Below are 57,671 nucleotides of genomic sequence, written 5' to 3' on the forward strand. Positions count from 1 at the left end.
ACGATATTAGTATCGTTAAGCTTTAAGTTATAAATTTAATCCTTTAATAATCTGTATCGGTTATTTAGGACTAGACAAAATTTTTTTATTCTTAGATAACATTACACCCAAATCGAAATTAATTTTAGGACGCAGCAAATGAAAAATAAATAAAAGTTAGATATGCTACTAAAAGTATCAACCCTTTATATCTAGAAATTTCCAATTTCTTAGGTATAAATACTAATGGTAATAACAATATAGCTATCGCCAACATCCAAATAATATCATTCGATAAAAGTGCTGTATCATTCACATGTATTGGTGTAATTATTGCTGTTAAGCCCAACACCGATGCTATATTAAAAATGTTAGAACCTATTAAATTTCCTATAGAAATTGCTTTTTCTTTACGAAGTGCTGCTATTACTGAAGCTGCTAATTCAGGAACACTTGTACCCAAAGCGACCATACTAACTCCTATTACGCGTTCACTTACGCCTAACTTTGTTGCAATATCAACAGCTCCTTTCACTAAAAGTTCAGAGCCAAAGTACAATGCGGCACCTCCAATGAGTAACCATACCGCTATTTTGAATCCTGATGTTTCACTAAGTGATTCGTCAACTTCTTCAACAGCTATATTTTTATTATCTTTTCTTGATATTTTAATCATGAAATAAATAAAAACTATTAAGGAAACGAATAAAATTCCACCTTCAATCTGGGTTAAAACACTATCATTTATTAGAAAAAAATAAAGTGCTAATGATGTAATAACCATCATTGGCCAATTCATTTTATAAAAATCTTTATCGACAGTTAAAGGAGAAATAATTGCAGTTATACCCAAAACCAAAGCTATATTAGCAATATTAGAACCGACCACATTACTCAAAGACAGATCTGGATGACCGTCTAAGGCAGCTTGTAAACTCACCAATAATTCTGGAGCGGATGTAGCAAACGAAACAACCGTCATACCAATAACTAGTTTGGAGAGCTTCAATTTAAATGATAGGCCTACTGAAGATCTGACCAAAAACTCACCACCAATTACTAATAAAATTAACCCTGCTATTAAATAAAATATACTCATCGATATCGTTTCCGCAAATATACTATATGATTTGATAATTTAAGTTGCATAATGTATGCGTGATTAAATATTTCTTAAATAACTACTTTTATAGTTATATAACTAAAATAATAGTTTATGTTTGTAGAAATATTACATGAAATGGAAAAACTTACCACCAAAGAAGAAGAATTAATGCAAATTTTATGGAAGCTGAAAAAGGCTTTTGTCAAAGAACTTGTAGTTGAGATGCCTGAACCCAAACCCCATTACAATACCGTTTCTACGGTAATACGAAAAATGGAAGAAAAAGGCTTTATAGCACATGAGGCTTTTGGTAATACACACAGGTATTATCCAAAAATATCAAAAGAAGACTATAGAAAAGGTTATTTTTCTAATGCTATTGATAATTATTTTGGTAATTCTTATAAAAATGTAGTCTCCTTTTTTGCGAATGAAGAAAAAATTAGTGCTGATGAATTGCGAGAAATCATAAAAATTATTGAATCCAAAAAAGACTAACATTATGGACTACTTTTTAAAGGCAAATGGACTCGTTATTTTATGGATTGTTTTTTATTACTTATTTCTAAGGAATGAAACCTTTTTTAATTCGATAAGAACCTATTTTTTGGTGGGATTACTATTTATACTTTACATTCCATTTATTGAAATCCCCATCTATATTGAAAAAACAGTTTCGAATATTAACTATGTTATAATTGAAGGCTCAACAACAATGCAAACACCTATTGAGCAATCATTTGATTGGTTGCAAATAATGACAATTATTTACCTAGTTGGCGTTGTCTTTTTTACTGCTAAATTTATGATGCAATTATTTTCTTTAAGTAAACTAATTTCAAGGCATAAAATAATTAATAAAGGCAACTATAAATTAATTGAAACTGAGAAGGATATCTCACCATTTTCATTTTTTAAATATATAATTTACAACAAAAGCCAATTCACTCAAAATGAACTAAAGCAAATCATTACGCACGAAAAAACACATGTAAAGCAATGGCACTCTATTGATACTTTACTTATTTATATTTTACAAATTGTCTTTTGGTTTAACCCTTTTGCATGGCTTTACAAAAGAGGAGCTCAACAAAACTTAGAATTTTTGGCAGATGTATCAGCAAGTGAACAATCATTCAATTTAAAACAATATCAATTTACTTTACTTAAAGCAAGTAATACGTATCATTACGAAGCTATTACTAATAATTTTTACAACTCATTAATTAAAAAACGTATCGTTATGTTAAACAAATCAAAATCGAAAAAAATAAATTATTTAAAATATGCATTAGTTCTACCAATATTAGCAACATTTCTATTTGCTTTTAATACAAAAACTATTGCTCAAGAAAAAGACAAAAAACAATCTCAATGGACAGTTTCTGCAGGCATAACAATCGATAAGAACACAACGGACTTAAAACTTAAAGCTATAAAAAATGATTTTAAGAAAAGAGATGTGGAATTCTCATATAAAACAAAGCGTAATACAAATGATGAAATAATTAAAATTGACATCACTCTAAAGGACGAAATAGGCAAAATTACATGGGCCGAGAATAACAATGGTCCTATAAAACCATTTGAAGTATTGTACAGTCCAAAAACAAAAGAAAAATCAATTAGAGCAGTAAACAGTTTAAAAACAACATCAGTTGTTGGCTATGCTCAAAGTAATAATGAAGCAGAACCTTTGTATATTGTTAATGGTAAAAAAAGCTCAAAAGAAGTATCCGAATTGATTAATCCAGATGAAATTAAGAGTGTAAATGTTTTAAAAGATAAAAGTGCCATAGATAAATATGGAGAAAAAGGTAAAAATGGTGTTGTTGAAATTTCAATTAAGAAAATTAACAAATCAAATGAAAAATCCAATAGCAAAAGTGAATGGAAAATCAATTCTGAGAATAGTAATGAGAAAAAAACTGATAGTCTAAGTAAGTGGAAAGTATCGGCGATTAGCACAAATGATATTATCATTGCAGACAAACCCTACAGCAATTCAATGTTTAATACCTATGAAGATGCATTGTATATCATAGATAATAAAGAAAGTACAAAATCGATCTTTGAATATTTAGATAAAAACAGCATTAATTCAATTTCAATTATTAAAGATAGTGGGACTTTAGCTTACGGTAATAAAGGAAAAAACGGGGTAATAATAGTTACGACCAAGAAAATAAGTTATAAATCAAGTACGGATGAATTGATCAATAAAGCTTTATATATTATAAATGGTAAAGAAACTACAAAAGAAGCAATAGAGCTTATTTTACCAGATGACATCGAAAGTATGAATGTTCTTAAAAATGAAAGTGCCATTACTAAATATGGAGAAAAAGGTAAAAATGGAGTTGTGGAAATAAATACCAAATCAAACAATAATAGTACAATATCTTTTCAAGGTAAAGACCCCTTAATTATATTGGATGGCAAGGAGATTTCTAAAAAAGAAATGAAAAAAATAGCCTCTGATAATATCAAAAGTATGAATGTTTTAAAAGGTAAAAAGGCTATTAAAAAATACGGCGATAAAGGTAAAAATGGAGTTATTGAAATTACTTTAAAAAAGGAATAACCCAAATTACTTCTTAATTATGAAGCTCTCTTATTTAAGAGAGCTTTTTTTGTCTAATTTTGAATTATGAAAAAACATATTTTCAAAATAGTAGCAAAATTGAACAAATCGCTATTACCAAGTTTATCAAAAAAAGAGGTTTACCTAAGCAAAGCAAGTAAAATGCAATTAGCTCTCATTGGTTGGCGATATTATATCACCAAAAACAGTTTAGGTTCATAGAAATCGTTACAATTTAGATTTTGAAGAGCTTTCTTAAAGTAAACTTTTGTATCTTTATATAAAACAATTCATCATGGACGATACTTCTAAACATATTAAATTTTTTACAGGCTCTTTAATTGAAATTCAACGTTTACAATTAGACTTGGATGACAAGGAAATTCCAACATTGGTAAAAAACAATTTTGAATCAGGATTACGTTCTGGTTTCTATGGAGGATCACCATCTCAAGTACAATTATTTATCTATCAAGAAGATTTTGATAAGGCGAAACCCATTCTTGAAAGTTTCAAAAAAGAAATGGGAATATAAATTAATTACACTTATTCTTTTATTTACTTAAAAAAGGAATATATTTGCACTCCAAATAAATAATTGGCCTCGTAGCATAACTGAATAATGCACTTGATTACGGCTCAAGAGATTATAGGTTTGAATCCTATCGAGGTCACATCACAAACAAAATCACGTCCCAAAGGGCGTGATTTTTTATTTTGTGTAGAAATCGAGCTCGCTCGAAATTTAGGAATAAAATAAAAAATTAGGGCGACAGCCCGTGGTTTTGTATTTGCAAAAGAGAGTTTATTCTGGCTATACAATCCTATTAAGGTCACTTTAAGCACAAAACAACGTCTCGAAAGGCGTGGTTCTTTTTTTATAGAAAAATGGAACCCGCTCGCATTTTTAATATAAAAAAACTAGAACGATAGCCTGTTGTTTTGAATTTACAAAAGAGCGTTTATTTAGGGTCATGAAAAAAAACCTATCGAAATCACTAATAAATGGAAAAGCAAGCAAAATCATTAAGCTTGCTTTTTTGATTTTGTAGCATTGTTATTTTAAGAGCAGAGCTTTGTTAGGTTGCCTTGGCAATCCTATTGAAGTTAGGTTACCCTAAACCTAAAATCAAGTTCCAAAGAACCTGGTTCTTTTTTATAAAAAAATCGAACCCGTTCGAAATTTCAATTAAAATAAGAACTAGGGCGACAGGCTGTGGTTTTACATTTGTAAAAGAGCGTTTATTCAAGATCATGTATTAATTCTATTAAGGTTAGATTAAGCACAAAAACAAAATAACAATAATATCCTTTTACCTTTCTCTTCCTATATTTACATTGTCTACCTTTTTTTTACAAACTATATTTTAATACTAAAATCCCACCAATTAAATACACCTATTGTAAAAGTCTTTATAATTTCTTTTAATAAAATTACAAGTTTATGGGTAATTCCTTTTAATCGAATAAGATACTATCGATTTGCATTTCGTTCTTATTCCTTAATTTTTAAGCTCATACATATTATATATAAAATAAGTTAGCATAATTTGCTACCCAATTTTTAATTTTTCACCACGGCTACTCTTTTTTAATTTGTATTCTAAATAAATATTGAAATTATTTTGTATTACTAATTAAAAAGAATATATTTGGCAAACCAATCTGGTAAACCAATTTGGAGAACCAATTTGGAGAACCAAATTTTTCTTTGAAATTTAAATACCATTACTAAAAATTAATCTATTTAAAAGGTTGATGTATACCTAAAGTAAAGCCACAATATTATTTTGATTTGGAGCAAACTTCAAACTAAAAGATACTTTACCATAAATGCAATATTTAAAATTATCAAATACTAACTTAAGTTAAATAATTATGATGAAAAACAAAGTAAAATTAGTGAGGGCTTACCTTTTGACTTTCCTGCTTTTTACAGCAGCTATGGCCAACGCCCAACAAAAAAGCGTTACTGGAAAGGTAACCGCTGCTGATGACGGAATGCCATTACCGGGAGTTAATATTTCCGTAAAAGGAAGTACTACAGGAGCCTCAACAGATTTTGATGGTTTATATTCAATCGATGTATCTGGTAACGATGCAGTACTTATCTATAGCTTCATCGGTTTTGTAACCCAAGAAGTGCCAGTGGGTTCACAATCTGAAATTAATGTAATTCTTCAAGCTGACAATAATGAGCTGGATGAAGTTGTTGTGGTTGGATATGGAACTCGAAAAAAGAGTGATATTACTGGAGCTGTATCTTCAGTTAAGTCTGAAGAATTAACTGCATTTCCCGTAGCTAGTGCAGAACAAGCACTTCAAGGACGTGCAGCCGGTGTTGTTGTGCAATCTAATAATGGTGGTGAACCTGGAGCTCCTATCAACATAAAAATTAGAGGAAATACTTCTATTAATGCAAGTAGCTCACCTCTAATTGTTGTAGATGGTTTTGTAGGTGCAAGTATGCCACAAGCGAACGACATTGAATCTATGGAAGTGTTGAAAGATGCGTCTGCAACAGCCATATATGGTTCTAGAGGTTCAAATGGTGTGGTTTTAGTAACTACTAAAAAAGGTAAAAGTGGTAGATTAAACGTTGAGCTTAACACTTCTTATGCAGTTCAAAATGTTTCTAACAGATTGGATTTACTTAATGCAAATGAATTTACTGATTATCAAAACCAGGTTAGAGCTAACAATGGTGTTTCTTCAAGTTACCCACAAGGTACTGCTGATACTGACTGGCAAGACTTAATTTATTCTACAGGTAGTACTCAGAATCACCAACTTTCTTTTTCAGGTGGTAGTGATAAAATTAATTTTTATGCTTCTACCAATTATTTTAAACAAGATGGGATTATTATAAATTCTGATTATATCAAACTATCATTCTTGTCAAATATTGATGCACAAGTTACAGATAAGTTAAAATTAGGTATGAACCTTTCAGGAAATAGATCAACTAAAAATGGTGCCTCTACTAAATCAGACGGTTCTGTTTCTGCGGGTGGAGATGACATCATTACATTAGCAATGAGATATGCACCAGACCAACCAGTATATAATGATGATGGTAGTTATAATTTCGGTAATACTGTAGGAGATCCAGTTGATAATCCATATGCAATTGCTAAAGAAAGAATAGACGAAACTAAAGCTGATAACTTTAGAGCGAATTTTTATGCAAATTATGATATTATAGAAAATCTTACTTTTAAGACTACATTTGGCTTTAGTACTGATAATTCTACTAATGGAATTTACTTACCAAAAGTATTGACGCAGACTGCAGGTGGAGACGGAGGAAGAGCTATAGTTGAAACTGATAAAAAAACTAGTGTTTTGAGCGAAAACTACTTAACCTATAATACAGAGTTGGGAAAAGGAAATTTAACTTTATTAGCTGGTTACTCTTATCAAAAAACTGTTTCAGAAAATTTTTATTCAGAAGCAACAGGCTTTATTACAGATGCTTTTTCTTATTACGGTCTAGGCTCTGCTACAAATGTATTACAGCCTGATTCTTCAATTTCAACAGTAGAAATTCAATCTCAATTCGGTAGGGTTAACTACGATTATGATGATAAATATTTACTAACGGCTACTGTAAGACGAGATGGAGCTTCTAATTTTGCAGCAAATGAAAAATACGCAATTTTTCCTTCAGCAGCTATTGGTTGGAAAATGTCGAATGAAAGTTTTCTAAAAGATAGTGAAACTATATCTAACTTAAAATTAAGAGCTAGTTATGGTGTAACTGGTAACCCATCTATTGGTGCTTACGAATCTTTAGCTAGATTTGAAACACTATATGCTTCTAGCAATGGAGAAACCGTCAGTGCAATTACACCAGAACAACCTGAAAACCCAGATTTAAAATGGGAATCTTCTTACCAAACAAATATCGGTGTAGACTTAGGTTTCTTAAATAATAGATTTACACTTTCGTTAGATTATTATAATATTGATACTAAAGATTTAATTTTAACTGACAATAGTATAACTGAATATTTAGGATATACAGGAGATGACATTTTAGCGAATGTAGGTGAGATTAATAATAAAGGATTTGAAATTGCTTTAAGTACTAGAAATATATCTACTGATAATTTTAGATGGACTACAGATTTCAATTGGGCAACTAATAAAAACGAAGTGGTACAATTAGTTAACAATGCAGATTTATTTTACAATGCTGCTCCAAGCTACTTTAGTCATGATAGAAGTTATGTTTTAAGAGTTGGTGAAGAAGTTGGACTTTTCTGGGGCTATGACTACGCTGGTGTTTTTCAAGGCGGATCAGCACCAACAGGTACTGCAACTTTATCAGGTGGTGTAGCAGGTGACCCATTGTTCGTAGATCAAGATAGTAGTGGTGATATTACTGAAGCTGATAGAACAACTATAGGTAACCCTAATGCAGATTACACTTTTGGTATCACGAATAACTTTACTTACAAGAATTTTGACATGAGTATCTTTTTTCAAGGTTCACAAGGTGGAGATATTTTCAATATGACTAATGTACAGTTGACTAACGGAGATGCAAATACTACTAGAGACTATTTTAATAGTGCTTGGACATCTTCTAATACTGACACTAACACTCCTCGCGTTGGAAACAATAGTAATAGAGAAATTTCTTCTCGTTTTGTTGAGGACGGAAGTTATGTTAGATTAAAAAATATAGCAGTTGGTTATAATCTACCTTCAGATGTTATAGAAAAATTAGGAATGGAAAATATAAGATTGTCTTTTAGTGCACAAAACTTATTGACTTTCACAAATTATTCAGGCTTAGATCCAGAAGTGAGCTACTTTGGTAGAGGTGGAAATAACAACACATCGCAGAATACAGCTCAAGGGTTTGATTTTGGGAATTATCCAACAGTTAAGTCTTTTAATTTTAGTCTTAATATTAAATTTTAATTATAACTCAAAAAAACAATATATAATATGAAAACATATAAATATTTATTCTTATTGATAGGTCTATCAATAATAAGTTGCTCAGACTTAGAAGAAGAGCCTATAGGGTTATTAGCTCCAGATGGTTTCTTTAAAAACACAACGAACATACAAACAGCCGTAGATGGTTCTTTAACACATGCTATTAATGAAAAATTTTGGGGAAGAAAACTCTCTATAGCTTTAATGTTAAGATCTGATATGGTAAGTCTTGCTTCTAACGAAACAAGAAGAGTTGAGATGAATGAGTTCACTACTTTAGGTAGTAATGGAATGATTAGTGAATTTTGGCCAAAAACTTATGAAGGAATTGCCGCCGCTAATCAAGCCATTGCAGGAGCAGAAGATGTTGATGTAGCTGATGATATTAAAAACCCGATAACTGCACAAGCTTATTTTTCAAGGGCATTTTATTATTTTCATTTGGTTAGATTATTTGGAGACGTTCCTTACATTGATGCACCAATTACAGATGTAGACGCAGCTACTTCTATAAGCAGAACACCTAAAGCTGAAGTTTATGCGAATATTATTGCAGATTTAGAGTATGCGAAAACATGGTTACCAAATACACAAACATCAAGAGCCACACCTTCTAAAGCAGCTGCAAGTGCTTATTTAGCTTTAGTGTATTTAACAATGGAAAATTGGCAAAAAGCTTATGACGAAGCTAAAGAAGTTATTGACAATGCAGGTACATATGACTTAGCATTAGATTCAAATTTTCAAAATTTATTTAATGCAGAAGTAATCGATGGTTCGAAAGAACCAATATTTGCATTGGATTATAATAATTTTGAAGCTCCTGATAATGCTTACGATCAAATTGCTCCAATGGCAGGTATAAGAGGTGATGATAGAAATTTAGGTGGTGGATGGTCTGTTGCAGTTCCTACACTAGAGGTTTACACTACATGGGATGCGGGCGATTACAGAAGAGCAGTAAGTATGGATGATGAAGCTTCTATAAATGGTACAATTGTACCTTATACTCAATTTGACGTTAGTGGACATCAGTTTGCAAAAAACAATCCATATGTTGGAAAATACGCACGTTATCCTGGTCTTTTTGCTCGTGCAAATGCAAGAGCAACAAGTCATAATTATTCTATGATTCGTTATGCAGAAGTGTTGTTGATTGCGGCAGAAGCGGCAGTAGAATTAGGAGATAATGCCTCTGCACTTACCTATATCAATAAAGTAAGAGAAAGAGCAAGAATGGGTGGTGCAACTAAAACTGGTGCAGATTCAGAGTACACTTTTGCTCCTAGTGCAACGCCAGCAGACCTTACAGGAACTGTTACTGTTGCCGATGTGTTAGAAGAACGTAAATTAGAGTTTGCTTTTGAAGGCATAAGATGGTATGATATTGCTAGAAGAAAAATGGGAGGGGCACCATACAATGTATTTGATGCTTCTGGTTTAGAAGGAGCCAAACCAGATTTTTCTGCAGATGATTATTTATTACCCTTACCTGAAGATGAGTTAGAGAGAAATCCTAATTTAACTCAGAATCCAGGGTACTAAGATTAGAATAAAATATATTATTTGAGTTAGTTGAATTAAAGGCGTATTTACTTGAAAAAGTAATACGCCTTTTTTTATTGCCTAAAATTTAGTTACATTTATTTGAAATTTCTACAGAAATCAGCTCTTTAATCTAATAATTTACAAATCAATTAATATATGAACATGCCCCTAAAGAAAGCTAAATTTTTAATAATTATAAAATTATTGATCTGTACAACCTTACTATTTACCTCTTGTAAAAATCCCACAAAAGAGAAAAATAATGAACAGATAACTACAGACTCATTATTAACCCTACGTTATCAAAAAATAGTAAACTATCCTGTTAAAGACGATGCATTTCCTAGAAGCATGGATACTACTTCCAAAGAAGTTAGACTAGTGAAATCTAATGATTGGACGAGTGGATTTTATCCTGGAAACTTATGGCAACTTTATAAATTAACAAATCAAAATGTCTTTAAAGAAAAAGCCAGTGAATGGACTACCTATATGGAAGACCAAAAAATGAATGCAGGGACCCATGATATGGGGTTTAAAATGTATTGCAGCTTTGGTGAAGGATATGAAGTAACCAACAATGAGCATTACAAAGATATTCTCATTACAAGTGCTAAAACACTAGCAACACGCTTCAATAAAAACGTTGGTGCATTACGATCATGGGATTTCAACAAAGACATTTGGGAGTTTCCGGTAATCATAGATAATATGATGAACTTAGAATTGCTATTTGAAGCTACTAAAATGTCTGGTGATAGCATATACCACAAAATAGCAGTAAAACATGCTAATACTACCTTAAAAAATCAATTTAGAGCAGACAATAGTGTTAATCACGTAGTTGTTTATGATACCATTAATGGCAATGTGAAAATGAAAGTTACGCACCAAGGTTTCAACGATGACTCATCTTGGGCAAGAGGTCAAAGTTGGGCAATTTATGGATTTACTATGGCATATAGATACACTAAAGATCCAGCCTATTTGGCACAGGCAGAAGCTACAGCAACGTTTTTTATGGAACATCCTAATTTACCCGAAGATGGTATCCCATATTGGGATTTTAACCATCCTGATATACCAAATGTTCCTAGAGATGCTTCTGCAGCAACTATTTTTGCATCGGCCCTATTTGAAATGTATAATTTTACTAAGAATGAGGTCTATCTCGATTTTTCGAATAAAATTTTAGCTAATTTACAGACTTCTAATTATATTTTAGATAAAGATATTGAGGCACCATTTATTCTAAATCACAGCACTGGAAACGGCCCAAAAAATGATGAAATGGATGTCCCTATAAATTATGCCGACTATTATTTCTTAGAAGCTCTTTTACGAAAAAATGAATTTTAATTGGAACTTTAGAACAAAATAAAGACCTCACAAGTTTATAACTCATGAGGTCTTTTATATTCTATCTATGGTAAATAAAACTATTTTCTTATTTTTTTAATAAGTGCTAAAGCTGCTTTTACATCTTTCTCTAATTTTGCATAATCTTTATTTGCTATAATGTCCTTTGAAATTAACTGAGACCCCATACCAACACAAGTTACACCTGCATTAAACCATCCAGACAAATTCTCTTCCGTTGGAGACACTCCACCTGTAGGCATAACACTTGTCCAAGGTTGAGGACCTTTTACACCCTTAACAAATTGAGGACCGTAAATATCGCCAGGGAATAATTTAACAATCTCACAACCTAATTCTTCCGCTCTAGTAATTTCAGTTAACGTACCACAACCTGGTGACCATAATACTTTTCTTCTATTACACACAATCGCGATATCCTCTCTTAAAACTGGAGTAACTATAAAATTAGCTCCTAATTGCATATACAATGAGGCTGCTCCGGCATCAGTTACTGACCCCACACCCATTATCATTCCAGGAAGTTCCTTGATAGCGTATTTCGTTAATTCACCAAAAACTTCATGAGCAAAATCACCTCTTGATGTAAATTCCATCAGTCTTGCACCACCATCATAACATGCTTTTAATACTTTTTTACTTAATTCAATGTCGTTATGAAAAAATAAAGGAATCATTCCTGTTTCTTTCATCGCTTGAGCTACTTCTAATCTTGAAAATTGTGCCATTTTATTTGATATTTAATCGTTTGTTCTCGATACACCATACCGCTGGCATGGCTCTCGAACTGACGATGATTGTTAATTTATGTAATTTTATGTTTTATTTTTATTGCAATTTATACTTTACAGTTCTTTACTTCCAGTTTAATATTTTCTTAAAATCATACGCTTCTGGATTAGATACATATTTTTTTGCTTTTTTATAATCCCTTTCATGAATATAGAAAAGGTTATTAATAAATAGTTGTGCCATATCAGAATCAATATTGACCAACCTTGGAGGAATTTTACCATTTTCATCTTCAAAATCTTTCAAAAATAAGGGTGTAATATCTCCTCTAGAATTTGCACTTACAATACAACCAGTTATCCCCTGATCAAATAATTTTTTTACGCCAATTCCTAACAAGGAACAAAGCGTTAAATCAAATGCAATAGGATTACAACATCGTAATTCATAACCCAGTTCAACAGGTCTTGACTTCACTTCCAACCCAATCTCTTTCAGTTTAACTTGTAATAGATAATTGAATATATGTGACTTACTTACATTACCCAATTCTGGATGTCCATGAGCATCATAGGTAAAGTTAATTCCTGAGTTAATGATTTCTTTTTCATCCATAAAATGAAAAACACCTTCACTAACCAGTGCAACACCATATTCAACTCCCTTTATTTTAGATTTCACAATTGATGAAATAATCATATTGATTATCTTATCGAACGTAATAGTTGTTTTATTAAACATTTCCGGAATAATCATCATTGGAAAATGGCATGCTGAAGCAATACCAAAAGCCAAATGACCCGCTGAACGTCCCATTGTCGAAAGTACAAACCAATTTTGACTTGTTCTTGCATCTTCATAAACCGTATTTCCAATCCGAACCCCTTCATCTTTTGCTGTATGAAACCCAAATGTTGGATTTCTATCAGGAAGTGGTAAATCGTTATCTATTGTTTTAGGAACGTGAATATGAGCAACTGTTAAATTTTGTGTTTGAAGATATTTGGTTAATCTATTGGCGGTAGATGCTGTGTCATCACCACCAATAGTAACCAATAATTTTACATTATTCTTTTCAAAAAAATCTGCTTTAAAATCGCTGTCTTTAGGTTTAAATCTACTCATTATTAAAGTAGAACCACCACGACTAAAAATGCGATCAGCATGATGAAAATCAAAAACTTTTACCTCTGGATTTTCAGACAATAGGCCTTGATAACCATGATGTACACCAATAACCTTATATCCGTCTTTTAAAAACGTTTTGGCTAAAGTACTTATTACCGTATTTATACCAGGAGCCGGACCACCACCACAAATAATTGCTATTGATTTTTCCATTTTATAATTTCATAAAACTATAAAGATTTAAATTTTGACTTTAAAAATCAGCTTTTTTATTTCACCATTTCCTATCATGGGTGCGTGAACATCTTCAGGATAAAAAATTGCAAACTGATTATTTGTCAATTGAAAAGACATATCAGGTTCATCTTTAAAAAAACGTACATCCTTCTCTGGGTTATATTCTCCATTTGGAATTACACATTTCTCTCTTGGTTTCCAAGCAATAGTTTCTAAACCATTTACACAGATTTGGATGTCGATATTTGCATCATGACACTCAAATTTTTCTAAACTGGTCTCTTTGGTTTTTCCATTACCATTACTCACAATGAGTTTTAAACCTTCTGCTATTTCGAATTTTCCTTCTTCAAGATTTACTAAATCTTTTTGGTTGATATAATCAAATGCCTTTGCAAATAAGGGATGTAAACCACTATATTTATCAGCATTTTTAAGGGTATCTATGATCATAATTAGTTATCTAGCTACTCTACCTGAAGAATCTCCACCCATTAATTTCTTAACTTCATCAATACTTGATAAATTAGCATCTCCTTTTATGGTATGTTTTAAACAAGAAGCTGCAACAGCAAAATTCAATGCTTTTTGATCGTCTCCTTTATATTCTAATAAACCATAAATTAAACCTCCCATAAATGAATCACCTCCACCTACTCTATCAACAATATCAGTTATTTGATACTGTGGCGATTCAAACAATGTTGTGCCATCATATAAAACACCAGCCCATGTATTGTGTGAAGCAGAAATAGAACCTCTTAAGGTAGTAATTACCTTTTTAGCACGTGGGAATTTTTTTAACATTTGATCACAAACAGATAAAAATGCTTCACCTTTTACATGCTCTCCTTGAGTAGTAATATCAAGACCTTCTGGTTTAATACCAAAATGTTTTTCAGCATCTTCTTCATTACCTAAAATAATATCACAATATGAAGTTAATTCTGTCATTATCGCCTCACGATCACCTCCATATTTCCATAATTTTTGACGATAATTTAAATCTGTTGAAATGGTAAGTCCCATTTCACTGGCAACTTTTACAGCTTCTAAACAAGCATCAGCAGCTCCTTGAGAAATTGCTGGCGTAATACCTGTCCAATGAAACCAATCTGACCCTTCAAAAACCTTGTGCCAATCAATCATACCAGGCTCAATTTCAGCTATTGCCGAATGTTGACGGTCATAAACCACTTTACTTCCTCTATTTACAGCACCAGTTTCTAAAAAGTAAATACCTAAACGATCACCACCCCAAATAATATTCTCACAATTCACACCTCTTTTACGCATTTCCATCATGGCACATTCGCCAATATCATTTTTAGGTAAACGAGTAACAAAATCTACAGGCACACCATAATTAGCTAAGGAAACAGCTACGTTTGATTCACCACCTCCATAAATAACATCAAAAGAGTTTGCTTGTGAAAATCTTAAAAATCCGTGTGGAGCCAATCTTAACATGATTTCTCCAAAGGTTACAACTTTTTTCATTTTTTTAAATTTAATTAGTATAATTTGAACTTGCTTAAACGTTTAACCAAATATTTAAAATAAAATCAAAACCCTAGCAGTGACTAAAAATTTTGATTATATAAACAAAAGGTATTACATTTGCTTAAACGTTTAAGCAAATATATAAAATATTAATGAAAAAAAAGAAAACCACGATAAAAGATATTGCTAACGTTTTAAATATATCTGCTGCTGCAGTTTCTAAAGCTTTACATGATGATACTCGTATTAGTGATAAAACAAAAAAAGCAGTTAAACAAGTTGCTGAAAATCTAAATTATCAACCCAATCATCTAGCAAGTGCATTAAGAAGTGGTAAAAGTAAATTGGTTGGCGTTATTGTTCCCAGAACAAACAGTAATTTCTTTTCATCAGTACTACAAAACATTGAGGAAGTATTAAATAAAAAAGGATATAATATTATTATAACACAATCTAATGAATCTTACAAAAAAGAATGTGATAATATAGATACCTTACTTTTCACACAAGTTGATGGTATTATTGCATCTATGGCAAATGAAACTGTTGATTTAAGTTATTACGAAAAGGTAAAATCAAAAGGAATTCCCTTAATATTATTTGATCGTGGTGAGAATGATTTAAATGTTGATTATATTGGTATTAATGATTATGAAAGTAGCCATTCTATTGTTGAACATCTTGTAAATAATGGCTGTAAAAGAATTGCTCATATTGGTGGATATAAACGTACAAGAATCTTTAATAATAGAATTAGAGGTTATATTGATGCTCTTAAAAAATACAATTTACCTTTAGATACTGAATTACTTACCGAAAGTGGTTTAACCATTAAAGACGGTAGAGAAATGATGCAGCAATTGCTGAATTTAAAAGAAAGGCCAGATGCCGTTTATGTTGCCGGAGACTATGCTGCTTTAGGTGCTTTACAAGTTTTAAATGAAAACAACATAAAGATACCAGAAGAAATTGCTTTAGTGGGTTTTGGTAACGAACCCTTTACAGATATGGTTACTCCAAGAATAACAAGTGTAAAACAACATAGTGAAGAAATAGGAAAACAGGCTGCACTTGCATTTTTAAAATACAACAAAGACGAAGTTGTACACCAAACATTAAACAAAATTATTTTAAATGCAGAATTAATTGTTAGAGATTCTTCAAATAAAAAAGCCCTTCTTAACTAAAAGAAAGGCTTTTTAAAATTCTAATTTAACAATGTTACGTTATATTCCTAAAGCTTGACCTCCACCAATTTGGATAGTTTCTGCTGTTAAAAAAGAGGCATCATCACTCGCTAAGAACGAAACAACTGATGCTACTTCTTCTGGCTGACCTAATCTTCCTAATAAAATACTATTTTTCCATGTTGCAAAAACTTCTGGCTTAGTAGATTTTATTTGAGCATGGAAAGGCGTATCAATTGTACCTGGAGATACTGCATTTACTCTAATTCCATATTCTGCCAAATCTTTAGCTAATGCTCTAGTTATTGCATGTACGCCTGCTTTTGAAGTACCATAAATACCTGCACCTGGTCCACCAGCATTCCAACCCGCATTAGATGTATAGTTAATTATTGAAGCATTCTCTCCTTTTTTAAGGAAAGGAATAGCTGCTCTTGAAGCAAAAAATACTGAATCAAGGTTTAAAGCCATAACAAATCTATAAAACTCAGTTGTCATTTCTTCAAATCTAGATCTTCCACCTAAACCACCTGCATTATTAACAAGTACATCAATTCTACCGTACTTTTCTCCAATTTTGTTGATGTTTGAAGTTACTTCATCTTCATTAGTAACGTCAAAGCCATAATATTCTGCCGTAATTCCTGCAGAAGTCAACTCTTCAACACATTTAGCTCCTGCCTCATCTTCAATACCGTTTAAAATTACGATATAGCCATCTTTTCCTAATCTTTTTGCTACTTGAAAACCAATTCCACCTGTCGCTCCTGTTATTACAGCAACTTTTTTGTTTAAATTACTCATTTTATAAAATTTTAAATTTTTAATATTTTTATTTTTCTACTGATTCAATATTTCTTGCGAAATAATAAATTGCTCCAACTCCAAGTGGTACAAATACTGCAATTGCAACAAACACTGGTGTATAAGAAAATTTTTCTACTACTATAGGAACTAAAAAGTTCATTATAATAACCGAAGATACCCCAATCATTCCTCCCAATCCCGCTAATGACCCTACAGATTTACCGCTAAAAAAATCACTTGGTAGAGTTTGTACGTTACTAATTGCAAATTGAAATCCGAATAAAACAAAGAATACTATTGCAACAAATTTTTCAGCAGTATCACCAATAAGCACAGTTGCAATTAAACCTAATAACATAATAATACCACCAATAAATATTGTTGTTTTTCTACCTTTATCTATTGAATTTGTTTTCGCAATAATTTTTCCAGAAACAAATCCTCCTGCAATACTGCCAATAGCAGCACCAACATAAGGTACCCATAAGAACATACCTACTTCTTTAACATTAAAACCATATACGTCAAAAAGATAAATAGGCATCCAACCTACGAACAACCACCAGATTGGTTCTAAAAAGAAACGACCAACAACTACTGACCAAGACTCTTTAAAAGAAAGAATTTCCTTTAAACTTTTACCTTTGGTCTCTTCTGTTGCATTTTGATCTGCTAAACTTTGTCCTTCAGTAATATATTTTTGTTCTTCTTTAGTAATCCAAGGATGTTTTTTCGGGCCTGCTTTATTAATTAACAACCATGGAATAATCCATAATAAACCAAATGAACCTACAACAATAAATGTAGTTCTCCATCCATAAGCAACAAACAACGTAGCAATCAGGAGTGGAGCAATTACAGATCCTATAGAAGCACCTGCATTAAACAAACCTTGTGCAATTGCACGCTCTTTAATAGGAAACCATTCCGCATTACTCTTGACAGCTCCTGGCCAGTTACCTGCCTCAGAAATTCCTAAAGTACTACGAAAGAATAATAAACCACCTAAACCCCGTACTGTAGAATGCAGTAATGATGATAAGCCCCAAATACCAATGGAAAGTACATAACCTATTCTCGTTCCTACTTTGTCAAATAATTTTCCTGAGAAAAGTTGCCCTAAAGCATAGAATACCATAAAGATATTTAAGATAAAAGCATAATCTTTTTTGGTCAAACCTAAATCTCTTGAAATAGAGTGTTCTTCAACTCTCAAAACTTCAAATACATTTATTTTCTGAGTAATGACACTATTTTTTATTGCAGCAACTAGCTGCTTGGCCGCATCATCCTGATCTATCTTTCCTCCACCTTTAATTGCCAAGAGGTTTTGCTCAATAGTATTATTTTCAATCTTTGTAAGTGCACTTAAATGTTTTACGATACTATCTTGATCAAAAGATTCTTTTTTAAGTTGATTACTCAAATAACTAACAATACTATCCTGATCTACAGTAGAATCTTCAACTGCTTTAACTAGGTTAATAACTGTTTCTTTCTCTTCTGTACCCCCTCCCCACATAATTGCGAGTGCACTTCTATCAATATAGTTTACTACTGTAGCCAAAAATATTAGCCCAATAATTACCCATCTTAAACCTTTTACTTTCATGTGTGTACTTTTTAGTTTGAATTCCGTAAATCTATATTAAAATCAGGCCAATATGTGCCTCACTTTTATTCCTCTTTACCATTGTAACAATACTGATACAATGCCTTAAAATGATCTTTCATTTTTTGTTTTGCAAATTTCGGGTTTTGACTTTCAATAGCCTTATAAACATCAAGATGTTCTTGAATTGCTAAATGAGCTTGATTTTCATCACAAACATGATATTTTGCAAAGTTTGTAATAATCTCTGGTGTTATAATTAACATTAATGTATTTAAAGTGCTATTACCACTCGCTTTAGCAATTGATAAATGAAATAACAAATCTTCTTGAACAGCATTTTTACCTTCTAAAACTTTCTTACTGTATGCATCCAGTGCCTCTTTTATTTGCTCTAAATCCTTCTTTGATCTTCTAGTTGCCGCTAATCCTGCCGTTTTCAATTCTAACAAAATTCTCGTTTCCACTAACGATTTGAAATCTGGTTTTTCTAAGCTCACAATATCATCGATCATTCCATTCATAGCAGTTACACCAATGTTTGCCACGAATGTTCCACTTTGCGGAATTGATTTTAACAAACCATAAAACTCTAATTTCTGTATGGCTTCGCGAACATTACTTCTTGTAACTTCAAATTTTTCAGACAACATACGCTCAGAAGGCAATTTTTCCCCTGGCTCTAGGTTCTTTAAATTTATAAAATCTCTTATTTTAGAAATAATAGAATTCTGTATCTCTTTATTTTCAATTTGTGTAATAACTTCTAACTTCATTTTAAACTTTTAATTGGTTAACCTCATTCAATCATTAAATATAAAAAAAACGTTGTAATAGGTTAAATTTAATTTTCTATTTAATGTTTTGACTATGCTAAGAACATTTCTTGACTGAATCTAAACACTGTTAACTCAAATAAATACTCTAATAATTTTTATTCATCCGAAGAAAAATAGAGCGAAAGATATTTTTGCACTCTTTTTTCTTTTACTATTAGTCACTTTCTTTTTTAATTGACTTCCTTTTTTAAGTACCTAATATTAATTGGTTATTTTGGTTTTCCAAACTGGTTAACCAGTTTGGAAAACCAAATATATGCTATTTTATGGTCTTAAAAAAGAAAAATATAAATTTTACTCTCTTATACAATCAAATCTTCTATAATAAGAGGGACTACAACCTTTAAAACATCTATTCATCAATTATAGCAGGATGAAAAGCATAAGGTGGAATATTTAACGAATCTTCACAAATTAATTACTTCCACTACATGACTAATTGAAAATTCAACTACTCCGAGTTCTGCATAGCTTACGATTTCGGGTGTTGTATATAATTATATATAACAATTAGTCATGTTACTTTCCACTTATCAAATTTTGTCCAAATAAGACCTTCGTCTTATTCTATGACCTATTACTTTTATTTATAAATTTTTGAGTACTAATGACTCACGGTTAAATCGTAATAATTGACTTTAGAAAAAGAACCTGCATCTTTTGTCACCAAATAATTACCTGCTTTAAAGTAATTTTCAAAAACACTCCATTTCTGAATGTGAATATCATCATAAACAACTGATTCAGTAGCATTCAATATTACTTCCATTTTGCCTTCAGTAACTTTTATTTCTAAGGTAAACTTTTTGAACCCCACATTCTCCTCAAATGTATAACCGTCATCATCTCCCCAAGCGTCTGTTTCTAATAACTCAGTATCAGAAGCATTTAAATCTTTCAATATTTTCGTTTTCACCCTAACTTTACCATCTGTCCAATAAATTTTTAGCATTGGCGGTGCATTATTATCTTTTTGGCCAATCAAATCGCGTTGTGTATTTGTTAGTCTACCATGAATTTGCATGATTATAACCCTATGATAATCTCCATCAGCGTCTTTTGATATTTCAGCTATAGACAAAGTTCCCTTCATACTACCACCTTGTTTGAAGGTCCAATTTGTATTATTACTACCTGGTACCATTTGTTCTCTTAACTCCGTTCTAGAATAAGATGAATTGGCTGTAGATGCTCCAGGGTATGTATAAAATACCAAAGCTCCATTTACCGAATCATTATAGAAAAACGGTTTTAAAACTTCATTAGTAGCATAATTCAAAATTTCAGGTGGTTTAACCTCCGTCGGGTTGCCAATGGGCAACGTTACTTTCCAATTATTTAAATCTATTCCTGGTAATACATAGGTGTCATCTACTGGTTCTTCAACTACAACTATAACCTCGTCTTCAACTATCTCTTCTATTGGATCGTCGTTTTGCTGACAACCAACTGCAATTACAAAAAGCAATACAATCACAGTTACTACTTTAAGATATTCTATTTTAAATTGTTTTGACATGAACATATTTAATGACTTACCTCAAGTTCGTAATACCTAACTTTAGAAAACGACCCTTCATCTCTAGATTGAAAGTAGTTACCTGCTTTAAAATAGTTTTCAAAAATACCCCAGCGTTTCATATGAATACTTTCGTAAACCTTATATTCATTACCATTTAAAATGATTACCATTTTACCATCTGACACTTGAACCTCCAATGTAAACTTTTTAAAATCTACTTTTTGATCAAAATTGAAACCTTCATCATCACCCCATGCATCTTCATGCAAAATCTCTTCGTCAGTTGCGTTTAAATTTTTAAGCACTTTAGTTTTAACTCTAACTTTTCCTTTATCCCAATATATTTTTAACATAGGGGGAGCGTTATTATCATCTTCACCTATTAAATCACGCTGTTCATTGGTTAAACGCCCATGTATTTGCATAATAATGGTTCTATGATACTTACCGTCAGAATCCTTTGTGGTCTGCTCCATAGAAAGCTTACCTTTCATATTAGCACCTTGCTTAAATGTCCAATTGGTATTATTATCACCAGGCACCATTTGCTCTCGAAGCTCAGACCTAGTGTATTTAGTATTTGCCGTTTTTGATGCTGTAGGCATAGCATGAAATACAATTGCCCCTCTAGTAGAATCTATATACATAAAAGGCTTTGCAATCTCATTTGATGCAAAATCAATGATTTCTGGTGGCTCTATTTCATAAGGCTTTCCTTTTTCATTAGTTACTGGCAAAGTTACCTTCCAGTGACTTAAATCAATGTCTGGTAACCTGACTTTCTTTTTCTTCTTCTTTTTCTTTTCAACTTTTACATCCGAATCTGAAACATTGTTTTTCTGTGCTTGACAAGCTACGTTTACAGACAATAATGCTATTAGAATCATGCTTACTATACCTATTCGGAGGTTTTTCATATTATTATTAATTTATTCTACTGGATCTATTTTAATAATTTTTTATTAAAATCCCGGAGTAATAATATCTATATTATCAAAGAACACTTCATTGCTACCATCAACAGCATTTAACGCTCTAACATAAATTACAACTTTATTTGATGTTGCCTCAAATGTAAACGTACTCGTTGTAAATGTATCCTTCGTACTTGAAGCTTTAGAACTATTAAAGTCATTATCAATTACAAAATAAGCATCTGCATTGGCATTTCGACCAGCTTCTGTATTAATAACATCTTCACCTGCAATTTCATTATTTAAAATAAATACTTCAGAATTAATACCTACTGCTTCAGAGCGAGAATCAATTGTAAAAGTATATTCTACGCCTGCCTCAACTGCTACAACTTGATAGAGACGACGACATTTTTCATTTAACTTTACGCCTCGATCTCCTAAACCTGCAAATTTATTACCATCACCTGAAGAGCCCGGTTGCTCACTATCATCACCACAATTATCTTTAAGCCAACCATCTAAATCTGAATTAGACCAAATTGCTTTATAAGGACTATCTACAGTTTCACCAGCATTATTTTTTACAGTACTATTCGGCGTCATATCCCAAGCATCAGCATTATCATTTGTTTCGACCGTAAAATCATCGGCAGTACCATTTTGAACTATAGCCTTAAATGTAGCCTCTACACCACCAACTGGAACCTGTATTGTAATACTTTTAGATACACCTGCATCATTTGTAGTTGTTAAGGTAACATCATAAGTACCATTAGTTGCAAACGTATGTGAAGGATTAACCTCTGTAGAAGTATTTCCATCTCCAAAAGCCCAACTATGTGAAACTGCCAAAATTGAAGCATCCGTAAAATCTACAGTTAAATCAGTAGTAGAAAATGTAAAATCAGGAACTGTCGACAATACCAAACCTTCTATATTTTTAATTACAGAAACTTTAACACCCAAATAATTTGTTGCAGTTAGTGTTGCTTGATATGTATCAGCTGTAGCGTATATATGAACGGGATTAAAATCAGGATCATCTTCTGTATCCTCAGCGTCCCAGCCAATAGTATCTCCATCGCCAAAAGCCCATTCTAATGCACTAGCACCAGAGGTTAAATTTTCAAAAGTCACTTCAGAATCTATCATGGTAAAATTAAAGTCAACAAAAATTGGAGCTACCGAAGATGAGTCTACAGCTACCAAACCATCAGAACTTGTTGTGGTCAATTTAACATTATATAAACCCCCTTTTGCATAGGTATAATCTGGATTTGCATCAGTTGAAGTATTACCATCTCCAAAATCCCATAGGTACGAAGCTGCATCTGTCGAATAACTTCTGAATACTATGGACAAATTATCACTAGCTTTTGTACTTGTTGTAAAGAGTGTATTTGGCTGTATATTATTTACATTTCCTGTTGGAGGTACAAACTCTTCATAGCCACTATCGTAACATGACACAAGACCTAAAAACATAACAAAGAGTACAAAAACACTTGTATTGAATTTTTTAAATATTTTATAATTCATAATTCTAAATTTTAAACTTTATTATTGTTTCACTGATATATCAAATGCATCCAATCTACTCTCAACACCTGAGTTAGTTAATAAAATGATAACCGATTCATTATCCCCTGCTTCAAAGGTTATGGCATGCTTTTTAAACACATCAACTACTCTTCCTACATTGTTATCTGTTCTAGAGGCTATTATATTTGCTTCTAACTTCGCTTCTGCTAGCGTTGTAGCATTGGTACTCACTATAGATACGGTTACATCTCCAAAAGAATCTAAATTTAGAGCACTGAAATAAGTCAACACATACGTTGCCCCAGGCGTCACTTCAATTTCTTGATAACCAACTCTTGTACCATCTCCAGGAAATTTCGAAGCTTGTGTACCTTCAGGTAAAACGCCTTCAGATTTTGTATTAATCTGAAAAACGGATCCCCAATTAGCACTACTAGGTGCTCTCCAAGAATCTCTACCATCTCCTGACCCATCAAACAAAGTACCATCCTCAAAACCAGGCTCTCCTATTTCTGGTACTGGAATTGTTGGTATTACTTGATTAACTGTAATTGTTTTTTCAGTGTAAGCTGATTTACCAAGGTTATCAGTTACCGTTAAACCCACCGAATATTCTCCTGGGCCTGGAAAAGAAAAAACTAATTCTCGATCTTGTAGCGTTGCAGGTGGTAATGCAGCAATTTGATTTTCTAAATCAGATACATTTTGTAGTGTTTCATCTGAGAGACCTGCTTCAGCGGCGTCTAACTGTACTTGCAAATCAGCCATTTGAGCCTCTAATGCATCCACTTTAGCTTGATCACTTTCACATGGTATTTTAAATTCTAACTTCGAAATTGCATTTTCTAATGCCACAACCGCAGCCAATTCCCCATCAATAGATTGCTCTAAAATAGATACATCTTTATTAATTAAAGAAACGCCTTCTGCAGGAGTAATAGTCCATTCATAATTGGTACCATTTACAGCTAAATTAGAACCTGCTTGAAAGTTATAATCGTATTTAGCCCATAATTCAACATCATTACAGTCAAATTCTGAAGACACAACGTTCGTTACACTGTAAAATGGTGTTGGACCTGTAATATCTTCCAAATCGCCAATATTAGCTAAATCGTCGTTGATACAAGAAGTTAAAGATACCAATGCACCTAAAACTATATATTTTAAATTAAACAAATATTTATTCATAATTATTAGATTTTAGTAACCGCTGTTCTGCGTATAAAAATTAGGTAAATTGTCCATTTCTCTTTGTGGAAAAGGAAGATATTTCTTTTCATTTGTATAAAACAAACTGTTTTGTTGCGAAAATCTTGTTAAAACATCATCAGCTTCACCAAATCTTATTAAATCATACAAACGTTGATTTTCGTATACAAATTCAACTCTTCGCTCATCTAATAATTGTTGCTTGGTTAAATTTGCCACCTCTTCAAGACCTGCTCTTAATCTTACTTGGTTGAAAGCATCGATAGCTCTAGAATCTGTAGTACTATCATCACCTCCTAAAATTGCTTCTGCATACAATAATAACACATCTGCATATCTTAAAACCACCCAGTCATTATCTCCAATCTCTCCTTCTGTTGGGAATTTAGCATTAAAAGTATCATTTGTTTCAACTGTTGGATTATAAGATAAAGCATCAATACTAGCATAGAATCTCACCGGTTGTAATTCTGGATTCATAACCTCTAAAAAATCTAGTGTCGCAATATTAATACCGTTAGATGGTCCTTGTAAAGTCATCGCAAAACTATGCGATTCTGAATCTGTTTCTACTTGATCGTTTAAACCACTATCACTAGTAACATAATTATCACTACTTACCAAATCATAAGCAATTGAAAAAACGACTTCATCATTAATTTCAAGAGCCGGACTATTTGACCATGAACCATCAAGTACCCCATCTGTGTACCCATCAGAAATTGCATTACCTAGTACATGACCATAATCTATAACTAAATTGGCATAGTATTCCGCATCTGTTAAAAGATCAACTGAATTATCCAAAGGGTCTGCATTGAATTCAAACTGTTCAGCATTACTTCTTTCTGTATAAATTAAATCATAATTATAAGCACCATTATTTTCCACAACCGAAGCTAATAAAAGTTCGGCTTCAGAATAATTAGGACTCGGCTGACTTAAATATGCTTTTGCAGCTAAACAAATAGCGGCTCCTTCAGACGGACGATATCTATTTTGATCTACACCATTTAAATATGCAATTGAAGTTTTAAAATCGGCTATAATTTTCTCGTAAACATTAGCCTCTGGTAATTGAGGATACTCTAAAGCTTCATCCTTTGTGATGTCTAAAACTTTATCTATATAAGGAATGTTCTGATAAGCTCTCACCAAATTAAAATGACATAAAGCTCTCATAAAATAAGCTTCCCCAACCGTATACTGTTGATTTTCTGGAGCTAAAAAACGATTATCAATAATTGTGTTTGCATGCTTAATAGTCGCCATGTTGTTCGAATAATAGGTGGCTACATCTCCATTATTTGGATCTACATTATAAGCATTAATTGCTGGGAAATTTCCATTTTCAGAATTCGCCCTTACATTATCAGATCTTAATTCTGTTAGTAGAAATTCGTTCGCCGGAACCTTTTGATACGCATCTAAAACTCCATTGGCCAACAATTCAAATCCGTTATCAGTTTGTAGTAACTCCTCTATTGAAAGAGCTGTAGGGTTACTAAGATCTAGTTCTTCCTCACAGCTTGCAAATAAAGCTACAAAAGAAAAACAAACTATTATATTTTTATATCTATTCTTCATAATTAATTAAAATTGAAAGTTAATCCCTGCTGATATTGTTCTTACTACTGGGCCATCTCCTCTTTGATAGCCTGCTGTTAGTGGTGTATTAGCATTATCTGATGTTTGCCCGGCTGCTTCTGGGTTAAATCCTTCATAACCTTTAGCTGTAAAGTAAAGTAAATTTTCACCCGTAATATATATTCTAAGTCTATCTATATTATTCCTTGACGTAAATGATTCTGGTAAAGAAAAACCAAGTGTTATATTTCTTAAAGTTACATAAGAAGCATCCTGTATATGATCATTAGTAAATCTTCTATGGACCGTTAAATCTCTATCCGGAAAATTAGCAACCTCATTTACAGCAGACTCACTAGCGTAATACAACTGATCTAAATCGGCAACTCTTACTTCAGCACCATGAGACCCTTGCCATTGAAATGAAAAATCAAATTCTTTTAGTCTAAAATCTGAATTGATTCCCCAAGTAAAGTCAGGATATGGACTCCCTAACTCCGTTCTATCTTCATCATCAATAATACCATCATTATTCAAATCTTTTACATAAACATCTGCAAAATCATTATTAAACCTATTAAATGGATTGTCTACCCACTCTAACGGAATCTCTTTTTCGTAAACCCAACCATAAAAAGAAGTTATGGGCTGTCCTACTCTAGCTATAAACTCTGTAGGTCTTGTATCTTGATCAATTCTAGAAATAATTTGGTCATTATTACCTAAACTTTGAACGGTATTTCTATTTAAAGAAAATTGTCCTGAAGCTAACCAGCTGAACTTTTCAGTAGAGATTATTCTAGAATTTAATTCTATTTCGACCCCTTCATTTTTAACCTCACCTATATTTTGCAACCAATTATCCGTTCCATAAACGCCAGGCACTGGGGCAAAAAGAATTAAATCTTTACTTGTTCTGGTATAATAATCTACTGCTAGATTTAAAAGGCCTCTACCAAAGGTAACATCTATACCAGGGTTAAATTCTATTAGTTTTTCCCAACCTAAATTTTGATTTGCCAAAGTCACCCCTTTAACTCCGGTCTGACCATTATACCCAATCGTACTGTAAGCCTCTTCAAATCTATAAAGTGATTCAAATATATTGTTAGATATTTCATTAGATCCAGAAATACCATAACTGGCTCTTAACTTTAAAAAGGTTACAAATTCACTTTCGGATAAGAAATTCTCTTTTGACAAAATCCAACCTACAGAAGCAGCAGGAAAGAAACCAAATCTCGAATTAGAACCAAATCTAGTACTACCATCTGTACGAGCAGATAATTGTACTAAGTACTTTTCATCAAAATTATAATCTAATCTTCCAAAATAGGAGACTAACTTATCAGTTCCATTGTCGGTATATGTAGTGCCTCCATCTGCAAGGGCAATATTATTATTGAAATCATTGGTATACCCTACGGCCTCAGATTCTTGTGTATAAAAATCTCTTTGTGTAAACTCAAACCCTAGTATGGTATTAAAATTATGTTTACCAAAGTCTTTCTTGTATTTAAGAAGTGATTCGAAAGCATATTGATTTAATTCATCTCTACCTTCTAATCTATATGACTCTTGTTCTCTATTTTCTTGTCCATATAAATAGTCCGCTTCATTTGCTTTATTATGTCTAAAAACAGTTGAAATCGTTTGTCTAAAATTAAGACCTTTTGCTAATTCAAAATCAAGATAAGAAGATGCGTTTAAACTCAATTTCTTTTTTGTTCTAGATCTTTCAAGAAAGTGTACTAATGGATGCACATTTTTTGTAGTTGATAACGTTAAACCACCAGAGGTTAAATTACTAACCAATGGAAGCCCTGTATTAGGGTCTCTAGCTATTGCTCTCGGATCATTAGGATCAACTGTAAACACATGATCAAAAGCTCTTGAAAACCCGTAACTACCAACACCTATATTTTCAAATTGAGCTCCCGCATCTCCAGGATCTGACTGTGTAATGTAGTTTAAATGATCTTCATTTAAGTAAAGAGGTACATGACCTAATTGTCTTAATGGATCTGTAAATCTTGCTGGTAGTTTGTCTTGATCGTTATAATTAACACGTATACTTGCACCGTACTTTATTTTTTTGTTTTTCGATTTACTATCAACCTTTATTCTAGCATTGTATTTCTTAAAATTATCGGTTAATGCAATACCTTCATCTTCAAGATACCCCAAAGATGCGGTGTAACTTGTTAATTCAGACCCACCTCTTACGGCAAATGAGTGACTTGTTATTACACCTCCATTAAAAATTTCATCTTGCCAATTTTTTTCACCACCTCCCAATGAAGCTATAAAATCCATGGCTTCAAGTTCTGCATAAGCTGAATTATAATCACCATTAATCCTATCATAGTTTTGACTGTCGGACGAAATTGAACTTACCACATCTTGTAAACCATCTAACCTTGACCTTTCATCACTTATTGAGGTATTAAAGTTATCGTTTTTATTAGCAAATTTGTAACCTGTAAATGTGTTGTAAGAAAATTTAGTTTGCCCAGAAACACCTTTTTTAAGTGTCACCAAAATAACACCATTCGCACCACGCGAACCGTATATTGCTACCGATGAAGCATCTTTTAAAACACTGATTGATTCAATATTATTATTATCAATAGAACCTAAAATATCAGCTTCTGTACCTAAAACAACACCATCAACAACAATTAAAGGTGATGATGAACCCGTAATAGAACCAGGCCCTCTTAACGTAATTTTAGGGTCTCCACCAGCTTCCGATGACGCTACTTGAATTCTTAATCCCGCTACTTTCCCTTGTAATGCATCTTCCACACGAGACACCGCAACATCCTGAAGGTCAGCACCAGAAACTTTGGTTAAAGCACTGGTTATATTTTTCTTTTTTTGATCTCCGTAGGCCACAATAACAACCTCATCCAATTGATTATTATCTTGAACTAAGGATACATTAATTGTTTTATTATCTGATACGGTAATTGTTTGAGAGACGTACCCAATAAATGAAAATTGAAGAATATCACCTTTTTTAGCTTCAATGGAATATAACCCATCAAAATCTGTAACAACACCTTTAACAGTGCTCACAATTAAAACCGTTGCTCCGGGGATTGGCAACTGATCTTTCGCATCTATAACTGTACCGGAAATTGTGTAATTTTCTTGTGCAAATAAGGTAACACCTACAAGCAAAGCTACAAACAGAGATAGTTTAGTTTTAAATTTCATATTGATTCTTATTATGTTCGTAATTATTTGATTAGTTAATTTTAAAAACCAATGAATAACTTTAAACTTTTACTTCAATACAAAAAAAACAATCTCTCTTTAGATAAATCAAAATTCTACATATCTTAATTTTAAAGTGGTTTTACACCAATTAAAAATAATTAGAAATAAAACAAAAATTAAATCTATGTTTTATTTAATTGTAAAATTGTTCTTTTAATAATAGGCTTCAAATTACTTGCTGTTAAGTAACTGTAGTTATTTTGGTTTACCAAACTGACTAACCAGATTGGTAAACCAAATATATGTTAAATTTTTGTTATAAAAAAATAATTCAAAATTTTAACATTATTATTTTATGTAGTAGACAAAATGTTTTTATGGACAAAATCATCATCATAAAATAAAACTGTTTTAAATACTACCGAAGTTAGCAGCATATTTTCTTATTACTTTTTATCTCCAAAATAAGAAGGTCCATCACCTGTTAAGAAATCTTCTCTTACCGGGCTAAATGTATCAATGAGCTGTCCTTCTTCTAAACAAACTGCACTATGCAATAAATTAGGTTCAATATACACTCCATCTCCAGCTTCTACTATTTGCTTTACTCCATCAATTTCAAATTCAAATTTACCTGAAACACAATAAGTAGCTTGCGTATGAAAATGTTGATGTGGGGCACCTAATGCTCCTTTGTCAAATTTCACGCTTACCATCATGATTTGATTATCATAACCTAAGAATTTTCTTGATACTCCTCCTCCAAGCTCTTCCCATTGTAAGTCTTTTGCAATAACGTATTTTTCACTAACTCGATTCATTTTTGCCATTTCTTTTATATTTAAGTTTATTTGTAATAATAAGAACCTACCCAAGTATAGCTCTTATCGTTTATTTTTAATATATGTTTAGCTTCTTTTGAAGCGTTTGTATTTGCTGTTATAAACAGTTTAGTATTTCCTCTAATAGTTGTTATTGAAATAGCTGTATACTCAGCTGTATCTAAGACCACTTTTAGTGCTATAATACTACTTTTTGAATTCACAGCAGATTCTGAAACTGGACTATAACTCCCATGTGCTTCAATAGTAGAAACAAAAAGTGTGTTTTTCGTATTTTTTCGTCTGAGCATTATTGCAGCTTCTCTACGTAAGTTAAATTCTGGATCATTTGCTCCAATTCTGGTAAAAAGTATTTCATCATTAACATTGGTTGCAGCTGTTAAGGTGTAAAATTTACCTTCGTTCAACCAAGAAAATTTAGTATCATTTTGATTCGCTTTTGCTGAACCTTCCACATATAAATGTTGGTATCCATTTTTATTTCCTAGAGGTTTTAAAGTAGTAGGTATTTTATATTCGAAATTTGAATTTAATACCTGACCTAAAAAATAATACGGAAAATCATATTGATTCGCTTTATTAGAAACCACTTTCATAATATCTAATACATATGGTTTTTCTAATTCATCATCTTTAATAATTGCCATAGTACGCAACATTTCAGTCCCAGGATATGCATTGACTTCTTTTGCACTTACAACTTTTACAAACTCATTATCTGAAGAAAAATAATTTAGTTCAGGATTATGCTTACTTCCAATTTCAAACTCGCCATTATAATGCGAATTTTCATTTTGCGTTACTGTATTATGAGCAATAGTTTGTTTTGCCCATGTTTTGTTTTCTTTCAGATAATTTCCGCCACCTTTTTGTTCAATATTTACAAAACGTGCTAAACCATAATCTTGAATTATTTCTTCACCATTTTCGTACAATGAATACGATAATTTATCATAATGACCATGACTAGAACCTTGAGCAGCATATTTAAAAACAAGTTCTATATCTTCATTTCTTAAAATACCAACACCTCCTTGTTTTCCATCAGGCCCATCAGATAAATTAATCGATTTTTTTAAGAAAGGTTTTGTCTTTCCATTTTTTATACCCAGTGCTACCGCCAAACCAGAATCATCTAGCAATACTTTATTTTGTTTTTCTGCAATACTTAATAATCCCGGATCTTGTGCTCCAAAATGATATGAAATATCTACTGCAGTAACTAAAGCATCGTTATAATAGGACATTCCTTTTTGACCATCGTTAAGTGGAAAAAATTCTCCATCTGCATCTGATAAATTTAAAAGTGCATTAATAGATTTTAAAAGGACACCTTCTTTATATTCAAAAATCTTTAATTCTGGTTTAACATTATGTAATCCTTCAGCAAAAACTAAAAAAGGATACATGGCATAACGTTGATAATATGGACCTTCATTATAATATCCATCTGGAGAAAAAGGTTCTTCTATATTCGCTAAAAAACCAGCCGTACCGTCTTTATTAATAAACCCACCATCATCATCTTTAGCTGTTTTATCCATTTCAGCTCCTTTAATACCATACAATGCACGATCTATTAATACTTCATCATTCATTACTAGACCAATCATTCCCACTGCTGCATTCCCCCATGTACTATGATTGTGGACTCTCTGGTAAAACTGTGGATTACCAACAGAAATGAAATCTGCAAAGGGTTTAAAAAGATTTGTTTCTAGTTTGTTACGCTCTTCTTCGGTTAAATAGTTATAGATACAATCATAAGCTTGACTCACATAAACCAACCAATTAGAATCGTTTAAACATTGCCAAAATAATTTACCTCTTGCATAAGATCTTGTTTTTGGATGTACAGGTAATGTTTTATACATCGCTTCATATTGCATCAACATATCTTTTACATACTTCGCATATTTTTCATCATTTAAAATTTGATATAAGACACCTGCTTTTTGTAATACAATCATGTTACGTTTATGACGAACATGTGTATAACCACCAGAGTAATCTTTTGGAATTGGCGTATCTATTCCTAATGCAATTTCCGCATCTATTTCTTCTTGAACCGCTTTTAAGGTATTGTCAAAAATGGGAATATTACCTAATTGCTTTCTGATACTTTCTACTCCTGCTTTAGTTAAAATAAGTTTGGGATGATCGCCATCATTTAATGTAGTTTTATCGACTTTTTCACCACCCTGTTCATTCGTTGACGATTCTTTACATCCAACTATAGCAACAATTATAAGTAGTGTTATAATTCGAAATAATTGGGTTTTACTATTTGATCTCATAATTAGTTTTATATATTTTATAAAGCAATTAACGTATGAAGTTAATACATAAGTTTCATTACTAAATTCTCTTCTGTTTTTATTTTCCCAGAATTTGAAAAGCTATTTTCAGATGCTACATTATTTTTTGCTCCCCATAAAATAGAAACAAATTGAACACTATTATTAGTAAATGTATTTTTATTAATAGTTACATTCACAATCCCTCTATGATTTAATAAAATTCTATTCTTTTCTTGAGCTCCACAGTTAGTGAACGTACTGTTGGTTACTAATAAATTACCACCAATAGTTGATTCATCATAACCACCACGATAATAATCAATCACATTTTGTTTTACGTTTGTAAATTGACAATTATCTATTGTTAAGTACTCCGTATTATAATCTCCTCTGTCATTTGTTTCTTCCGATAATTCAATTCCGTTTTCACAATCAGAAATAGCCGTGTTTTTAAAAGTTATTTCCTCAGCAAATGTCTGCTTATATGCCTTTAAGACATAATTAAAGTTGTTAATTTCACAACCAGAAACGGTCAATCCAAAATGATTTGACATATTTTCTTTAAGGTTAGAAAAAGCTTGTTGCTTATCATTTCCCGTTAGTATTACATTCTTAATAGTTAAGATTCCGTAAGGATTTAATTCAAATACTGGCGTATTGTCTGCTCCTGTAAAAACAATTTCAGCTTTCTCGCTATCTTTTGATTGAATTGTAATTATTTTATTAATTACTATTGATTTTGAAACGTTATATGTTCCTGGACTTAAAGAGATCACATCTCCTGCTTTTGCTGCGGCTATTTTAGTTTCTAACTCCCCATTAGTTGCCGTAACCTCAATAACATTAGGTACAGCAGTTTCTACAACATTAGAATACCAATCGGCTCCATATTTCGTTTTATCTAAAATAGCTGGATCTTTAAACTCCCCTTGAACTGCTGCTCCAATTGAATTTTTATCTTCTCTAGAATTTCCAAAAAGATCTTTTGTTATTTTTTCAAATCCAAAACCTTTATAAATTTCAAATTCGCTCGTTAATTTAGGTAAAAATATGTTTTCACTAACTTTAGTCAATTCAAATTCAGTTGCCCCAATCCTTTCTGGATTATCAAAAGCGACACCTTGGTTATTAACAATGTTACTTTTAAAGGTAACACCATCAGCCTTATCATGTTCAATAATTATATTTTTATCTCCAATTTTATTATAAATAATATTATTGACAACCTCTGTTCTAAGTGCCCTAGCAGAACGTATTTCTGATTTAGGCAGTACATCTGCTTGAGCGATATTTGTTCCTACTCCAAATTGCCATGGCGATTTACAATTAACATAGGTATTATATGCAACCACAACATCAGTAACTTGATTATATCTATTTAATGGTGATTTTGGAATTCCATTCATAACCGCTAGCGGGCTTCTAAAATTTTCTCCGATAATATTATAAAAATAGTTATTGATAATCCAATGACCAGTGTTCACAATTCTAATTCCTCCAAATTGTTTGTTTTTACCGTCACCAATAAAATAATTACCATCTATTGTGGCATAATTTCCATGACGAGTAACCACAGAACCTTCACTTTTATAAAAGACATTATTTTTAATTAGATTGAAATTTGTTTTACTTGAAATGATTTCAACTTCCCCATTACATTCTTCAAATAAATTATTTGCAATAGTGGTATTGCTTGGACTCATAGAAGTAAAACTACTTCCTAATTGAATGGTTTCTCCTCTAGCACCTCCTTTTCTGGGTCTTGGTCCGAAATGATTATTGACAATTTGATGATAATTTCTAATACTTTGATTTCCTTTTAAATCTACCCTAACTGTTGGACCACCATTCGTTTTACCAGCAATATAACAATGATCTAGTTTGTTATGTGTACCATAAAACTGAACCCAAAGATTATCTTGATCTCGTTCGAGGTTATTAAAATCAAGAATTACACAATTAGAAACACTACTGTAATTAGCAACACTATCTTTACTAGTTCTAAATGCAATTACATTTTCAGTAGGAGAATGTCCGTTTCTAAAAAACAATCCATTTACTTTTAAATAATCTCCACTCATTTCTAAATTAGAAACACCTTCAATAAAAACCTTACCTGGCGTTTCTGCTCTTAATGTAATTGGAGCTTTTTCAGTACCCTCACCTAAAAATTTAATTTGAACATCTTTCCAAACACCATTTGCTAAAACAATATTATCACCTGGCCCTGCATTTGAAATGGCCTCATCTAATTCCGCTATATTCTTTACGACACCAACGGTAACATCTGTCTTTAGATCGCCCTTACAGCTAATCATCATAATTATTAAACTAAAAAAAAGTAAGCCTTTTCTAATATTTAATTGGGAGTTTAAAATTGTATTCATTGTAGTGAAATCATTAAGTTTAATAGTTAGTTTGGTTATGATTTTACCCATATTTCAAAAGGGAAAATTGATAAAATATATTAATTTTTAAGAAATTAAAACTTTAGTATTAAATCACTTTTAGTTCAAAGTTTTAGATCAAAACACAAATTGGTTAACCAGTTTGGTTTACCAAATATATAGATATTTATTTATTGAACAATGGCTTTCATTCGATAATTTAAAACATTACTAAATTATGATAAAAAATCAACTGCTTCTTTTAACTACTAAAATCAAGTAAAAGATCTTTTGAATTCAAAAATTAGCTTTTGAAATTAAAACTATTTTTCAGAATCGTTAACGTTCACAATAATTATTTTAAATTTGTTAATAACGAAGGGCTATCGCCCTTATCATTGAACACTGTTCTAAATACAATATGGGAATAAAACGTATAGCAAAATTAGCCAATGTTTCAATTGGAACAGTAGATAGAGTGCTGAATAAAAGGTCTGGTGTATCTAAAGAAACAGAGAAAAAAGTTTTAAAAATTATCGAGGAAATTGGCTACTCCAAAAACACCACGGCAAGTCGACTAAAACTGGCTGCTACTAAAAAAATAAAGATTGCCATATTAACACCGAAAAGCAGTACAAAATGGAGCTATTGGAAACTACCCAAAAAAGGAATTACAAAAGCAATTGATGAGCTCACAGAACTCGGTGTTATGGCCGATTTTTACGATTTTACGGATTCATCAACATATAAAACACAAGTCAAAAATATTTTCCTTAAAAATTATGACGCCATAGTTACCGTTCCTTTTTTCAAGAACGCGAGCAATTCTTTATTAAATCTTGCCGAATCAATAAACATTCCAGTTGTTTTTTTAGACACAGAAATACCATTACATGCTACTGCAAATTTTATTCGTCAAAACTCAGAAAAAGCGGGTATGGTTGCAGGTAGATTACTACACGGCTTAGTGGGAAACGATGGTCACTATTTTATAGTTAATATTAGTAACGACAAAGGAATACACGCCAATGGAAAACAAAGAGAAAACGGCTTTAGAACCTTTTTAAAATCCATCGATACAGACATAAATATTAAAACGATAACCCACGCTGTAGATAGTAATTTTACATTTACGGAAGAATTGGAAAAGTTATTTAAAAACAACAACACTAAAGGGATTTTTGTAACAAACTCTAGATCTCATATGATTCCCCCAATTCTTAAAAAACACAATATTAAAAATACATTTGTAATTGGTTTTGACATGAATAAAGAGAACATTGAGTGTTTAAAAAATGATAAAATAAACTTTATTCTTGATCAAAATCCAAAATACCAAGGTTATGCTGCCATAAAAGGGTTGTATAAATACATTACAGAACAAGATGCTTCAGATTTAAATATTGAAATACCAATAGACATCATCGTAAAGGAAAATATTATTGAAGTGTAAACAAAGAAAATCAGCTTTTTACAAACCAAATAATCTAGGTAAAAACATTGATATTTCAGGAATGTAACTAATCAACATTAATACAGCTACCATTATCGCTAAAAACGGCAATAGCGGTTTTATTACTTGCGTGACTGAAACTTTTGCGACACCACTACCTACAAAGAGCAAGGTACCCACAGGAGGTGTACAAATACCTATACAAAGGTTTAACACAATCACTATTCCAAAATGCACTGGATCCATCCCTAATGCAGTAACTACTGGTAAAAATATTGGCGTAAATATTAGAACAGCAGGGGTCATATCCATAAATGTTCCAACAACAAGTAGAATAATATTAATTGCTAAAAAGATGGCAAATTTATTATTTAAAGAATCTAATAAAAACGTGCTTATCATTTCAGGAATTCCTTCAAAAGAAAACAACCAAGACATAGCCATAGAAGTACAGATTAAAAACATAACCACAGCAGTTGTTTTTGCACTCGTTAGTAATACATCAGGAAAGTCCTTTGTTTTCATATCTCCATAAATCAGAGACAAGACTGCGGCATATAACACAGCAATTACTGACGCTTCTGTTGCTGTAAAAATACCAGCCACAATTCCGCCAACTACAATTACCAATAATAATAAACTAAAAAAGGCTTTTCTAAAGAAAGTCCAAACTTCAAAAAGAGTTGCTCGCTTCCCTCTAGCGTACCCTTTACTTATGGCGATAAAAGCAACATAACCCATAATAGCAAAACCTAACAAAATTCCCGGAATGTATCCAGCAATAAATAATGCTGCAACAGAAGCTGTTCCTCCACTTGCTAAAGCATAAACGATAAGAATATTACTCGGTGGAATTAATAAGCCTGTTGTTGATGCTGTAATATTAATTGAAGCACTTAATGTTCTTGGGTATCCTTCTTCTTCCATCCTATCCGTCATAATAGATCCAATAGCAGAAGCAGCAGCTAGTGCAGAACCTGATATAGCCCCAAACAGCATTGATGCCAATATGTTTACATAAGCCAAACCGCCTGGAAGACTAGACACTAAAGATTTTGCAAAATTTATTAATCTATTGGCTATTCCACCACGTTTCATTATTTCACCAGCAAGTACAAAAAACGGAATGGCAAGTAGAGCAAAGCTGTCAATACCTGTCGTCATTCGTTGAGCAATTGTTGTTATGCCAGGCATTTTATCTATATTCAATAAAAGACTTAAGGTTGTTGCAATACCAATACTATATGCTACAGGGACTTTTAATAATAAAAGCCCAAAGAAACTAACAAACAAAACGATAATACTAATAACTTCTATGCTCATAATTAACTACTTATTTTGTTTGTATAAATTCTTGTGATATGATATATCGAAAAGATCATGATTAACAATCCGCTAAAAGGCATAATTGCATATACATACCCTAAAGGAATTCTAAGCGTACCTGACAATTGTTCTAAGTGTAAGGTTGTATATACCAAATTACCACCACCAACAACCATTACAATTAATGCAAAAAGAAAAATAAATAATTCAATAAGAATAGATGCTTTTCTTTTATTGGCTGGTGAAAGTTTTTCATACACAAAATCCATTGATAAATGCTCTCTTTTAGCATTGAGATATGCTGCTCCTAAAACGGTCATCCAAATTAATGAAAAGCGAGCAAATTCTTCTGTCCAAGTAAAAGACCTTCCTATTATATATCTAGAAAACACTTGAAACAAAACATCTAATACTAAAAGGGCAAAAATTAATATTAAGAACCATTCTAGAATTCGATTAACTTTATTAAAAACAAGCTCAGATTTACTCATAATTATTGATTTTTAATTTGTTCTACAATTGAAGCCATTTCTGGATGTTCTTTTACAAATTCTTCAACAACAGATTTAGATTTTTCAGCAAATAAAGATTTGTCTGGAATGATAATTTCCACTCCAGCTTCTTTTGCAATTTTCATAGACTCTTCAACAGAATTGTTCCAAAATACTTTTTCAGCTTGTGCAGATTCATCAGCTGCTTCTTGTACCCATATTTTTTCCTCATCAGATAACTTATCCCAGTATTTAGTACCGATTAAAAGTACATCTGGCACAGAAGAATGTTGATCTAACGTATAATATTTACTAATTTCGTAATGATTAGAAGACACAAATGATGGAGGATTATTTTCTGCACCATCCACAACACCTTGCTGAATAGCAGTATACAATTCTCCATAAGCCAATGGTGTGGCTGAGCCTCCCATAGAATTAACCATATTAATTGCCATTTGATTGTTCATTACCCTAATTTTAAGCCCCTTTAAATCCTCAGGAGTTCTAATAGCCTTAGTACTCGTATAAAAACTTCTACTTCCAGCATCGTAATAGCAAAGACCTCGTAACCAAAATTTAGACCCTTTTTCTAAAATTGATTTACCTATCGGCCCTTCCAACACATCAAATTGATGTTGTTTATCTCTAAATAAATAAGGTATTCCTAGAATATGATATTCAGGGACAAAATTAGAAAGTGTGGCTGCACTTACTTTAGTGGCTGCTACACTACCAATTTGTAACAATTCTAGCACTTCTCTTTCTGAACCCAATTGGGCATCTGGAAAAATTTTAACTTTTAGAGTTCCACCTGATTTTATTTCTAGTGCTTTTTTAAATTCTAAGATCCCTTTGTGCACAGGATGTGTTTGCGGTAAACCATGTGCTAAATACAACATCTTTGTGTCATCTACTTTTTCACATGATATAATACTAGCAAAAAGAATTGCGATAAGTATTAATTTATAATTCATCGGTAACTTTTTATTGTTATTTAAGGGTCAGATGGAATATCATAATTAATAATTTGTAGGTATCCAAATCTGGGTTGTTGTATTACTTTATTCTATATTCTTTACGTTAAAATCATAAATTCTATAATTTAACGTGTGAAACTTTACAAATATAACAAAATACAATCGATTGTATCAATTTATGTAATCTTAATTCTATTTATTAAATTTAAAATAGTCTACGGCATTATGATAACATATGTCTTGTATCATTTTCCCCACAAAGGGAAGATCATTTGGAATTAATCCCTTTCTCATATCTTCTGCCATTAAGTTAGATAAAATCCTTCTAAAATACTCATGTCTCGGATAAGACAATAAACTACGACTGTCTGTTAACATCCCTACAAATCGACTTAAAAGTCCCATATTTGAAAGTGTATTTATTTGCTTTTCCATTCCATCTTTCTGATCTAAAAACCACCAGCCTGACCCCCATTGCATCTTACCAATAACACCACCTTCACTATAATTACCCATCATAGTTGCAAAAACTTCATTTTGAGATGGATTCAGATTATAAGTAATGGTCTTACTTAAACAATTTTCCGAATCAAGGTTATTAAACAATGTTGACATCGCTTCTGCTTGACTAAAATCTCCAATAGAGTCACAACCAACATCTGCACCAACCTCTTTCAATAGGCGACTATTATTGTTACGTAAAGCACCTAAATGAAACTGTTGCACCCACCCTTTAGCATGATACATTTTACACAATTTATATAAGATAAAAGACATATATAAATTAGATTCATCGGTTGTAATTTCTTTATTTACCAATCGCTTTTTCAATATAGAATCAGCTTCTTTTTCAGTAAAGTCATAGGCGTAAATTTGCTCTAATCCATAATCTGAAAGCCTACAACCATGTGCATCAAAAAAGTCAATTCTACTTTGAATTGCTTTTAACAATTCATTCATATTGTTAATGGAATGCCCAACACAAGTACTTAATTTTTTAATATAATCTGAAAAATTTTCACCTTCAATTTGAAGTAACCCATCTGGTCTGAAAGTAGGTAACACCTTGGTAAATATATTTCTATTAGCGATAGTTATATGATATTCTAAATTATCAATTGGATCATCAGTAGTACAAATCACCTCTACATTCATATCTTCTAATAAGTCCGCAGGTGTCTTTGTTGCCAAAATGGAATTTGCTTTTTTATATATTTCAGATGCTGTTGAGGGTTGCAAAATATCATCAACATCAAAATACCTTTTTAACTCTAATTGGGTCCAATGAAATAAAGGATTTCTCAAGGTGTACGGAACTGTTTCTGCCCACTTATTAAACTTATCTTCCTTTAAAGTATTTCCAGTGATGTATTTTTCATCAACACCATTGGCTCGCATACCTCGCCACTTATAATGATCGCCACCCAACCATGCGTCTGTAATATTACCTATTGGTAAATTCTCTGCTATTTGCTTTGGCGATAAATGATTGTGATAATCAATTATCGGCATATCTTTAGCATAGTCGTGATACAAAATTTCAGCTTCTTTTGAATTTAAAAGAAAATTTTCGGTAATAAATGTTTTACAATTTATTTGATGCATTAGTTTAAACTTTTAGAAATTCCAAATTCCAATCCTCTTAATTCAGCCAAACCTCTTAATCGTCCGATACCTGAATAACCGGGGTTTGTTTTTTTACTTAGATCATCTAACATTTGATGACCATGATCAGGACGCATTGGCATTCTCAGATCAGCTCTTCCTGCTGCTTTTCTTTTTCTTTGCTCTAGAATAAGAGCTTTCATTACTCCGTACATGTCTACATCACCTTCTAAATGATTAGCTTCATAAAAATTACCTAATTCGTCACGTTGCGTTGCTCTTAAATGGATAAAATGAATTCTATCTCCCAAACGTTCCACCATTCCTGGCAAGTCATTATCAGAACGAACTCCAAATGACCCCGTACAAAAGGTTAATCCGTTGTTGGGACTATCCACTGCCTTATACAAATCGAGAATATCTTGTTCTGTACTGACAACTCTTGGTAAGCCTAAAATTGGAAATGGAGGATCGTCTGGATGAATACACATTAACACCCCTGCCTTTTCGGCTGCCGGTATAATTTGTTCAAGAAAATAAAAAAGATGCTTTTTTAATTCTTTTGGACCAATACTGTTGTATGTTGCAAGTATGGCATTAAATTCTTCTAATGTATATCCCTCTTCAGCTCCAGGCAAACCTGCAATAATATTTTTAATCAATAACTTTTTATCTGCAGCACTCATTCGGGCATGCATAGCTTCGGCATTGGCAATTTGCTCAGTGGTATAACTTTCTTTCGCTCCTGGTCTTTGTAATAAAAAGACTTCAAAAACAGTAAATGCCGTAGCATCAAATCGTAAGGCTCTAGAGCCATCTGACACTTCATAATCTAAACTAGTTCTCGTCCAATCTAGCACTGGCATAAAATTATAACATACGATATCAATACCACAAGCACCTAAATTAGTAAGTGTTTGTTTGTAATTATTGATATAGATTTGAAAATCACCATTCTGAGTTTTTATATCTTCATGAATAGGAACACTTTCTACTACTGACCAAGTTAGCCCAGTATTTTCAATGATTGTCTTTCTTTTCTTTATTTCTTCGACTGACCAGACTTCACCATTTGGAATTTGATGTAATGCCGAAACAACGCCTGTTGCACCTGCTTGTTTTATATCTGTAAGAGAAACGGGATCATTTGGTCCATACCATCTCCATGTTTGTTCTAATTTTAAGCTCATATCTATTTATTTTAAACGCCACTATATGCGGCAAATCCACCATCAATTGGCACAACTACTCCAGTAACAAATTTTGACCCTTCTCCACACAACCAAAGTGTAGTTCCTACCAAATCTTCAGGTTCTCCATAACGCCCCATCGGAGTCTGATCTATAATTTGCTGACCTCTTTGCGTTAAACTCCCATCAGTTTCAGTTAATAACGTTCTATTTTGGTCTGTTAAGAAAAACCCAGGTGCCAATGCATTAACGCGAATACCGACTTTAGAAAAATGTACGGCCAGCCACTGCGTGAAATTTGATACTGCTGCTTTTGCACCACTGTAAGCAGGAATTTTCGTTAAAGGTGTGAAAGCATTCATTGATGAAATATTTAACACACTACAACCTGTTTTTCCAACCATATCTTTAGCAAATACCTGTGTAGGAAGTAAAGTACCTATAAAGTTTAAATCAAATACAAATTTAATACCCTCTGGATCTAATTCGAAAAATGTTTTAAATCCTTCCGTTTTGTTTAAAAGATCTTCCTCTTGTAAAAAAGGGTTAGAAGTAGTACCTAATGGATGATTTCCTCCAGCACCATTAATTAATATATCGCACGTTCCTAACTTTTCATTCACTACTTTTCTTGCGGCCTCTAACGATTCTTTTTCAAGCACATTGGCTGCAATACCAATTGCTATTCCTCCATCTGCATTTATCTCATTTGCAACTTTATTTGCGGCATCGATTCGTAAATCTAATACAGCTATCTTATTCCCTTGTTTAGCAAGTGCTTTTGCCAAGGTGCTACAAAGCACCCCTCCTGCACCAGTTAATACGATTACCTTATTCATTGTTTATGTAAATTTTGCGTTTGTAAATCTATTTCAGATTGATTTATTACGTAATCAACCTATTGAATTCCAAATATAATCAAAAAATTCCGTGTACGTACACGGAAAATAATATATTTTGAGAATAAAAGAATCAAATTATATTATTTATGCTTGTTATAAGTAATAAGAAAGTTTTCTTTTCAATTTAATTTTAGTGTATCGCTATTTCAAGACGGTACATACAAAACAAAAAAAAGCCCACTCTTCAGTGGGCTACTTTCTTCTAACTAAACTATCAACTTAAACTCATTTTATACTCTTTTAATGAGTGTTTTCTTTAGGGAAGCGAATTTGCCTAAACCAGTCAGGCAAATTCACAAAAAAATTATAGCAATTTTCCCATTTCGCTTTTATACACTACTTTACTTCAATTACTGTAATAAATGTTTCTTTTTAGGGACTACTAAAAGTTTACTTTATGTTTCACTTATTAAATTTCAGTCAAGAGTATTAAAAGTTATATTTCTTTTTACTAATTAGTTTCGACTCTTCATGTATAAAACAACAACCGTGCTAGAATTCCTACCCTAAAAAATAAAAAATATTAATAAATATATAACACTCTTATTTTCAACACAATAAAAGCAGAAAAAAAATTAACTTTTTTTTATTTCATAATTATTATGAATAATATTCTTATTTAGAATGAATTGATATTATAAAAAAATGCGAGTCATTTCAACCTCTTACCAATTACCACAAGGTTTAATTCATATATTTCTAGCACCTAAAAACAATAATTTATACCAATTTGCAGTTATTATGATGATTATAAATGGATATACTTTAAGAATTCACAAAACTAATTGTAGCTCCATTTGCTATTTAAAAGAACCATAAATAAACCTATACTAAATAAATTTTATCAACTATATGGTACAATCTTTAAATTCAAATGTTTGCGAAGAGCGTGTATTTTCAAATATATTTCAAACTCTTTCTAAAGATGTGCATAATTTTTTACGTTATAAATACGGAGATAATTTAAACCCAAAAGATAAAGTTCAAGAAGCTTTTATTAAACTTTGGGATAATTGTAAAAATGTTTCACCGGAAAAAGCGAAATCTTTTTTATTTACAACGGCAAATAACATGATGCTTAATGAAGTAAAACATCAAAAGGTAGTTTTAAAACATCAACAAGTTAAACCTAAACACTATACGAATGAGACTCCTGAATTTATTATGGAAGAATCTGAGTATATGAAAAAATACCAACGAGCATTAGGTAATTTGACTGAAGCACAGCGTGAAGCTTTTCTTATGAATAGAATAGAAGGTAAAAAACATAAAGAGATTGCTGAAGAGTTAGGCATCTCTAGAAAGGGTGTAGAAAAGCGAATTTATGGTGCTTTAGAAAAATTAAGAAAAGAAATTGACGGAATTTAGCATATATTGGTAGGAATTTATGAGTTGTAATTGTTACATAAGTGAAGTACCTCTAAAAAGAATTAAAAAAAATTCTATACTTAGGGTAGGAAAAACCAAACTTCAATTGTTATGTAATAAGAAACATTGATATGAAAAAAGAACTTTTAATACAAAAATGGTTAGATGGCGAGATAAACGATGCCGAGCTTAGTGCCTTTAAGGCCTTGCCCGAGTATGCGTCTTACGCTAAGCTATCTGAAAAGGCCAAGCTTTTTGAAGACACATCTTATGATGTTGATTTTGAATATGGTAAATTAAATGCCATAATTAGTGAGCGTCGACAAAAAACAGCAACCCCTGTAAAAACATTAAATTGGTTTAAACCGTTAATGAGAGTAGCGGCTATCCTTTTAGTTGGATTAGCTATTTATTATGCTCCTTTATATGGTGATACCACAACGGTTAAAACATTAGCTAGTAATCAAACAACAATTCAATTACCAGACAATTCTAATGTGAAATTAAACGCATCTTCTTCTTTACAATACAAAAAAGGAGATTGGGAAAACAACAGAGAAGTAAATTTAGTTGGTGAAGCATATTTTGATGTTGCCAAGGGATCTCAGTTTGATGTAAACACTTGGTTAGGTAAGGTAAGTGTTCTAGGTACACAATTTAACGTAAAACAACGCGTTAATTATTTTGAAGTTACTTGTTATGAAGGCTTAGTAAGTCTTAAATATAAAGGGAAGGAAATAAAACTTCCTGCTGGTAAATCATTCAAAGTAATTGGAAATGAAATTATTGAAGACGAAACTAAGGACTCATTACCTTCATGGTCAAATAAAAACATGAGTAGTTTTAAAAGTGTTCCATATAGTGAAGTGATCCAAGAGTTTGAGAGACAATATAATATTAAGGTAGAAACAAATAATGTAGACATGACCCAATTATTTACTGGTAGTTTTGCATTAAATGATCAAGAATTAGCTTTAAAAGCAATAACAATACCATTAGAATTGAAATACAACAAAGAAAATAAAACCAAAATAGTTTTAACCAAAGAGTGATAAAAAAGCAATTACTTCTATGTATATTCTTTTTATCTTTTATTTGTTTAACTTCAATTACAGCACAAACCAAAAAAGATAAGCAATCACTTATCAAAATTTTAGAAAAATTAGAGTCACGTTTTGACTCTAATTTTTCGTTTATAGATAAAGACATAAGAAACGTCTCTATTGAACCTCCTGCAGATTCGCTTACGCTAAAAGCGACAATTTCTTATTTACAAAATAGCACCCCATTAGTATTTACAATAATTGGTAGTAATTACATTACCATTACAAAAAACAAAGCCAATCTATTTTCTATTTGCGGCTATTTAATGGACGGTACTACAAACTTTCCAATTGAGGGAGCTGTAGTACAAACAGATGGCGTATCTATTATAAGTAATGATAATGGCTACTTTATGCTAGAAGATTTATCGGAACACGATATTATAACGATTCGACATATTAGCTATGATGTGTTTACTGATTATGCAAAAAATTTAAACCCGAACGATTGTGATGTGATTTTTCTAGACTCTAAAATAGAAAACTTATCTGAAATAATTCTGAAGGATTATATTACCGAAGGTATTAATAAAGTGATAGATGGAAGCATTAGTGTAAACTATAAGAATTTTGGTATTGTACCGGGTCTTATAGAAACCGATGTCCTACAAACTATACAAGTAATTCCCGGTATACAAAGTATTGATGAAACTGTATCGAACATTAACGTGAGAGGTGGCACCCATGATCAAAATTTAATTCAATGGGATGGTATTAAACTCTATCAATCTGGACATTTTTTCGGATTAATCTCCGCTGTAAATCCACGTATTACAAAAAAAGTCAAACTCTATAAAAACGGAACCCCATCAAATTACGCTGATGGAATTTCAGGTACGATTGACATGGAATCCGATCGTATTGTGAATAAAATTTTAAATGCCGAAGTTGGATTGAATTTTATAAATTTAGATGCCTTTGTTGACATCCCTATTCATAAAAGTTCATCATTACAAATAGCCTCAAGAACTTCAGTAAATGAATTTTTAAATACACCTACTTACACTCAGTATTTCGATAGAGCTTTTCAAAATACGGATGTTGTCTCAAGCACAAACAACACCAATAGTACAAATGAAAAATTCGATTTTTATGATGTAAGCCTTAGATGGATTTATAAGATATCTAAAAAAGATAATTTTAGGCTCAATTTTTTACATTTAAAAAATAACTTAACCATTAGCGAAAATGCTTTCGGTGGTGGTCAATCGGCTTCACGAGAAAGCTCTTTAGATCAAAGTAATATTGCAGGTGGTTTAGAATACAAAAGAAGATGGAATGAGAAATTTCAGACTACCGCACAAATTTACACTACTGCCTACGAACTGAAAGGAACCAACTTTGACGTTATTAATGAACTGATTTTAAATCAAAAAAATAAAATTGTAGAAGTGGGGATAGATTTAAATTCAAGGCTAGAACTAAATGATTTTTTCACATTGCATAACGGTTATCATTTTAAACAAACCGAAATAACAAATGCCGATAAATTAAATGCTCCTGTATTAGATACTATAGACAAAAGAATGGTTCAATCTCACGCCATCTCATCAACTGCAGCATATAGATCTGAAGATGGAAATACCAATGTTAACGTTGGTGTCCGTGTCAACTATCTAACTACTTTTGATAAATTTATCATTGAACCTCGACTAAATTTTAATTACAGAATAAATGACAAGATCACTTTTGAAGTTTTGGGAGAGTTTAAAAGTCAAACTACCACGCTAGTAAACGATTTTAGAAATAATTTTTTAGGTATTGAAAGTAGAAGGTGGAACTTAGCAAATGACAATTCCATTCCTATTTTAAAAAGTAAACAACTGTCTTTCGGATCCAATTATAGCTATGATGGACTTTTAATAAATGCTGAAGTTTACTACAAATATGTTAATGGAATTACTACTCAGAGTCAGGGATTTCGTAATCAATATGAATTTATAAATTCAATTGGTACTTACGATGTGAAAGGTTTTGATTTTATGGTAAACAATAAAATTGGAAAATTAAACACTTGGTTAGGCTATTCTTTCGCGGATAACAATTATAAATTTAAGGAATTAGATAACAATCATTTTCCTAGTAATTATGATATAAGCCATACTGTTTCTGTAGCTGGTGGTTATACCTTCGATAATTTAAAACTTTCTTTAGGCGGTAATTGGCGTACAGGAAAACCAATAACAAAACCTATTGCTGGTAATGAAATAACAAGTAATGAAATAAATTATGAATCGGCAAATAGCAGTAATTTAAAATCTTATTTCCGAGTAGATGCCTCAGCAATTTATGATTTTAAATTCTCTAAACGCATTAAAGCTCAAGCTGGAGTATCGGTATTAAACTTATTAGATAAAAAGAACATCATAAACACCTATTATTATATCAATCAAAACAACAGTGCGGTTAAAGAAATAAATACCTATTCGTTGGGTTTCACCCCAAACGTAGCATTTAGAGTATTTTTTTAATAGATATTTAACTGATCAATACGATTACCAATTGTAAAATTTTTCATTTCAGCTTCAAGCGATGAAAATTCTTCTTTTAGCACTTTTCTTACAAATTGACCATTTTTCAATACATGAATTTCATCGCAAGTTTCGGCTAACGTAGAAAAAATATGCGAAGAAATAACAATCGTTTTATCAGCTGCCTTTAATTTCTTAATAAGTTCCGAAATAATCATATTACTCTGAATATCAACACCATTAAAGGGTTCATCTAGAATAAAGCACTCATTTTTCTGCAATAATATAGCCGTCAATGCCAATTTCTTTTTCATTCCAGTAGAATAGGTAGAAGCATATTGTTTTAATGGTAAATCAAAAATGTTTTGAGTATCTAAGTATTCCAATTGCACATTTCTAGCATTACACATCAATTGCAAATATTCTCTTGCGGTAATTTTATCAAAAAAGTAAGGCTCCGTTAATAATAATCCTATATGGTTTTTAAGCACCTTAAGATCTGACGTAATTTTTCCGTTATACTTCTCTAGTCCAGCAATACATCTAAAAAGAGTGGTTTTACCTGAACCATTGTCACCTACAATACCATAAACTTTTCCTTTTTCAAAAGAAAGATCTATGTCATTTAACACCTGACGTTTACCATAAAATTTAGAAAGTTTTTGAATCTTGATCATTCTAAAATAGCTTTTAACCGTTTAAAAGATTGTGAATAAAAATAAGGAATTATACCAATTAATAATGGTGGAAAAACGAAACTCATTGCAATTAAAACAACTTGCGGAATATTCATTTCATAAGGATAGATTGAATATTTGGCCAAAATCACAGTTACCAAATAAGCATAACCTAAGCCCCAGAAAACTAAAATCGTTTCTAATTCTGAATGAAAAAATAGCATTAAAAAAATTACAATCGGCAAACTTAAAAAAGTTGAAAATAGGAGTGCTGTTCTTATTTTCTTGATTAAAAATGTCTTTGAAGAATTACTAAAAGACCAAACATAATATTCATTTTCAAGCTTAGCATAATAAGAGAATGTCACAATAAAAATTAGTAACATTGAAAAAACACCAAGATTAAAATTATTGACATCAACAGAAATAAAGGTTAGACCATAGGCCATAGGAAATACAAAAAAGGTGTTTCTAAATCCACTTGAAAATTCAAAAGGTCTTTTTCCAAAAGGAGTTGGAACGGTAAAGATCGTTGTCGTTTTTAAATTAAAAAAAACAAATAGATTCACCAATAAGAATAGGACTATAGCGAAAAAAAAATGTTTTTCCACAATCAAATAAATTACAAAGGGTAGTGCTATTAAACTATTTTCCACCACTCTAATTTTATAATAGTCTGTGGTTTTAAAACACATTTTTAAAAAATCGACTCGCTTTTTTTCACTGAATTTTATTGATAACCCTAGAGCAATTACAATATATAAATAGGGTGCATATTCAGATTTAGAAAATAAATAGTTAGACAACCCAACAAAAGCTATTATGAGTAAAATGTAGGCTAGCAATGGGTGCAATCCGAAGGCATCAAGCTTCCTGTTAGCCATTTTTAACTGAAGTGGAAAATAGGCTAACATTTACAAGCTATGGTTATAAAATTTATAAACATTTTACGTATTCAATACTATCACTTTTTAAATGAATAGGTTTAAGATTTATTTAGTGACCAATTTAATTAAAAAACCCTACAAATCTTAACGACTTGTAGGGTTTGTTGTTATAGATCTGACGAAATATTACAAATCGTCTAAAATCTTATTTTACGTTCTCTTTTTTAATTAAGTTTAATGCAGAACCTTCATTATACCAATCAATTTGAGATTTATTATATGTGTGATTCAATTTGATAGAATCTGTAGACCCATCCGCATGAACAACATCTAATGTTAACTGTTTTCCTGGAGCAAAATCTGCCAAATCAGAGAAAGTGAACGTATCATCTTCTTGAATTAAATCATAATCAGCTTCATTTGCAAAAGTCAACCCTAACATCCCTTGTTTCTTAAGGTTTGTTTCATGAATTCTTGCAAAAGATTTCACTATGACTGCAGCTACGCCTAAATGACGTGGCTCCATTGCAGCATGCTCTCTTGAAGAACCTTCTCCATAATTGTGATCACCCACAACTATAGAAGGAATACCTGCTGCTTTATAAGCTCTTGCCGTTTTAGGCACAGGACCATACTCACCAGTTAATTGATTCTTAACTTTGTCAGTCTCTTTATTAAAAGCATTAACCGCTCCTATTAAACAGTTATTTGAAATATTATCTAAATGCCCTCTAAAACGCAACCATGGTCCAGCCATTGAAATATGGTCAGTAGTACATTTACCAAAAGCTTTTATCAATAATTTAGCTCCTTTTATATCACTTCCAAGTGGCGTAAATGGAGTTAACAATTCTAACCTCTCAGAATCAGGAGAAACAACAACATCAACACCTGAGCCATCTACTATTGGAGCTTGATATCCTGCATCCTCAACATCAAAGCCTCTTTTTGGCAACTCATCTCCAGTTGGCTCATCAAACATTACTTCCACTCCATCTTTATTGGTAAGCGTATCCTTAGTAGGGTCAAAATCTAATCGACCTGCAATTGCAACTGCGGCTACCATTTCTGGTGAAGCTACAAAGGCATGTGTATTTGGATTACCATCCGCACGTTTCGCAAAATTTCTATTAAACGAATGAATTATAGAATTTTTAGGTGCATTTTTAGGATCTGAATAACGAGCCCATTGACCAATACATGGTCCACAAGCGTTTGTAAAAATCTTAGCTCCCAAAGCTTCAAAAGTGGCCAATAAACCATCTCTATCAGCAGTGTAACGTACTTGTTCAGAACCTGGATTAATTCCAAATTCTGCTTTTGTTTCTAATCCCTTATCAACAGCTTGTTTTGCAATAGAAGCTGCTCTTGATAAATCTTCGTAAGAAGAGTTAGTACAAGATCCTATTAATCCCCACTCAACATCTAAAGGCCAGCCATTAGCTGTAGCTTTTTCAGTAACGTCAGATCCTGCAATAGTTGCTAAATCTGGAGAAAAAGGTCCGTTAATATGTGGTTTCAACTCATCTAAGTTGATTTCAATTACTTGATCAAAATATTGTTCTGGATTTGCATAAACCTCATCATCTCCAGTTAAATATGGGGCAATTTTATTAGCTTCATCAGCTACTTCGCTACGATCAGTTGCACGTAAATAACGCTCCATAGATGCATCATAACCAAAAGTTGAAGTTGTTGCTCCAATTTCAGCTCCCATATTACAGATTGTACCTTTACCAGTACAAGATAAATTTTTAGCTCCATCACCAAAATACTCAACGATAGCACCTGTACCACCTTTTACAGTTAAAATACCTGCTACTTCTAAAATAACATCTTTAGGGGCAGTCCAACCAGATAATTTACCCGTTAGTTTTACTCCTATTAATTTAGGGAATTTTAACTCCCATGCCATACCAGCCATTACATCAACAGCATCAGCACCACCAACTCCAATAGCTACCATACCCAATCCACCAGCATTTACTGTATGTGAATCTGTACCAATCATCATTCCTCCAGGGAATGCATAATTTTCTAACACTACTTGGTGAATAATACCAGCACCTGGTTTCCAAAACCCTATACCATATTTATTAGATACAGAAGATAAAAAGTCAAATACTTCTGCACTTGTTTTATTTGCAAATTTTAAATCTTTTGCCGCTCCTTCTTTTGCTTGTATAAGATGATCACAATGTACCGTGGTGGGTACAGCAACTCTTTTCTTACCTGCTTGCATAAACTGCAACAACGCCATTTGAGCTGTTGCATCTTGACAAGCAATTCTATCTGGAGCAAAATCTACATAATCTTCACCTCTTTTAAATGCTGTGGTAGCATTTCCTTCCCAAAGGTGATTGTATAAAATTTTCTCAGCTAATGTTAATGGTTTACCTACTACTTTTCTTGCAACATCAACGCGTTCCGTCATGCGAGCGTAAACCTCTTTAATCATTTCTATATCAAATGCCATAATAATATCAGTTTCTTAAAATTAATGCTTACAAATGTAATTAATAATTAAAACTTTTTAAAATATTCCCAATATAAAATAGAGTAAATCAGCTCGTATTAGTGAATACTCAATAAAATTGATTATTAATTACAGAAAAGAGGAAATCTACGAAGTATTTTTACGATTTAAAAGAAGGATTTAACACAAAAACGTCCATTTCAAACGATTTCGGCAGACAGTCCTAAATTTAACAATCTGGTACAACGTGGTTTCAGCTCGTCGTATTCTCCAGTTTTAACAGCACATTTACCTTTATAATGTACTAAAAAGGCACATTGTTCTGCCTGAACAGATGAATGGTTACAAACATCCACCAATGATTCAATAACGTGTTCAAAAGTATTAACATCGTCATTAAAAAGGATAATTTCATGTAGATTTAGTTCTTGTTCAAGAACGTCAAAATCTTCCTGTTTTTTATGTTGTTCGCTCATAATGGGTATAAAAATAAAGAAAAGATTCTTATTTTAAAATAATTTAACAGTTTAGCTTTTTAAATATTTTAAAGCCACCCAATTATTTCTTTCTATAAACTCTTCTAATTTCAATCCGTATTTAGAAGTCTCAGCATCAATAATTGGTATATCTTCCTCATAAAAACCACTCAATAACAAAACACCATTATCATTTAAACAATCAGCATATATTTTAATATCATTCAGTAAAATATTCCTATTGATATTGGCAATAATAACGTCATATTTTTTATTGATTAACAATGAAGCGTCCCCTTCATAAACATTTATATGCGTACAATTGTTTCGTTCAACATTTTCTAATGAATTTTCATAGCACCAAGCATCAATATCAATAGCGTCTAACGGAGTGGCTCCCTTCATTTCAGCTAGAATTGCTAAAATACCAGTACCACAACCCATATCTAACACTTTCTTCCCTTGTAAATCCAGTTTAAGAATATGTTGTACCATCATGTGTGTAGTTTCATGATGACCTGTGCCAAAACTCATTTTTGGCTCAATAACTATATCGTATTTCAGATTAGGATTGGGATGAAAAGGAGCTCTTATACTTACCAAATCATCCACTTGAATAGGATTAAAATTTTTCTCCCACTCACTATTCCAATTGACTTGCTCTATTTCTTCTTTTGTATATGAAATTTCAAATTCTTCATTTTGTAGAATATAAATTTCATCTAAAATATTATTAGCATCCTCCTCTTTCTGAATGTAAGCTATAAAACCATTTTCGTTTTCTACAAAACTTTCAAAACCCACATACCCAAGTTCTGCAATTAGTATCTCAGTTGCAGGTTGTAATGGCGAGACCACAAAATTATAACCGATATATATATTTGACATTCCTTAACTTAAATAGCGTCAATTAATGCTACAAAATCTTCAGTTTTTAATGCTGCACCACCAATAAGACCACCATCAACATCTTGCTTAGAGAAAATTTCTTTTGCATTAGCAGGTTTAACACTACCACCATATAAAATAGAAACATTGTCAGCTACTTTAGCATCATATTTATCAGCAACCAATTTTCTAATAAAAGCATGCATTTCTTGAGCTTGTTCTGGACTTGCAGTTTCACCCGTACCTATTGCCCAAACAGGCTCATAGGCTAAAACTATATTTTTCCAAGGCTTAGCTTCTAAATGAAATAATGCATTTTTTATTTGAGACTCCACAACTTTAAAATGGTTATCATTTTTTCTATCTTCTAAAACTTCACCAAAACAAAAAATAATTTCTAATTTGTTTTTTAAAGCTTGGTCTACTTTTTCAGCCAATAAAGCATCTGTTTCACCAAAATACTCTCTACGTTCTGAATGTCCTAAAATAACTATTTTAACACCAACACTTTTTAACATATCTGCAGAAATCTCACCCGTGTAAGCTCCACTATCCGCTTGATGCATATTTTGTGCAGCCACTTCTATTGCAGATTTTTTTGCTTTTTTAACCACAGCATTTAAACTAACATAAGTTGGAGAAACAATTACCCTTGTATTCTTCAGTTCTTTCTTTTTAATTGCTTTTTTTATTCCTTTAACTAACTTTTTAGACTCTGAAAGGTCATTGTTCATTTTCCAGTTTCCAGCAACTATATTTTTTCTCATTTTGTGGTATTTAATGTTAACATTATTTAAAGTACAAATATAAGAACTCCTAGTGACATTTTGTTTTATAAACGGAAAAGAATAATCTATTATTAATCCTTATTTTTGTAAAAATTTATTGATTTTTATGACAAAAGAGCAACTTATTAAGCAGATTAGATTAAAAAAGTCTTTTTTATGTATTGGTTTAGATGTGGATTTGGACAAAATTCCAGAACATTTAAAAGAGTTAGATGACCCTATATTTGAATTTAACAAACAAATTATTGACGCTACTCATCATTTAACTGTTGCTTATAAGCCCAATATTGCTTTCTACGAAGCTTATGGAATCAAAGGATGGCAATCTCTTGAAAAAACGATACATTATTTAAACCAAAATTATCCCGAAATATTTACAATTGCTGATGCCAAACGCGGTGATATCGGAAATACATCAACACGTTATGCTAAAGCTTATTTTGAAGATTTAAGTTTCGACTCTATAACCGTTGCTCCATATATGGGCAGAGATTCCGTAGAGCCTTTTTTAGCGTTTAAAGATAAATTTACAATACTTCTAGCCTTAACGTCTAATGCTGGTGGATTAGACTTTCAAACCTTAGAATATGATGATGCACAGCTTTACCAACGTGTTTTAAAAACTTCTTTAAACTATAAAAATTCAGAAAACTTAATGTACGTGGTTGGTGCAACACGGCCTGAATATTTTCAAAAAATCAGAAAAATTGTTCCCAATCACTTTTTACTTGTGCCTGGTGTTGGTGCACAAGGAGGAAGCTTACAAGATGTTTGTAAATATGGCTTAACGAAAGAAATTGGCTTGTTGGTAAATTCTAGTCGTGGAATTATATACGCATCTAAAGGGACTGACTTTGCTGAAAAAGCAAGTGAAAAAGCCTTGGAATTACAACAAGAAATGAAAACAATACTTGATACTCAATAAACAGTCACCAGAAGTAAACTCAAACTGAAAAAAAATTACCGAATACTATTACCTAATATGGATTTTACATATTCATCTAATTCTACCATTTGACTGTAGCCTTTCTTTTTTCCTAATTGCCCAAAAACGTAAAAAAGAATCCAAAGTATAGGCATAGCAATGCACATATACATAGAAAATTGATACTCTTGCTTTAAACTATATTGGGTATATGCCATAATTAAAAACACTATAAAAGCGAATGCAACTGCAAAATGAAAAAACATGAACATGGTCCAAACTTGAGGTTTTGGACCAAACAAACCCTTTAATATCGTTTTATCATCTTCAGTAATAATTTCGATTTGTAGTTGAGGAGACCAAAAATGATCTTCATCCTTAGGAACATCAATAACGATATGATTATCAGCTGTTTTTGTTCTGAACCTTGAACTATCTTGCTTAAAATGATCTTCAAACTTTTTTAAAATAGCACTTTTATCTTCTAATAACTCCTCCTTAAAACGAGGTTTTAATAGGATTTTATTAAGATTATCTTCAAGAATTGGTTCGCTCATAGGTAGAAAATACAAAGATAAAATTACTGTTTTTTCACTTATAATTTTTAACTTTTGATACTTTTAATTTCTGAAATCACTAACAGGCTCTTAACTTATAACCTCTTACACGTGTCTTCCGACTATTTAACTTATCTTTGCAAACAATTTTGAAGTTATGAGTATAGTTGCTATTGTAGGAAGACCTAATGTAGGAAAATCCACTTTTTTTAATCGTTTAATTCAACGTCGTGAGGCTATTGTTGACGCCACTAGTGGTGTTACACGCGATAGACATTATGGAAAAAGTGAATGGAACGGGCGTGAATTTACCTTAATTGATACCGGTGGTTATGTTAAGGGTTCTGATGATGTTTTTGAAGCTGAAATCGATAAACAAGTTGAATTGGCCATTGATGAGGCTGATGTTATTCTATTTATGGTTGATGTAGAAACTGGTGTTACCGGGATGGATGAAGATGTATCAAAATTACTACGAAAAGTCAAAAAACCAGTATTATTAGTTATTAATAAGGTTGACAATAGTAAGCGAAATGCTGATGCCGTAGAGTTCTATGCCTTAGGATTAGGAGAATATTATACGATTGCGAGTATAAATGGTAGTGGTACGGGTGACTTGCTAGATGCTATAGTAAAAGTTTTACCTGAAAGAGAAGAAGAAAACAATGAAGACTTACCTCGTTTTGCGGTAGTAGGTAGACCTAATGCAGGAAAATCATCTTTTATTAATGCTTTAATTGGAGAAGATAGATATATTGTAACTGATATTGCAGGGACCACAAGAGATTCCATAGATACAAAATACAATCGTTTTGGATTTGAATTTAACTTGGTTGACACTGCTGGAATTAGACGTAAAAGCAAAGTAAAAGAAGATTTGGAATTTTACTCTGTAATGCGTTCCGTTAGAGCTATAGAACATTCTGATGTTATTATTTTAGTGCTAGATGCTACACGTGGCTTTGAAGGACAAGATCAGAACATTTTCTGGCTAGCCGAAAAAAACAAAAAAGGCGTCATTATTCTTGTTAATAAATGGGATTTGGTTGAGAAAGAAACCAAAACTACTAAAGAGTATGAAGCTAAAATAAGAAGAGAAATTGAACCATTTACTGATGTACCCATTCTCTTTGTTTCCGTGCTTACAAAACAACGTATTTTTAAAGCTATTGAAACTGCGGTTGAAGTTTTTGAAAGACGTAAAAACAGAATATCTACAAGTAAATTAAATGATACAATGTTAGATATTATCGAGCGAAACCCACCACCTGCAAATAAAGGTAAATTTGTAAAAATTAAGTATTGTATGCAATTGCCAACACCAACACCGCAATTTGTGTTTTTCTGTAATTTACCTCAATATGTTAAGGAAGCTTATAAGCGATTTTTAGAAAATAAAATGCGAGATATTTTCGACTTCCATGGTGTACCTATTATAATTTATTTTAGACAGAAATAAGCAAATTAGTGATATTCTATGGTTAACACTATGGATTATCACATATCAAAAATCTAAATTCAATTTGGTTTCTTCATAAAACTCGAAGTATGAATAATAATTTATATCCGGTATTTTTAAAAGTTAAAAACCTGAATGTACTCATTGTTGGAGGAGGTAATGTTGCAGAAGAAAAATTAACATTCTTACTAAAATCTAGTCCAGATGCCAATGTAACCATGGTTTCCACTATGTTTAGAGAGCCAACCATTGCGTTGGCAAATAAATTTGGCGTAGAAATGATTACTGAAAAGTATCATAAACGTTTTTTAAAAAAGAAACATATTGTTATCGCTACAACTGATAATCCTAAAGTAAATATTAAAGTCTATAATGATTGTCGTAAAAAAAGCAAATTAGTAAATGTAGCGGATAACCCACCATATTGCGATTTTTATATGGGAGGAATTGTTACAAAAGGAAATGTAAAAATAGCCATTTCCACAAATGGAAAGTCACCTACAACTGCAAAACGTCTTCGT

General features: G+C 31.9%; 45 protein-coding genes and 1 tRNA gene (1 of these 46 running past the window's edge). 16 read left to right on the plus strand and 30 right to left on the minus strand.

The window, feature by feature from the left end; all coding sequences use genetic code 11:
- Window positions 1-124: 124 nt before the first annotated feature.
- On the minus strand, window positions 125-1,078 hold the full coding sequence (locus tag JBL43_RS18235) for a calcium/sodium antiporter (RefSeq protein WP_198842821.1): 954 nt from the start codon (window positions 1,076-1,078) through the stop codon (window positions 125-127).
- Between the two features lie 141 nt (window positions 1,079-1,219).
- On the opposite strand from JBL43_RS18235, the gene JBL43_RS18240 reads away from it, so the two are divergent.
- From JBL43_RS18240 to JBL43_RS18275, 8 genes are all read left to right on the plus strand, one after another.
- Window positions 1,220-1,582 carry a BlaI/MecI/CopY family transcriptional regulator gene (locus JBL43_RS18240; RefSeq protein WP_198842882.1) on the plus strand — a complete coding sequence of 121 codons (363 nt, stop codon included), beginning with the start codon at window positions 1,220-1,222 and terminating at the stop codon, window positions 1,580-1,582.
- A 4-nt stretch (window positions 1,583-1,586) separates the two neighbouring features.
- A complete protein-coding gene (locus JBL43_RS18245; RefSeq protein WP_198842822.1) occupies window positions 1,587-3,668 on the plus strand; it encodes a M56 family metallopeptidase in 2,082 nt (693 codons plus the stop codon).
- A 66-nt stretch (window positions 3,669-3,734) separates the two neighbouring features.
- Window positions 3,735-3,890: an SsrA-binding protein gene (locus tag JBL43_RS18250; protein WP_198842823.1), complete on the plus strand. Its 156-nt coding sequence runs from the start codon at window positions 3,735-3,737 to the stop codon at window positions 3,888-3,890.
- A 73-nt stretch (window positions 3,891-3,963) separates the two neighbouring features.
- On the plus strand, window positions 3,964-4,203 hold the full coding sequence (locus tag JBL43_RS18255; protein WP_198842824.1) for a putative signal transducing protein: 240 nt from the start codon (window positions 3,964-3,966) through the stop codon (window positions 4,201-4,203).
- A 65-nt stretch (window positions 4,204-4,268) separates the two neighbouring features.
- Window positions 4,269-4,342 (plus strand) — tRNA-Arg (locus tag JBL43_RS18260).
- A 1,204-nt stretch (window positions 4,343-5,546) separates the two neighbouring features.
- Window positions 5,547-8,600 carry a SusC/RagA family TonB-linked outer membrane protein gene (locus tag JBL43_RS18265; RefSeq protein ID WP_232829116.1) on the plus strand — a complete coding sequence of 1,018 codons (3,054 nt, stop codon included), beginning with the start codon at window positions 5,547-5,549 and terminating at the stop codon, window positions 8,598-8,600.
- A 27-nt stretch (window positions 8,601-8,627) separates the two neighbouring features.
- Window positions 8,628-10,166, plus strand: a complete 1,539-nt coding sequence (locus tag JBL43_RS18270; protein WP_117879749.1) for a RagB/SusD family nutrient uptake outer membrane protein — start codon at window positions 8,628-8,630, stop codon at window positions 10,164-10,166.
- Window positions 10,167-10,331: 165 nt separating this feature from the next.
- Window positions 10,332-11,528 carry a glycoside hydrolase family 88 protein gene (locus JBL43_RS18275; RefSeq protein WP_117879750.1) on the plus strand — a complete coding sequence of 399 codons (1,197 nt, stop codon included), beginning with the start codon at window positions 10,332-10,334 and terminating at the stop codon, window positions 11,526-11,528.
- Window positions 11,529-11,608: 80 nt separating this feature from the next.
- Here the strand turns inward: JBL43_RS18275 and JBL43_RS18280 are convergent, their stop codons facing one another.
- The 4 genes from JBL43_RS18280 to JBL43_RS18295 all read right to left on the minus strand — a co-directional run bounded on the left by JBL43_RS18280 (window position 11,609) and on the right by JBL43_RS18295 (window position 15,146).
- A complete protein-coding gene (locus JBL43_RS18280; RefSeq protein WP_117879751.1) occupies window positions 11,609-12,277 on the minus strand; it encodes a bifunctional 4-hydroxy-2-oxoglutarate aldolase/2-dehydro-3-deoxy-phosphogluconate aldolase in 669 nt (222 codons plus the stop codon).
- A 127-nt stretch (window positions 12,278-12,404) separates the two neighbouring features.
- Window positions 12,405-13,622, minus strand: coding sequence for a 6-phosphofructokinase (locus tag JBL43_RS18285; protein WP_117879752.1), 1,218 nt, complete (start codon window positions 13,620-13,622; stop codon window positions 12,405-12,407).
- Window positions 13,623-13,649: 27 nt separating this feature from the next.
- Entirely contained in the window at window positions 13,650-14,099 is a 450-nt protein-coding gene (locus tag JBL43_RS18290) for a NanQ anomerase/TabA/YiaL family protein (protein WP_117879753.1), read from the minus strand.
- 6 nt (window positions 14,100-14,105) lie between these two features.
- Window positions 14,106-15,146: a sugar kinase gene (locus JBL43_RS18295; RefSeq protein ID WP_117879754.1), complete on the minus strand. Its 1,041-nt coding sequence runs from the start codon at window positions 15,144-15,146 to the stop codon at window positions 14,106-14,108.
- A gap of 155 nt (window positions 15,147-15,301) precedes the next feature.
- Here JBL43_RS18295 and JBL43_RS18300 point away from each other — a divergent pair, with 155 nt between their 5' ends.
- Window positions 15,302-16,336, plus strand: a complete 1,035-nt coding sequence (locus tag JBL43_RS18300) for a LacI family DNA-binding transcriptional regulator (RefSeq protein WP_117879755.1) — start codon at window positions 15,302-15,304, stop codon at window positions 16,334-16,336.
- Window positions 16,337-16,375: 39 nt separating this feature from the next.
- Here JBL43_RS18300 and JBL43_RS18305 read toward each other — a convergent pair whose 3' ends face one another.
- From JBL43_RS18305 to JBL43_RS18360, 12 genes are all read right to left on the minus strand, one after another.
- Window positions 16,376-17,140 carry an SDR family NAD(P)-dependent oxidoreductase gene (locus tag JBL43_RS18305; protein ID WP_117879756.1) on the minus strand — a complete coding sequence of 255 codons (765 nt, stop codon included), beginning with the start codon at window positions 17,138-17,140 and terminating at the stop codon, window positions 16,376-16,378.
- A gap of 28 nt (window positions 17,141-17,168) precedes the next feature.
- Window positions 17,169-18,755 carry an MFS transporter gene (locus JBL43_RS18310; protein ID WP_233098828.1) on the minus strand — a complete coding sequence of 529 codons (1,587 nt, stop codon included), beginning with the start codon at window positions 18,753-18,755 and terminating at the stop codon, window positions 17,169-17,171.
- A 65-nt stretch (window positions 18,756-18,820) separates the two neighbouring features.
- Window positions 18,821-19,531: a FadR/GntR family transcriptional regulator gene (locus JBL43_RS18315; protein WP_117879757.1), complete on the minus strand. Its 711-nt coding sequence runs from the start codon at window positions 19,529-19,531 to the stop codon at window positions 18,821-18,823.
- 667 nt (window positions 19,532-20,198) lie between these two features.
- Complete coding sequence (locus JBL43_RS18320; RefSeq protein WP_117880236.1) at window positions 20,199-21,113, minus strand: polysaccharide lyase family 7 protein; 915 nt, start codon at window positions 21,111-21,113, stop codon at window positions 20,199-20,201.
- Between the two features lie 8 nt (window positions 21,114-21,121).
- Window positions 21,122-22,033: a polysaccharide lyase family 7 protein gene (locus tag JBL43_RS18325; RefSeq protein ID WP_117879758.1), complete on the minus strand. Its 912-nt coding sequence runs from the start codon at window positions 22,031-22,033 to the stop codon at window positions 21,122-21,124.
- A gap of 45 nt (window positions 22,034-22,078) precedes the next feature.
- Entirely contained in the window at window positions 22,079-23,572 is a 1,494-nt protein-coding gene (locus JBL43_RS18330; RefSeq protein ID WP_117879759.1) for a PKD domain-containing protein, read from the minus strand.
- Between the two features lie 21 nt (window positions 23,573-23,593).
- Window positions 23,594-24,766, minus strand: a complete 1,173-nt coding sequence (locus JBL43_RS18335) for a hypothetical protein (RefSeq protein ID WP_117879760.1) — start codon at window positions 24,764-24,766, stop codon at window positions 23,594-23,596.
- Between the two features lie 12 nt (window positions 24,767-24,778).
- Window positions 24,779-26,374: a RagB/SusD family nutrient uptake outer membrane protein gene (locus tag JBL43_RS18340; protein ID WP_117879761.1), complete on the minus strand. Its 1,596-nt coding sequence runs from the start codon at window positions 26,372-26,374 to the stop codon at window positions 24,779-24,781.
- Between the two features lie 6 nt (window positions 26,375-26,380).
- Window positions 26,381-29,596: a SusC/RagA family TonB-linked outer membrane protein gene (locus tag JBL43_RS18345; RefSeq protein WP_117879762.1), complete on the minus strand. Its 3,216-nt coding sequence runs from the start codon at window positions 29,594-29,596 to the stop codon at window positions 26,381-26,383.
- A 449-nt stretch (window positions 29,597-30,045) separates the two neighbouring features.
- Window positions 30,046-30,420, minus strand: coding sequence for a cupin domain-containing protein (locus JBL43_RS18350; protein WP_117880237.1), 375 nt, complete (start codon window positions 30,418-30,420; stop codon window positions 30,046-30,048).
- A gap of 26 nt (window positions 30,421-30,446) precedes the next feature.
- A complete protein-coding gene (locus JBL43_RS18355; protein ID WP_117879763.1) occupies window positions 30,447-32,738 on the minus strand; it encodes an alginate lyase family protein in 2,292 nt (763 codons plus the stop codon).
- 41 nt (window positions 32,739-32,779) lie between these two features.
- Window positions 32,780-35,128: a chondroitinase-B domain-containing protein gene (locus tag JBL43_RS18360; protein WP_198842825.1), complete on the minus strand. Its 2,349-nt coding sequence runs from the start codon at window positions 35,126-35,128 to the stop codon at window positions 32,780-32,782.
- A 421-nt stretch (window positions 35,129-35,549) separates the two neighbouring features.
- Between JBL43_RS18360 and JBL43_RS18365 the strand changes: the two genes are divergently transcribed.
- Window positions 35,550-36,581: a substrate-binding domain-containing protein gene (locus JBL43_RS18365; RefSeq protein ID WP_198842826.1), complete on the plus strand. Its 1,032-nt coding sequence runs from the start codon at window positions 35,550-35,552 to the stop codon at window positions 36,579-36,581.
- A gap of 18 nt (window positions 36,582-36,599) precedes the next feature.
- On the opposite strand, the gene JBL43_RS18370 is transcribed toward JBL43_RS18365, so the two are convergent.
- From JBL43_RS18370 to JBL43_RS18395, 6 genes are all read right to left on the minus strand, one after another.
- Complete coding sequence (locus tag JBL43_RS18370; protein WP_198679943.1) at window positions 36,600-37,904, minus strand: TRAP transporter large permease; 1,305 nt, start codon at window positions 37,902-37,904, stop codon at window positions 36,600-36,602.
- Between the two features lie 2 nt (window positions 37,905-37,906).
- Window positions 37,907-38,398, minus strand: coding sequence for a TRAP transporter small permease (locus tag JBL43_RS18375; protein ID WP_198842827.1), 492 nt, complete (start codon window positions 38,396-38,398; stop codon window positions 37,907-37,909).
- Window positions 38,399-38,400: 2 nt separating this feature from the next.
- Complete coding sequence (locus JBL43_RS18380) at window positions 38,401-39,375, minus strand: TRAP transporter substrate-binding protein (protein ID WP_198842828.1); 975 nt, start codon at window positions 39,373-39,375, stop codon at window positions 38,401-38,403.
- 195 nt (window positions 39,376-39,570) lie between these two features.
- A complete protein-coding gene (gene uxaC / locus JBL43_RS18385) occupies window positions 39,571-40,983 on the minus strand; it encodes a glucuronate isomerase (RefSeq protein WP_198842829.1) in 1,413 nt (470 codons plus the stop codon).
- Window positions 40,983-42,173: a mannonate dehydratase gene (gene uxuA, locus JBL43_RS18390; protein ID WP_198842830.1), complete on the minus strand. Its 1,191-nt coding sequence runs from the start codon at window positions 42,171-42,173 to the stop codon at window positions 40,983-40,985. The genes uxaC and uxuA overlap by 1 nt, the downstream gene beginning before the upstream one ends.
- An 11-nt stretch (window positions 42,174-42,184) precedes the next feature.
- On the minus strand, window positions 42,185-43,012 hold the full coding sequence (locus tag JBL43_RS18395) for an SDR family oxidoreductase (protein WP_198842831.1): 828 nt from the start codon (window positions 43,010-43,012) through the stop codon (window positions 42,185-42,187).
- Between the two features lie 915 nt (window positions 43,013-43,927).
- On the opposite strand from JBL43_RS18395, the gene JBL43_RS18400 reads away from it, so the two are divergent.
- The 3 genes from JBL43_RS18400 to JBL43_RS18410 all read left to right on the plus strand — a co-directional run bounded on the left by JBL43_RS18400 (window position 43,928) and on the right by JBL43_RS18410 (window position 48,017).
- Window positions 43,928-44,443 carry an RNA polymerase sigma factor gene (locus JBL43_RS18400; protein ID WP_138951656.1) on the plus strand — a complete coding sequence of 172 codons (516 nt, stop codon included), beginning with the start codon at window positions 43,928-43,930 and terminating at the stop codon, window positions 44,441-44,443.
- A 131-nt stretch (window positions 44,444-44,574) separates the two neighbouring features.
- Window positions 44,575-45,495, plus strand: coding sequence for a FecR family protein (locus JBL43_RS18405; protein WP_198842832.1), 921 nt, complete (start codon window positions 44,575-44,577; stop codon window positions 45,493-45,495).
- A complete protein-coding gene (locus tag JBL43_RS18410; RefSeq protein ID WP_198842833.1) occupies window positions 45,492-48,017 on the plus strand; it encodes a TonB-dependent receptor plug domain-containing protein in 2,526 nt (841 codons plus the stop codon). The genes JBL43_RS18405 and JBL43_RS18410 overlap by 4 nt, the downstream gene beginning before the upstream one ends.
- Here JBL43_RS18410 and JBL43_RS18415 read toward each other — a convergent pair.
- The 6 genes from JBL43_RS18415 to tpiA all read right to left on the minus strand — a co-directional run bounded on the left by JBL43_RS18415 (window position 48,014) and on the right by tpiA (window position 54,188).
- Window positions 48,014-48,694: an ABC transporter ATP-binding protein gene (locus JBL43_RS18415; RefSeq protein WP_198842834.1), complete on the minus strand. Its 681-nt coding sequence runs from the start codon at window positions 48,692-48,694 to the stop codon at window positions 48,014-48,016. The genes JBL43_RS18410 and JBL43_RS18415 overlap by 4 nt on opposite strands.
- Window positions 48,691-49,578: an ABC transporter permease gene (locus JBL43_RS18420; protein WP_233098829.1), complete on the minus strand. Its 888-nt coding sequence runs from the start codon at window positions 49,576-49,578 to the stop codon at window positions 48,691-48,693. The genes JBL43_RS18415 and JBL43_RS18420 overlap by 4 nt, the downstream gene beginning before the upstream one ends.
- Window positions 49,579-49,786: 208 nt before the next feature.
- Window positions 49,787-52,057: an aconitate hydratase gene (locus tag JBL43_RS18425; RefSeq protein WP_198842836.1), complete on the minus strand. Its 2,271-nt coding sequence runs from the start codon at window positions 52,055-52,057 to the stop codon at window positions 49,787-49,789.
- Window positions 52,058-52,257: 200 nt separating this feature from the next.
- Window positions 52,258-52,533 (minus strand): ATP-dependent Clp protease adaptor ClpS, encoded by a 276-nt coding sequence (locus JBL43_RS18430; RefSeq protein ID WP_117879775.1) that lies wholly within the window; start codon window positions 52,531-52,533, stop codon window positions 52,258-52,260.
- 51 nt (window positions 52,534-52,584) lie between these two features.
- Window positions 52,585-53,421 carry a 50S ribosomal protein L11 methyltransferase gene (gene prmA, locus JBL43_RS18435; RefSeq protein WP_198842837.1) on the minus strand — a complete coding sequence of 279 codons (837 nt, stop codon included), beginning with the start codon at window positions 53,419-53,421 and terminating at the stop codon, window positions 52,585-52,587.
- An 8-nt stretch (window positions 53,422-53,429) separates the two neighbouring features.
- The gene (gene tpiA / locus JBL43_RS18440) at window positions 53,430-54,188 is read right to left on the minus strand and encodes a triose-phosphate isomerase (protein WP_198842838.1); all 759 of its coding nucleotides are present in this window, start codon (window positions 54,186-54,188) and stop codon (window positions 53,430-53,432) included.
- Window positions 54,189-54,315: 127 nt separating this feature from the next.
- Here tpiA and pyrF point away from each other — a divergent pair, with 127 nt between their 5' ends.
- Window positions 54,316-55,134, plus strand: coding sequence for an orotidine-5'-phosphate decarboxylase (gene pyrF / locus JBL43_RS18445; RefSeq protein WP_198842839.1), 819 nt, complete (start codon window positions 54,316-54,318; stop codon window positions 55,132-55,134).
- Window positions 55,135-55,169: 35 nt separating this feature from the next.
- Here the strand turns inward: pyrF and JBL43_RS18450 are convergent, their stop codons facing one another.
- A complete protein-coding gene (locus tag JBL43_RS18450) occupies window positions 55,170-55,691 on the minus strand; it encodes a GTP-binding protein (protein ID WP_198842840.1) in 522 nt (173 codons plus the stop codon).
- Window positions 55,692-55,848: 157 nt separating this feature from the next.
- Here JBL43_RS18450 and der point away from each other — a divergent pair, with 157 nt between their 5' ends.
- Window positions 55,849-57,150: a ribosome biogenesis GTPase Der gene (gene der / locus JBL43_RS18455; RefSeq protein ID WP_198842841.1), complete on the plus strand. Its 1,302-nt coding sequence runs from the start codon at window positions 55,849-55,851 to the stop codon at window positions 57,148-57,150.
- A gap of 89 nt (window positions 57,151-57,239) precedes the next feature.
- Window positions 57,240-57,671, plus strand: the 5' portion of a protein-coding gene (locus JBL43_RS18460; protein WP_198842842.1) for a precorrin-2 dehydrogenase/sirohydrochlorin ferrochelatase family protein. It continues 156 nt past the right edge of the window; the window shows 432 of its 588 coding nt (coding positions 1-432); its start codon is at window positions 57,240-57,242; the stop codon falls past the right edge of the window.

The organism is Aureibaculum flavum (genome assembly GCF_016406085.1).
GTDB classification, from domain to species: Bacteria; Bacteroidota; Bacteroidia; order Flavobacteriales; family Flavobacteriaceae; genus Aureibaculum; species Aureibaculum flavum.

Bases quoted from the DNA above. Each gene is read 5' to 3' on its own strand.
- JBL43_RS18235 (WP_198842821.1), bottom strand. From the start codon at position 1,078: ATGAGTATATTTTATTTAATAGCAGGGTTAATTTTATTAGTAATTGGT.
- JBL43_RS18240 (WP_198842882.1), top strand. From the start codon at position 1,220: ATGGAAAAACTTACCACCAAAGAAGAAGAATTAATGCAAATTTTATGG.
- JBL43_RS18245 (WP_198842822.1), top strand. From the start codon at position 1,587: ATGGACTACTTTTTAAAGGCAAATGGACTCGTTATTTTATGGATTGTT.
- JBL43_RS18250 (WP_198842823.1), top strand. From the start codon at position 3,735: ATGAAAAAACATATTTTCAAAATAGTAGCAAAATTGAACAAATCGCTA.
- JBL43_RS18255 (WP_198842824.1), top strand. From the start codon at position 3,964: ATGGACGATACTTCTAAACATATTAAATTTTTTACAGGCTCTTTAATT.
- JBL43_RS18265 (WP_232829116.1), top strand. From the start codon at position 5,547: ATGATGAAAAACAAAGTAAAATTAGTGAGGGCTTACCTTTTGACTTTC.
- JBL43_RS18270 (WP_117879749.1), top strand. From the start codon at position 8,628: ATGAAAACATATAAATATTTATTCTTATTGATAGGTCTATCAATAATA.
- JBL43_RS18275 (WP_117879750.1), top strand. From the start codon at position 10,332: ATGCCCCTAAAGAAAGCTAAATTTTTAATAATTATAAAATTATTGATC.
- JBL43_RS18280 (WP_117879751.1), bottom strand. From the start codon at position 12,277: ATGGCACAATTTTCAAGATTAGAAGTAGCTCAAGCGATGAAAGAAACA.
- JBL43_RS18285 (WP_117879752.1), bottom strand. From the start codon at position 13,622: ATGGAAAAATCAATAGCAATTATTTGTGGTGGTGGTCCGGCTCCTGGT.
- JBL43_RS18290 (WP_117879753.1), bottom strand. From the start codon at position 14,099: ATGATCATAGATACCCTTAAAAATGCTGATAAATATAGTGGTTTACAT.
- JBL43_RS18295 (WP_117879754.1), bottom strand. From the start codon at position 15,146: ATGAAAAAAGTTGTAACCTTTGGAGAAATCATGTTAAGATTGGCTCCA.
- JBL43_RS18300 (WP_117879755.1), top strand. From the start codon at position 15,302: ATGAAAAAAAAGAAAACCACGATAAAAGATATTGCTAACGTTTTAAAT.
- JBL43_RS18305 (WP_117879756.1), bottom strand. From the start codon at position 17,140: ATGAGTAATTTAAACAAAAAAGTTGCTGTAATAACAGGAGCGACAGGT.
- JBL43_RS18310 (WP_233098828.1), bottom strand. From the start codon at position 18,755: ATGAAAGTAAAAGGTTTAAGATGGGTAATTATTGGGCTAATATTTTTG.
- JBL43_RS18315 (WP_117879757.1), bottom strand. From the start codon at position 19,531: ATGAAGTTAGAAGTTATTACACAAATTGAAAATAAAGAGATACAGAAT.
- JBL43_RS18320 (WP_117880236.1), bottom strand. From the start codon at position 21,113: ATGTCAAAACAATTTAAAATAGAATATCTTAAAGTAGTAACTGTGATT.
- JBL43_RS18325 (WP_117879758.1), bottom strand. From the start codon at position 22,033: ATGAAAAACCTCCGAATAGGTATAGTAAGCATGATTCTAATAGCATTA.
- JBL43_RS18330 (WP_117879759.1), bottom strand. From the start codon at position 23,572: ATGAATTATAAAATATTTAAAAAATTCAATACAAGTGTTTTTGTACTC.
- JBL43_RS18335 (WP_117879760.1), bottom strand. From the start codon at position 24,766: ATGAATAAATATTTGTTTAATTTAAAATATATAGTTTTAGGTGCATTG.
- JBL43_RS18340 (WP_117879761.1), bottom strand. From the start codon at position 26,374: ATGAAGAATAGATATAAAAATATAATAGTTTGTTTTTCTTTTGTAGCT.
- JBL43_RS18345 (WP_117879762.1), bottom strand. From the start codon at position 29,596: ATGAAATTTAAAACTAAACTATCTCTGTTTGTAGCTTTGCTTGTAGGT.
- JBL43_RS18350 (WP_117880237.1), bottom strand. From the start codon at position 30,420: ATGAATCGAGTTAGTGAAAAATACGTTATTGCAAAAGACTTACAATGG.
- JBL43_RS18355 (WP_117879763.1), bottom strand. From the start codon at position 32,738: ATGAGATCAAATAGTAAAACCCAATTATTTCGAATTATAACACTACTT.
- JBL43_RS18360 (WP_198842825.1), bottom strand. From the start codon at position 35,128: ATGAATACAATTTTAAACTCCCAATTAAATATTAGAAAAGGCTTACTT.
- JBL43_RS18365 (WP_198842826.1), top strand. From the start codon at position 35,550: ATGGGAATAAAACGTATAGCAAAATTAGCCAATGTTTCAATTGGAACA.
- JBL43_RS18370 (WP_198679943.1), bottom strand. From the start codon at position 37,904: ATGAGCATAGAAGTTATTAGTATTATCGTTTTGTTTGTTAGTTTCTTT.
- JBL43_RS18375 (WP_198842827.1), bottom strand. From the start codon at position 38,398: ATGAGTAAATCTGAGCTTGTTTTTAATAAAGTTAATCGAATTCTAGAA.
- JBL43_RS18380 (WP_198842828.1), bottom strand. From the start codon at position 39,375: ATGAATTATAAATTAATACTTATCGCAATTCTTTTTGCTAGTATTATA.
- uxaC (WP_198842829.1), bottom strand. From the start codon at position 40,983: ATGCATCAAATAAATTGTAAAACATTTATTACCGAAAATTTTCTTTTA.
- uxuA (WP_198842830.1), bottom strand. From the start codon at position 42,173: ATGAGCTTAAAATTAGAACAAACATGGAGATGGTATGGACCAAATGAT.
- JBL43_RS18395 (WP_198842831.1), bottom strand. From the start codon at position 43,012: ATGAATAAGGTAATCGTATTAACTGGTGCAGGAGGGGTGCTTTGTAGC.
- JBL43_RS18400 (WP_138951656.1), top strand. From the start codon at position 43,928: ATGGTACAATCTTTAAATTCAAATGTTTGCGAAGAGCGTGTATTTTCA.
- JBL43_RS18405 (WP_198842832.1), top strand. From the start codon at position 44,575: ATGAAAAAAGAACTTTTAATACAAAAATGGTTAGATGGCGAGATAAAC.
- JBL43_RS18415 (WP_198842834.1), bottom strand. From the start codon at position 48,694: ATGATCAAGATTCAAAAACTTTCTAAATTTTATGGTAAACGTCAGGTG.
- JBL43_RS18420 (WP_233098829.1), bottom strand. From the start codon at position 49,578: ATGGCTAACAGGAAGCTTGATGCCTTCGGATTGCACCCATTGCTAGCC.
- JBL43_RS18425 (WP_198842836.1), bottom strand. From the start codon at position 52,057: ATGGCATTTGATATAGAAATGATTAAAGAGGTTTACGCTCGCATGACG.
- JBL43_RS18430 (WP_117879775.1), bottom strand. From the start codon at position 52,533: ATGAGCGAACAACATAAAAAACAGGAAGATTTTGACGTTCTTGAACAA.
- prmA (WP_198842837.1), bottom strand. From the start codon at position 53,421: ATGTCAAATATATATATCGGTTATAATTTTGTGGTCTCGCCATTACAA.
- tpiA (WP_198842838.1), bottom strand. From the start codon at position 54,188: ATGAGAAAAAATATAGTTGCTGGAAACTGGAAAATGAACAATGACCTT.
- pyrF (WP_198842839.1), top strand. From the start codon at position 54,316: ATGACAAAAGAGCAACTTATTAAGCAGATTAGATTAAAAAAGTCTTTT.
- JBL43_RS18450 (WP_198842840.1), bottom strand. From the start codon at position 55,691: ATGAGCGAACCAATTCTTGAAGATAATCTTAATAAAATCCTATTAAAA.
- der (WP_198842841.1), top strand. From the start codon at position 55,849: ATGAGTATAGTTGCTATTGTAGGAAGACCTAATGTAGGAAAATCCACT.